The sequence below is a fragment of the Achromobacter maghribensis genome, from assembly GCF_057334215.1.
Genome location: NZ_JBHFII010000023.1, coordinates 55,947 through 98,394, shown reverse-complemented (window position 1 = coordinate 98,394; position 42,448 = coordinate 55,947). Strand labels below are relative to the sequence as shown.

General features: G+C 66.2%; 33 protein-coding genes and 1 pseudogene. 21 read left to right on the top strand and 13 right to left on the bottom strand.

Translation table 11 applies throughout. The features are described from left to right. Nucleotides 1-74: 74 nt before the first annotated feature. A complete protein-coding gene (locus ACE039_RS09925) occupies nt 75-962 on the bottom strand; it encodes a LysR family transcriptional regulator (RefSeq protein ID WP_485822264.1) in 888 nt (295 codons plus the stop codon). Between the two features lie 138 nt (nt 963-1,100). Between ACE039_RS09925 and ACE039_RS09920 the strand changes: the two genes are divergently transcribed. The 3 genes from ACE039_RS09920 (at nt 1,101) to ACE039_RS09910 (ending at nt 6,315) form a co-directional block, all read left to right on the top strand. Beyond that, nucleotides 1,101-2,291: an MFS transporter gene (locus ACE039_RS09920; RefSeq protein ID WP_485822263.1), complete on the top strand. Its 1,191-nt coding sequence runs from the start codon at nt 1,101-1,103 to the stop codon at nt 2,289-2,291. Nucleotides 2,292-2,389: 98 nt separating this feature from the next. Continuing rightward, a complete protein-coding gene (locus ACE039_RS09915; RefSeq protein WP_485822262.1) occupies nt 2,390-4,048 on the top strand; it encodes a VRR-NUC domain-containing protein in 1,659 nt (552 codons plus the stop codon). Further along, entirely contained in the window at nt 4,045-6,315 is a 2,271-nt protein-coding gene (locus ACE039_RS09910) for an ATP-dependent DNA helicase (protein WP_485822261.1), read from the top strand. Before ACE039_RS09915 ends, ACE039_RS09910 begins: the two co-directional genes overlap by 4 nt. A 5-nt stretch (nt 6,316-6,320) precedes the next feature. Here the strand turns inward: ACE039_RS09910 and ACE039_RS09905 are convergent, their stop codons facing one another. Beyond that, entirely contained in the window at nt 6,321-7,853 is a 1,533-nt protein-coding gene (locus ACE039_RS09905; protein WP_485822260.1) for an MFS transporter, read from the bottom strand. Between the two features lie 148 nt (nt 7,854-8,001). Between ACE039_RS09905 and ACE039_RS09900 the strand changes: the two genes are divergently transcribed. The 11 genes from ACE039_RS09900 (at nt 8,002) to ACE039_RS09850 (ending at nt 20,454) form a co-directional block, all read left to right on the top strand. Beyond that, complete coding sequence (locus tag ACE039_RS09900; protein ID WP_485822259.1) at nt 8,002-8,910, top strand: LysR family transcriptional regulator; 909 nt, start codon at nt 8,002-8,004, stop codon at nt 8,908-8,910. A 53-nt stretch (nt 8,911-8,963) separates the two neighbouring features. Beyond that, the gene (locus ACE039_RS09895) at nt 8,964-9,557 is read left to right on the top strand and encodes a TetR/AcrR family transcriptional regulator (RefSeq protein ID WP_313464513.1); all 594 of its coding nucleotides are present in this window, start codon (nt 8,964-8,966) and stop codon (nt 9,555-9,557) included. After that, a complete protein-coding gene (locus tag ACE039_RS09890) occupies nt 9,548-10,057 on the top strand; it encodes a PaaI family thioesterase (RefSeq protein WP_448711336.1) in 510 nt (169 codons plus the stop codon). The genes ACE039_RS09895 and ACE039_RS09890 overlap by 10 nt, the downstream gene beginning before the upstream one ends. Before the next feature lie 194 nt (nt 10,058-10,251). After that, nucleotides 10,252-11,736 carry an amidase gene (locus ACE039_RS09885; protein ID WP_485822258.1) on the top strand — a complete coding sequence of 495 codons (1,485 nt, stop codon included), beginning with the start codon at nt 10,252-10,254 and terminating at the stop codon, nt 11,734-11,736. A 255-nt stretch (nt 11,737-11,991) separates the two neighbouring features. Continuing rightward, nucleotides 11,992-13,611 (top strand): methyl-accepting chemotaxis protein, encoded by a 1,620-nt coding sequence (locus ACE039_RS09880; RefSeq protein WP_448711332.1) that lies wholly within the window; start codon nt 11,992-11,994, stop codon nt 13,609-13,611. An 8-nt stretch (nt 13,612-13,619) separates the two neighbouring features. Beyond that, nucleotides 13,620-14,162, top strand: a complete 543-nt coding sequence (locus ACE039_RS09875; RefSeq protein ID WP_485822257.1) for a chemotaxis protein CheW — start codon at nt 13,620-13,622, stop codon at nt 14,160-14,162. Next, nucleotides 14,159-15,436 (top strand): CheR family methyltransferase, encoded by a 1,278-nt coding sequence (locus ACE039_RS09870; RefSeq protein WP_485822256.1) that lies wholly within the window; start codon nt 14,159-14,161, stop codon nt 15,434-15,436. The genes ACE039_RS09875 and ACE039_RS09870 overlap by 4 nt, the downstream gene beginning before the upstream one ends. Next, nucleotides 15,429-16,088: a chemotaxis protein CheW gene (locus tag ACE039_RS09865; RefSeq protein WP_448711326.1), complete on the top strand. Its 660-nt coding sequence runs from the start codon at nt 15,429-15,431 to the stop codon at nt 16,086-16,088. Before ACE039_RS09870 ends, ACE039_RS09865 begins: the two co-directional genes overlap by 8 nt. Continuing rightward, nucleotides 16,085-18,385 carry a response regulator gene (locus ACE039_RS09860; protein ID WP_485822255.1) on the top strand — a complete coding sequence of 767 codons (2,301 nt, stop codon included), beginning with the start codon at nt 16,085-16,087 and terminating at the stop codon, nt 18,383-18,385. The genes ACE039_RS09865 and ACE039_RS09860 overlap by 4 nt, the downstream gene beginning before the upstream one ends. Continuing rightward, entirely contained in the window at nt 18,382-19,392 is a 1,011-nt protein-coding gene (cheB, locus tag ACE039_RS09855) for a chemotaxis response regulator protein-glutamate methylesterase (RefSeq protein WP_448709427.1), read from the top strand. The genes ACE039_RS09860 and cheB overlap by 4 nt, the downstream gene beginning before the upstream one ends. A 33-nt stretch (nt 19,393-19,425) precedes the next feature. Further along, nucleotides 19,426-20,454 carry a diguanylate cyclase gene (locus tag ACE039_RS09850; RefSeq protein WP_485822254.1) on the top strand — a complete coding sequence of 343 codons (1,029 nt, stop codon included), beginning with the start codon at nt 19,426-19,428 and terminating at the stop codon, nt 20,452-20,454. Nucleotides 20,455-20,540: 86 nt separating this feature from the next. Here the strand turns inward: ACE039_RS09850 and ACE039_RS09845 are convergent. After that, nucleotides 20,541-21,019 (bottom strand): annotated as a pseudogene (locus ACE039_RS09845) (Lrp/AsnC family transcriptional regulator). 179 nt (nt 21,020-21,198) lie between these two features. On the opposite strand from ACE039_RS09845, the gene ACE039_RS09840 reads away from it, so the two are divergent. Next, nucleotides 21,199-22,482: a cystathionine gamma-synthase family protein gene (locus ACE039_RS09840; protein WP_105556719.1), complete on the top strand. Its 1,284-nt coding sequence runs from the start codon at nt 21,199-21,201 to the stop codon at nt 22,480-22,482. Between the two features lie 12 nt (nt 22,483-22,494). Here the strand turns inward: ACE039_RS09840 and ACE039_RS09835 are convergent, their stop codons facing one another. Next, nucleotides 22,495-24,015: an MFS transporter gene (locus tag ACE039_RS09835; RefSeq protein WP_485822253.1), complete on the bottom strand. Its 1,521-nt coding sequence runs from the start codon at nt 24,013-24,015 to the stop codon at nt 22,495-22,497. 139 nt (nt 24,016-24,154) lie between these two features. Here ACE039_RS09835 and ACE039_RS09830 point away from each other — a divergent pair, with 139 nt between their 5' ends. Next, the gene (locus ACE039_RS09830) at nt 24,155-25,039 is read left to right on the top strand and encodes a LysR family transcriptional regulator (RefSeq protein ID WP_485822252.1); all 885 of its coding nucleotides are present in this window, start codon (nt 24,155-24,157) and stop codon (nt 25,037-25,039) included. On the opposite strand, the gene ACE039_RS09825 is transcribed toward ACE039_RS09830, so the two are convergent. The 7 genes from ACE039_RS09825 to ACE039_RS09795 all read right to left on the bottom strand — a co-directional run bounded on the left by ACE039_RS09825 (nt 25,032) and on the right by ACE039_RS09795 (nt 34,603). Then, a complete protein-coding gene (locus tag ACE039_RS09825) occupies nt 25,032-25,718 on the bottom strand; it encodes a GntR family transcriptional regulator (protein WP_105556722.1) in 687 nt (228 codons plus the stop codon). The two genes, ACE039_RS09830 and ACE039_RS09825, sit on opposite strands and share 8 nt — an antisense overlap. Before the next feature lie 183 nt (nt 25,719-25,901). Then, on the bottom strand, nt 25,902-26,891 hold the full coding sequence (locus ACE039_RS09820) for a tripartite tricarboxylate transporter substrate binding protein (protein ID WP_485822251.1): 990 nt from the start codon (nt 26,889-26,891) through the stop codon (nt 25,902-25,904). Between the two features lie 55 nt (nt 26,892-26,946). Next, on the bottom strand, nt 26,947-28,878 hold the full coding sequence (locus ACE039_RS09815; protein WP_485822250.1) for an acyl-CoA synthetase: 1,932 nt from the start codon (nt 28,876-28,878) through the stop codon (nt 26,947-26,949). A gap of 17 nt (nt 28,879-28,895) precedes the next feature. After that, a complete protein-coding gene (locus ACE039_RS09810; RefSeq protein WP_485822249.1) occupies nt 28,896-30,029 on the bottom strand; it encodes an acyl-CoA dehydrogenase family protein in 1,134 nt (377 codons plus the stop codon). 9 nt (nt 30,030-30,038) lie between these two features. Then, nucleotides 30,039-31,235, bottom strand: a complete 1,197-nt coding sequence (locus tag ACE039_RS09805) for an acyl-CoA dehydrogenase family protein (protein ID WP_485822248.1) — start codon at nt 31,233-31,235, stop codon at nt 30,039-30,041. A gap of 8 nt (nt 31,236-31,243) precedes the next feature. After that, nucleotides 31,244-32,425 (bottom strand): acetyl-CoA C-acyltransferase, encoded by a 1,182-nt coding sequence (locus ACE039_RS09800; RefSeq protein WP_105556727.1) that lies wholly within the window; start codon nt 32,423-32,425, stop codon nt 31,244-31,246. A 54-nt stretch (nt 32,426-32,479) separates the two neighbouring features. Beyond that, nucleotides 32,480-34,603 carry a 3-hydroxyacyl-CoA dehydrogenase NAD-binding domain-containing protein gene (locus tag ACE039_RS09795; protein WP_485822247.1) on the bottom strand — a complete coding sequence of 708 codons (2,124 nt, stop codon included), beginning with the start codon at nt 34,601-34,603 and terminating at the stop codon, nt 32,480-32,482. 164 nt (nt 34,604-34,767) lie between these two features. Here ACE039_RS09795 and ACE039_RS09790 point away from each other — a divergent pair, with 164 nt between their 5' ends. From ACE039_RS09790 to sodC, 5 genes are all read left to right on the top strand, one after another. After that, nucleotides 34,768-35,697 carry a LysR family transcriptional regulator gene (locus ACE039_RS09790; protein WP_448710236.1) on the top strand — a complete coding sequence of 310 codons (930 nt, stop codon included), beginning with the start codon at nt 34,768-34,770 and terminating at the stop codon, nt 35,695-35,697. Nucleotides 35,698-35,751: 54 nt separating this feature from the next. Beyond that, entirely contained in the window at nt 35,752-36,960 is a 1,209-nt protein-coding gene (locus ACE039_RS09785; protein ID WP_448710237.1) for an AI-2E family transporter, read from the top strand. A gap of 3 nt (nt 36,961-36,963) precedes the next feature. Next, nucleotides 36,964-38,310 (top strand): cation:proton antiporter domain-containing protein, encoded by a 1,347-nt coding sequence (locus ACE039_RS09780; RefSeq protein ID WP_485822246.1) that lies wholly within the window; start codon nt 36,964-36,966, stop codon nt 38,308-38,310. A gap of 42 nt (nt 38,311-38,352) precedes the next feature. Continuing rightward, nucleotides 38,353-39,681: a DUF445 domain-containing protein gene (locus ACE039_RS09775; RefSeq protein ID WP_448710239.1), complete on the top strand. Its 1,329-nt coding sequence runs from the start codon at nt 38,353-38,355 to the stop codon at nt 39,679-39,681. A 148-nt stretch (nt 39,682-39,829) separates the two neighbouring features. Next, a complete protein-coding gene (gene sodC, locus ACE039_RS09770) occupies nt 39,830-40,354 on the top strand; it encodes a superoxide dismutase [Cu-Zn] SodC (RefSeq protein WP_485822245.1) in 525 nt (174 codons plus the stop codon). 45 nt (nt 40,355-40,399) lie between these two features. On the opposite strand, the gene ACE039_RS09765 is transcribed toward sodC, so the two are convergent. After that, nucleotides 40,400-41,023 carry a glutathione S-transferase family protein gene (locus ACE039_RS09765; protein WP_313465004.1) on the bottom strand — a complete coding sequence of 208 codons (624 nt, stop codon included), beginning with the start codon at nt 41,021-41,023 and terminating at the stop codon, nt 40,400-40,402. A gap of 113 nt (nt 41,024-41,136) precedes the next feature. Continuing rightward, nucleotides 41,137-42,357, bottom strand: coding sequence for an MFS transporter (locus tag ACE039_RS09760; RefSeq protein ID WP_485822244.1), 1,221 nt, complete (start codon nt 42,355-42,357; stop codon nt 41,137-41,139). Between the last annotated feature and the right edge of the window lie 91 nt (nt 42,358-42,448).

Sequence of the window (42,448 nt, the reverse complement as noted above, 5' to 3'; positions counted from 1 at the left end):
GCCCCCGCTTTTTTATTTGACCGTCGGCCCGTGTCGGACGGGAAGCGCGCCTTCATATCGGGCAATTCCCGCAGTCAAAGCGGAAACAAATTCTGCACGATGAAGTCCACGAACACCCTGATTTTGGGCGACAGATGTCGGCTGGAGGGCCACAGGATTCGGAACGTGGTGCGGTCTTGGTTGTAGTCGTCCAGCACAGTGATCAGTTTGCCTTCGTCCATTTGACGACGCACGGCGATGTCAGGGACACAGGCAATACCGAGACCTTGTTCGGCAAAGCAGATTTGCGGGTCCAGAGAATTCGTCACCATGCTCGCTGACAGATCCATGGCAAGGGGTTGTCCGTCCCTGCTCAAAGGCCATACATCCGTTTTGCCAGTGGTGGGATACCGGTACAGCAGGCAGGCGTGGCCGGCCAAGTCTTCAGGGTGCTGGGGGAGTCCGGCCCGCTGGAAATAGTCGGGAGCACCGACGATGACCCTTCGGTAGGTGCCGAGTACCCGCGCCATCAATCGGGAATCGCTGGGTTCCCCGGTACGGATCACGGCGTCGAAGCCCTCTTCGATCACTTCCACCAACCGATCCGAGCAGTCGATGTCCAGCGCGACGTCGGGATAGCGCCGTTGGAAGGCCGCCAGTCTGGGCATGAACAACGTGCCGACCGAGGGCAGGCTGATGCGCAGCTTGCCCTGAGGGGCGCTTTGCGTTTGCAGGAGTTCGGCTTCGGCCGACTCGACCTCGCAAAGGATACGGCGGCAGCGCTCCAGAAACAGGGCACCTTCCGGCGTCAGGCTGATGGTACGCGTAGAACGGTGGAACAGACGAACCCCCAAGCGTTCTTCCAGCCGCGCAATGGCTTTGCTGACCGCCGACGCGGAGATTCCCAATTGTTGCCCAGCCGCCGTAAAGCTGCGGCACTCGCCTGCGCGTACGAAGACATCGAGAGAAGCAAGGCTTTCCATTTGAGCTCATCTATTGATGACATTTATGTCATATATATTTTTCACTGTAGCTTATTTTTCTTTTATCCAACTCCCGGCACCATGGATCTCAATGCTCGGCAAAGAGCCCGAACGACTTCCATTTGAGGAATTGTGTTTATGAATCAGACCACCGCATCTGCTCTGCACAAGAGCACCGAGCGATTGCCCTTAGGTGCACTGCTTGCCTTGGCAATGGCAGCCTTCATCACGCTGCTGACCGAGATCATGCCGGCTGGATTGCTTTCTTCTATTGCGCAAGGCTTGAACGTCTCTGAAAGCCTCGCGGGTCAGTTCATTACTGCCTACGCGGCGGGCGCGCTGGTCGCAGCCATCCCGGTGACCAGCCTCACACAAGGCATGCGGCGGCGCCCATTGCTATTGACCGCCATCTTTGGTTTTGCTGCGGTCAACCTCGTCACCGCGCTTTCCGACAGCTATGGTGTCTCATTGGTGGCACGCTTTTTCGCCGGCGTGTTCGGCGGCATCGTCTGGTCGCTGCTGGCCGGCTATGCGATGCGCATGTCGCCGTCGCATCTCAGTGGTCGGGCAATTGCGATATCTGGCGCCGGCGCGACCATCGCTTTGGTGCTGGGTGTACCGTTCGGAGCGTTGCTGGGCCGCGCCATCGGCTGGCAAGGCGCGTTTGGTCTGATGAGTGCCCTGGCACTCCTGCTCATCGTGTGGATCGTTGCCATCGTCCCCGACTTCCCTGGTCAGACCAAGGCGCAACGCCAAACGCTCTCCAGTGTGTTTTTGAAAACCGGCATTCGCGCCGTGCTGTTCGTTGTTTTTACGTTCGTTGTCGCCCACAACATTCTCTACATCTATATCGAGCCGCTTCTCGAACCTTCTGGCTTGTCCGGGAAGGTGGATATCGTCCTGTTCGTCTTCGGGCTGGGTTCGATCATCGGCTTGTGGTTCGTCGGTGCAATGGTCGATCGGCGGCTGCAATTCCTTGCCGTGGCAAGCATCATGATTTTCGCCGTTGCGTCCCTGTTGCTAGGCCTTTGGGGCGATCTTTCGCAGATGGTCTATCCGTCTGTGGCGGTCTGGGGGCTCGCTGTCGGCGGCTTTGCCACGATCACTCAAACAGCCTTGTCTCGGTTCGCCGGCGAGTCGGTTGACGTGGCGCAATCCATGTACACCACGGGCTGGAACACCGCGGTGGCCAGCGGCGGCGTTGTTGGCGGAGTTCTGCTTGATAGGTCAGGCGTGGCGTCCTTTGCATGGATCGTTATCGGAATTCTCGCGGTTTCGTTGTTGGGCATCGTCTTCGCCATGAACAGGGCCTTGACGACCAAGAACTGAGATTGCTTGCCGGCCCATCCGGGGAGCGCGCAGGCAGGCGCTGGCCGCGGCCGCCTGCTATGATTACTGGATAAAACACCAGTTATCCGGCTTGGCCGATGTTCCCCCCGCACCGTTACTACTACCTTCACAATTTCCAGCGCGCGCTGGCGTGGGTCTCTGACCGTTACGCCGACCTGCTGGATGCTGGCGAACGCCGTTTCCTGGATGACTTCCAGGCCTTGCCGCAGACGTCGCAGGCGTTGATGGTGCGCATGCTGATGCGGCGCGGGCCGTGGTTCCGCGCCAGCCGGCTCGTCTACGAAGAAATCCCCAGCACGTCGGATGCCGCCGCGCCGTTGCGGGCGCTGGGCTGGCTGGACGCCGATGCGCCGATGACGCTTGACGAACTATTCAGCCTGCATACCAAGCCCGAGCTTTGCCGCATGTTCGCCAGTGCGCCAGTCAAGCCTGCGGCGCGCAAGGCAGACCTGCTGGAAGCCGTGCGTGCCCGGCTGGGTGAGCCGCACCCGGATGCGGGCCGCAATTATGCCGCCTGGAATCCCGACGCCGGGGAAGCGGTCTGGCGCGTGATGGTGGGCGGGCTTTGCGAACGCTTCCGCCTGATGTTCTTCGGCAATCTGCACCAGGATTGGTCTGAATTCGTGCTGGCCGACCTGGGCGTGTTCCAGTACGAGAGCGTGCCATTCGAGGCGTCGTCGCGGGCGTTCCAGACGCGTGCGGACGTGGATGGCTATCTGGCCTTGCATGCCTGCCGCGCGGCGCTGGACGAAGGCGCCGAGCTTGATGCCCTGTTGCAAGCAGTGGACGGGTGCGCCAGCCAGAACCCCTGGCTGGAAAAGCGCCGCGCCAAGGTGCTGCTGCGGATCGGGCAGGCGTGCGAGCGGGCGCAGGACTGGCCGGCGGCGCAACGCGTCTATGAACGCTGCGCGTATCCGGGCGCCAGGCATCGCCGTATCCGCGTCCATGAGCGCATGGCGCGATTTGACGAGGCTTTGGCGCTGGCCTTGCAGGCGCAAGCCGCACCGGAAAGCGAGGAAGAAAGCCAGCGCCTGGCGCGCATGTTGCCGCGCCTGTACCGAGGCGCCGGGCAGGGCGCGCCCGCGCGGGCGGCAGCGCCGGCGTTGCTACGCACGGATCTCGCCCTGCCACGACCGCCAGTGCCCACTGCGGTGGAATACGTCACTCGCGATCATCTGCATCAGGACGATGCGCCGGTGCACTATGTTGAGAACGCGTTGATTAATTCGCTATTCGGTCTGCTGTGTTGGCCTGCGGTTTTCGCGCCGTTGCCGGGGGCGTTCTTTCATCCCTTCCAGCGTGGGCCCGCCGACCTGGACGCGCCAGATTTCCACGAGCGCCGCAAGGCCCTGTTTACGGACTGCCTGGCGCAGCTGGATACCTCGGCCTATCGCGATGTGATCCTGCGGCGCTATGCGGAAAAATCGGGCGTGCAGTCGCCGTTCGTGTTCTGGGGAGCGTTGTCGGACAAGCTATTGGCGCAAGCGCTGGATTGCCTGCCCGCCGCGCATCTGAAGTTGTACTTTGCCCGGCTCTTGCGGGACGTCAAGACCAACCGGTCCGGGTTGCCGGACTTGATCCGTTTCTGGCCGGCGGAGCGCCGCTATGAACTGGTCGAGGTCAAAGGACCCGGCGACAAATTGCAAGACAACCAGATCCGCTGGTTGCAGTATTGCGTGTCGCATGGGATGCCGGTACGTGTCTGCCATGTCAGTTGGCGCGAGGAGGGGGCATGAGCTACGCCGTGGCGGTGCGCGCGCTGTGCGAATTCACGGCGCGGGCGGGCGATCTTGACCTGCGCTTCACGCCGGCACCGACCGGGCTGGAAGGGATGGCGGGCCATGCGGTGGTGACGGGCCGGCGCGGCCCCGCCTACGAGACCGAAGTGGCGCTGTCCGGCCAGCATGCCGACCTGCTGGTGCGGGGGCGGGCCGACGGCTACGACCCGGTGGCCAATCAGCTGGAAGAAGTCAAGACGTACCGGGGGCAACTGGAGAGCGTGCGCGACAACCACCGCGTGGTGCACTGGGCGCAGGCGCGCGTCTACGGCCATCTGCTGTGCCAGTCGCGCGGGCTGGCGCAGGTGCGCGTCGCTTTGGTGTATTTCAATGTGGTCACCGAAGAAGAGACGGTGCTGGTGGAAACGCACGACGCGCCGGCGCTGGCTGCCTTTTTCCGGGAACAATGCGAACGTTTCCTGAGCTGGGCCAAGACCGAGCTTGCGCATCGCCAGTCACGCGATGCGGCGCTGGAAAAGCTGGCATTCCCGCATGGCGAGTTCCGCGCCGGGCAGCGCGACCTGGCCGTGGCCGTATACCGCACGGCGCGCGACGGCCGCTGCCTGATGGCCCAAGCGCCGACCGGTATCGGCAAGACGCTGGGCACGATCTTTCCACTGCTCAAGGCCAGTCCGGGAACCGGCCTGGACAAGATATTCTTCCTGGCGGCCAAAGGGTCGGGACGCGGCTTGGCGATCGACGCGCTGGATACCGTCAATGCGCAGCCTGCGGCGCCCGGGCTGCGGGTGCTGGACCTGCAGGCGCGCGACAAGACCTGCGAGCATCCAGACCTGGCGTGCCACGGAGATTCCTGCCCCTTGGCGCAAGGCTTTTACGACCGCCTGCCGCAAGCGCGCGAGGCGGCGCTGCAACATGTCCGGCTGGACGCGCCCACCGTGCGCGCCACGGCTCGCGCGCATCAGGTGTGCCCGTATTACCTGTCGCAGGAGCTGATCCGCTGGAGCGACGTGGTGGTGGGCGACTACAACTACTACTACGACGCCACGGCGATGTTGTACGCCATGACGCAGGCCTATCAGTGGAAGGTGGCGGTGCTGGTGGACGAGGCCCACAACCTGGTGGATCGAGCGCGCCGCATGTACACGGGAGAGCTAGACCAGGCGTCGTTGTCCGCGGCGCGTTACGCCGCGCCCAAGGCGCTGAAGAAGTCGCTGGAGGGTTTGCAGCGTTCATGGAACGCGCTGAACAAGAAGCAGGCCGACCGGTATCAGGCCTATGACATGGTGGCGCCAGGCGTGCTGGCCGCCGTGCAGAAGGCGGTAGGCGCGATCATGGAGTACATGGCCGAGTCGCCGTTGCCGCAGGACGATCCGGTATTGGCGTTCTACTTCGAAGCGCTGCAGTTCATGCGCCTGGCCGAACAGTTCGGTTCGCATGCGCTGTTTGACGTCACGCTGTCCGACGTGGGCGTCGCCAGCGCCAAGACACGGCCGTCCACCTTATGCGTGCGCAACGTGATTCCGGCGCCGTACCTGGCTGCGCGCTATGCGGCGGCGCACGCGACCGTGCTGTTTTCGGGCACGTTAAGTCCGCAGCAGTTCTACCGCGACACGCTGGGGCTGCCGAAAGACACGCCATGGATCGACGTGGCGGCGCCGTTTCAGGCCGAGCAATTGGCGGTGCGGGTCGTGGGCAACGTCTCCACGCGTTATCGGGACCGCGAACGGTCGCTGGCGCCCATCGTCGACCTGATCGCCACGCAATACGCCGACCGGCCCGGCAACTATCTGGGGTTTTTAAGCAGTTTCGACTATTTGCGCCAGGTGTCCGACCTGATGCGCGAACGCCATCCGTCGGTGCCGATCTGGTTGCAGACGCCGGGCATGGACGAACCCAGCCGAGCGGCGTTCCTGGCCCGGTTCACCGAAACCGGGCAGGGCGTGGGTTTCGCGGTGCTGGGCGGCGCGTTTTCAGAAGGGGTGGACTTGCCGGGCAAGCGGTTGATCGGCGCTTTCATTGCCACGCTGGGGTTGCCGCAAGTGAACGCCGTGAACGAAAACATGAAGCGGGCCATGGACTTGCGTTATGGCGAAGAGAACGGCTACGACTACACCTACCTGTATCCGGGCATGCAGAAGGTAGTGCAGGCCGCCGGCCGGGTGATCCGCACCGAGCATGATGTGGGAACGGTTCACCTGATCGACGACCGCTATCGCCGGGCCAAAGTGCGGGGCCTGCTGCCCCGTTGGTGGCGAGTGGACTGATCCGGCTATTGCGCCACTGGCACGCTGTCGTGACTGGCTGCCGGACGCCGCCGGCCCAGCAGCGCATAGACGGCCAGCGCGGTCAGCACCGCGATGCCAGCCAAGGCGTGCAGCACATGGCGGAATGCGTCGTTGTAGCTTTGCTGCAGCAGCGCGGCGGCGCCCGGCAACAAGGTTGCAGCCTCGTGCAGTTGGCCCAGCGCCGCGCGGTTCGCGGCCATCAGGATGGCCTTGCCGTCCATCGCGGCAGGCAGCGCGGCCGTCAAGGGCATCTGGATCAGCAAGGCCAGCAGCGCGCTCACGACGGCGATGGCGATGCCGTCCGCCGACACGCGCACCGTGTTGAAGATGCCGGTAGCCATGCCGACGTTGCGCGGCGCCACCACGCTGACAGCCATTGCGTCCATCAAGCCCCACGGCACACCGATGCCGACGCCGATCAGACCCATCGGCAGCCATAGGCCGGTGGCGCCCGTGGCCATGACGTCGGCCAGCCAGACCAGACCGGCCGCTACCGCCAGCAAGCCGGCCGCGGACAGGACGCCGGGGTTGAACCAGCGCGTCAGCAATGCGGCCAGGAACGGCACGATGAGAAGGGGCGCGGCCAGGCCGATCATCAGTTGGCCGGCGGCAAGCGCGCTATAGCCGTCGATGCCGATGAAACGCCCTGGCAGCATGGCGATCAGTACGATGAACAGGAATGCCGGCGACGCCGCCAGCACCTGCACGCCCACGAAACGCGCGTCGCGGAACAGGCTCAGGTCCAGCATTGGCCGGGCGGCGCGGCGCTCCACGCGCACGAAGACCATGGACAGCACGGCGGACGCCAGCAGGGCGCCAATGACATGCGCGTCGGCCCACCCGGCTTCGGGCGCCAGCAGGATGCCGTAGGTGAACAGGCCCAGCGCGCCGGTGAAGCTGATGGCGCCGGGCCAGTCCAGCCTGCCTTGGGCGACGCCTGCCGTCGGCCGCACGCTGACGGCCACCATGACGGCGCCCAGCACGCCCACGCCGCCGGTCGCCAGGAATACCCATTCCCAGCTGGCGACCTGCACCATCCATCCGGCTATCAGCGGCCCGAACGACAGTCCGATGCCGAACGTGGTGCCCAGCAAACTGAAGGCGCGAGTGCGCGCCACGCCATGGAACAGCGGGGCCAGCGACGACATCGCGGCGGCGAACGCGGCCGCGCCGCCCATGCCCTGCATCAGGCGCAGGAAGTCGATCGCGCCCGTGGTGGGCATATAGGGAATGGCGAAGGTGGCGGCGCAGAACCAGGCCAGGCCCGACAACCAGATCCGGCGGGGGCCGTAGAGGTCGGTCAGGCTGCCGGACACCATGATGACGCTGCCGTAGGCAAGGATATAGCCGTTGAGGATCCAGTTCAGTTCCACCGGCGTACCCCCCAGCGCCTGGCTGATCGAGGGCAGGACGACGGCGGGGCCGGTGAAGCACAACGGAATGAGCAGGGCCGTGAGGCAGGCGGACAGCAGTTGCAGCCAGCGATGGCTGTGGGCAGGAGGTTGGGATAGAGGCATGGGCGTGGGGTTGAAACAAGGGCGCCGCGTGGCGGAATTGCGGGAGCGGCGACAGGATGACCGCAAGCTTATGGGGCCCTTGATAAAAGAAAAATAGGCTAGGATTCTGAATATTCAGGACATAACTGTCCGCAATTGGGGAAACGGAATGGACAGCCTTGGAGGCATCGGGGTTTTTGTGCTGGTGGCGGACACGGGCAGCTTTTCCGAGGCGGGCCGCGTGCTGGGCGTGTCGCCCTCAGCGGTGGGCAAAAGCGTGGCGCGCATGGAAGAGCGTCTGAAGGTGCGGCTGTTTCATCGCAGCACGCGCCATATCGCGCTGACGCCCGAGGGCGAGAAATTCCTGGAGCGTTGCCGTCGCATCCTGTGCGAGGTTGAAGCGGCCGAGCTGGAATTGTCCGAAGCGGCCGACGCACCCCGCGGCAAGCTGCGGGTCAGCCTGCCGCGCTATAGCGGGCTGTTTGAATCCACCATCGCCAGCTTCATGCGCCAGTATCCCGACGTGGAGCTGGACCTGGAGTTCACCGACCGGATGGTGGACGTGATCGGTGAAGGCTACGACGCCGTGGTGCGCTCCGGCGACATGGACGATTCCAGCCTGAAGCGCCGCCGGCTGGGGCCATTCCGGCGAGTGCTGGCCGCGTCGCCCGACTATCTGCGCCAGCATGGCACGCCCAAACGCGCGGGCGACCTGCAACGCCACGCTTGTTTGCACTACCGATATCCGGCTACGGGCCGGCTGGAAAAATGGCCGCTGAAGCTGGGCGCTGAGGCGCAGTCGCCCGACTTGCCGCTGACTCTCGTCTGCAACAGCGTCGAAATGCGGATATCGCTGGCGGTAGGCGGGCAGGGCATCGTCTGCCTGCCGGACTTCACGATCCGCCGTGAACTGGCTTCTGGCCAGTTGCAGATCGTGATGGAGGACCGCACGCGCGGCAAGGGCACGATGTGGGCGTTGTGGCCCGCCAGCCGCCATGCGTCGCCGAAGCTGCGGGTGTTCATCGACCACCTGGCGCACGATCTTTTTTCCCTGAATCCGTGTCGGCCGGGCTTGTAGCATGATGCCCATCATATTAATATGATGGGCATCATTTAATCCCGGGGCTGGCCATGCGCTACGACAACGGACACAAGCGGGAAACGCGGATTCGCATTCTGAAAACGGCTGCTGACGCGGTGCGTGCCGAGGGTCCCGAACGCATCGGCGTGGCGGCGGTGATGCGCCAGGCCGGCATGACGCACGGCGGCTTCTACGCGCATTTTGATTCCAAGGATGCGCTGGTCGAAGCCTCGATCGCGCACATGTTCGACGAGGCCCTGGCGCGTGCCGAAAAACACCTGGACGGGCGCACGCCGGCCGAAGGGCTTGCCGCTTACGTGGACACCTACCTGTCGCCCGCCCATTGCGAGGCGCGGGCGTTCGGCTGTCCGCTGGTTGCGTTGGCGTCCGATCTGCCCCGCCAGTCGGAAGCCTGCCGCCACGCTTACGCCACCGGGATGCGCCGCCTGGTGCAAGCCCTGGCGGGCCGGTTGGCCGCGGGCGGCTACCCCGATCCGGAACCGCTGGCCCGTTCGGTATTGTCCGAACTGGTGGGCACGGTTTCCCTGGCCCGTTGCGAGACCGATGCGCAACAGGCGAATGCCATGCTGGCGGATGCCCGCCGGCTCTTGAAGGCCCGGCTGGGCCTGGAGCAATGCCAATGACTTCCTCTTCGACCCCCCGCCGCGAACCCAGTCTGGTCGACGAGACCGGCGCGGGCCTGGATGGCCTGGCGCAACTGCGCGCCTTGCTGGCTTCCGGCCGCAAGCCCGGCATCATGGTGACGCTGGACTTCGACTTCGTGGAAGTGGAAACGGGCCGCGCCGTGTTTGCGGGCACGCCCGGGCCCCAGGCGTACAACCCGATCGGCACGGTGCACGGCGGGTACGCGGCCACGCTGCTGGATTCGGCTTGCGGTTGCGCCGCGCACTCGCAGCTGACGGCCGACCAGGCCTACACCACGCTGGAGTTGAAAGTGGCCTATCACAAGGCCATCACGCGCCATAGCGGGCTGCTGCGCGCGGAAGGCCGGGTGTTGTCGATGGGCCAGCGCGTGGCCTACGCCGAAGCCAAGTTGACGGACGCGCAGGGCCGCTTGCTGGCCTCCGCCACGTCTACGTTGCTGGTGTTCGCGCGGCCGGCTGCTGCCGTTGCCGCAGGGTGAATAAGGCGCCGCCAGATCACGGCGGTGGCGATAGAACGGGTTTGATCGGGCAGCGGGCAGCGGGCGGTAGACAGCAGGCAACAGGCGGCGGGCCGAGGGCCTGGGCAGGCGGGCGCATTCCGCCCGGTTTGCGTAGTATGTCGGTTGCGCCGGGCGGTTTGCCCTGGGCGCACAAACGACATACAGGAGACCGCATGCCCCTCGCCACGCCGGCCGCGCCCGCCAGCCTGAACCCCATCGTCGCCATGCCGGCGCACGCCTTGTCGGATGCGATCCGCCGGCGCGAGGTGTCCTGCGTCGAAGTCATGCGCGCCTATCTGGCGCATATCGACCACGTCAATCCCAAGATCAACGCCATCGTCGCCCGCCGGGATCCGGATGCCCTGCTGCGCGAGGCCGCTGAACGCGACGTCCAACTGGATGCGGGTCAATGGATGGGCTGGATGCACGGCATGCCGCAGGCCCCCAAAGACCTGACGGCCGTACGCGGCATGGTCACATCGATGGGGTCGTTGGTCTATAAGGACTCGGTCACGCCGCACGACTCCATCATTGTCGAGCGGATGCGGGCGTCGGGCGCGCTTTTCATCGGGCGCAGCAACGTGCCGGAGTTCGGCCTGGGTTCGCATACCTACAACCAGGTCTACGGCACCACCGGTAATCCTTACGATCCTTCGAAGACGGCCGGCGGCAGCAGCGGCGGCGCGGCTGCCGCCCTGGCTGCCCGCATGCTGCCCGTGGCCGACGGCAGCGACTTCGGTGGATCGCTGCGCAACCCCGCTGCCTTCTGCAACGTTTACGGCATGCGCCCGTCGGCGGGGCGCGTGCCCTTTGGCCCGTCGCCCGAAGTGTTCTTGAAGCAGTTGTCCTACGAGGGGCCGATGGGCAGGACGCCGCGCGACGTGGCGTTGCTGTTGTCGGTAATGGCGGGGTACGACAAGCGTTCTCCGCTGTCGTTGCGCGACGATCCGGCCGAGTTTGCCGCCCCGCTGGACGCCGACATGCGGGGCAAGCGCATCGGTTGGCTAGGCGACTGGAACGGTTATCTGGCGATGGAGCCGGGCATTCTTGACCTGTGCGTCCAGGGCCTCGGCACGCTGGGTTCCGCGGGTTGCGACGTGGTCGACTACCAGGTGCCTTTTGCCGGCGACCGGTTGTGGCGCATGTGGCTGGCGCATCGGCACTTGATGGTGGGCGGCCAGTTCCATGCGCTGGTCGAGAACCCCGAGACCCGCAAGCTGCTTAAGCCGGCGCTGATCTGGGAAGTAGAGGGGCTTGAAGGAATGACGGCGCGGCAGGTCTACCAGGCGACGGAAGAACGCAGCGTCTGGTATCAGACCGTCCTGCGCATGTTCGACGAGGTGGACTTCCTGGCCGTGCCGTCGGCACAGGTCTTTCCGTTCGACGCGTCGCTGGATTGGCCCAAGCAGATCGCCGGACGCCCCATGGACACCTATCACCGCTGGATGGAGACGGTGACGCCCTGGACGCTGGCGGGTTGCCCGGTGATCAGCGTGCCGGTGGGCTTCAATGCGCAAGGCTTGCCGATGGGCATGCAATTGGTGGGCCCGCCGCAGGCGGATTTGGACGTGCTGCGCCTGGCGCATGCCTATGAGCAGGCCAGTGACTGGGTAGGCGCGCGGCAGCCCGAAACACTGTGGCGCGGCGCCGCTTCATAAGCGGGCGCGGTACGCACTGTCACCGTAAAACACAAGGCCTTGTAAGCGGACTTTGCATTTTCCCGACGAACAGGCCTTTCCATCGAGTTTCCCTTGCATTTTCATAGCTGATAGGCCAAGCCTTTGCAATAATTGGTGAACTTACCCACATTCGGTCATAGTCGGCGTGGACGCGCATCGCAGCGCATCCGATTGATCGTTCAGGGGCGTCCTTTGGGGCGTTGACGCGTTGAACCAGCACAAAGGGCTCCCGGCATGAAGAATCTGACACTCCGCCAGCGCATCCTGGCCAGCTTCCTGGTCATTCTGGCCATCATGGCGTTGATGGTGGTGGTGGATTACCGGCGCTTGCTGCATGTCGAGGCGGAAGTCGCCATGATCAATACCGACGCGGTGCCGGGCATCTACTACAGCACCTCGATCCGGTCGTCGTGGTTCGCGGGGTTCGTGGTGGTTCAGGACGCCTACAACTCGGACACCGATCAAGAGCGGCGTACCGCGTTGGAAGCGTTGCCCAAGAACGACCAGCAACTGGAAGAGAACATCGCGTCGTACCGCCGCACGATCTCGCGCGAGGACGATCGCAAGATGTTCGAAGAGTTCGAAAAGGAATTGCTGGAATACAAGCATATTCGTACCGAAATCCTGGCGGCGGCCGCGGCCGGCGATGTGGCCCGCACGCAGGCGCGCATCAAGTCCGAGCTTCGGCCGGCTTTCTACAAGGGCCGCGACATCCTGGCCAAGATGGTGGCCGAAAACAAGAAGCAGGCGGACGAGGCCGCGGTCAGCATCCAGAGTGCCGTGCAAACGGCCGAGGCCGGCATGCTGATCTCGCTGGCGCTGGCGATCGCCGCCGCCGTCGTGTGCGGTTTTCTGCTGATGCGGGCTATCGCCAATCCGATGCGCGATATCGTCTCGACGCTGGAGTCCACCGGCGGGGGCGACCTGACCCGCCGCTTGTCGCTCGCGCGCAAGGACGAATTCAACGCCATTGAAACGGGTTTCAACGGCATGGTCGACGAATTGAAGGGACTGGTGGGCAAGACGCAGCGATCGGCCGTGCAAGTGGCGACCTCGGTCACTGAAATCGCGGCGACGTCCAAGCAGCAGCAGGCCACGGCCTCCGAGGTGGCGGCCACCACGACCGAGATCGGCGCGACGTCCCGCGAGATCTCGGCGACCTCGCGCGAACTGGTTCGCACCATGACCGAAGTGTCCGGCGCCGCCGAACAGACGGCTTCGCTGGCGGGCAGTGGCCAGGTCGGCCTGGCACGCATGGAAGACACCATGCGCAATGTGGTGGGCGCGGCGGGTTCGGTCAATGCCAAGCTGGCCATCCTGAACGAGAAGGCCAGCAATATCACGCAAGTGGTCACAACTATCACGAAGGTGGCGGATCAAACCAACCTGCTGTCGTTGAACGCGGCGATTGAAGCCGAGAAGGCGGGCGAGTACGGCCGCGGCTTCGTCGTGGTGGCGACCGAGATCCGCCGCCTGGCCGACCAGACCGCTGTCGCAACCTACGATATCGAGCAGATGGTGCGCGAGATCCAGTCGTCGGTGTCGGCGGGCGTGATGGGCATGGACAAGTTCTCTGAAGAAGTGCGCCGCGGCATGGCGGATATGCAGCAGGTGGGCGACCAGTTGTCGCAGATCATCCAGCAGGTGCAGACGCTGGCGCCGCGGGTGCAGATGGTCAACGAGGGCATGCAGGCGCAAGCGACCGGCGCCGAGCAGATCAACCAGGCTTTGCAGCAGTTGAGCGATGCCGCCCAGCAGACGGTGGAATCCCTGCGTCAGTCCAGCCTGGCCATCGAAGAATTGACGCTGGTCGCCAACGACCTGCGCAGTGGCGTGTCGCGCTTCAAGGTGTGAGCCCCGCCATGGCAGCGCTTGCCCCTTCTTTATCCAAGCCAGCCGCCGCGCTTGCTGCGACCCGCCGCCTGTACCTGCTGTTTCGCATCGGCGAAGACCGCTATGCCCTGGATGCGGCGGATGTGGTCGAAGTGTTGGGCCTGCGCGCGTTCAAGCAGGTGCCGGGCACGCCGCCCTGGGTAGCCGGCATGCTCGACCGGCGAGGCGTGCCTGTGCCGGTGATCGACATGAGCGCGCTGGCCGGCCGCGCAAACGCGGTCATGGTGACTAGCACGCGTCTGGCGCTGGTGCGTTTTCGTCCTGATGCCGGCGGAGAAGGCCGTTTGCTGGGCTTGATCCTGGAACATGCGACCGAGACGGTCCATTACGACCCGGCGGCGTTCCAGCCATATGGCCTGGACAACGCCGGCGCGCGCTACCTGGGGCCCGTGTTGAGCGACGCCGACGGCATGGTGCAGGCCGTCAATGTGGGGGACCTGCTGCCGGCCCCGGTCCGGGCGCTGCTGTTCCCGCCCGTCGGCGGCGGCCAGGGCGGCGAGGCGTCGCCATGACCCTGGTCGATGATTTCAGCGCCTTGCTCAAGCGCCAGATGGGGCTGGACAGCGGCTCCATCGGCAAGGCCGCGGTCGAACGCGCCGTGCGGCATCGCATGGGCGCCGTGACTGCGGCGGACGAACGCGATTATCTGATGCGGGTGCAGGCTTCGCCTGCGGAAATGCAGCAGTTGATCGAAGCCGTGATCGTGCCCGAAACCTGGTTTTTCCGGTATCCGGAATCGCTGGCCGCGATGGCGGCGTTGGCGTGCGGACGTTTGTTTGCGGCGGACGTGGCCAACGACCGGGTGCTGCGGGTGCTGAGCGTGCCGTGTTCCAGTGGCGAAGAACCGCATTCCATCGCCATGGCCTTGCTGGACGCCGGCGTCCCCGCCAACCGGTTCCAGGTGGATGCCGTGGATATCAGCGAACGCATGGTCGAGTTCGCCCGGCGTGGCGTGTACGGCCGAAATTCGTTTCGGGGCGATGATCTGACCTACCGCGATCGCCACTTCATCGAGACCCCCGACGGTTATCAGCTATCGACGCTGGCAAGGGAACGGGTGCGCATCCAGCAGGGCAATCTGTTCGACCCCAATTTGCTGTTGGGCGCCGCGCCCTATGACTTCGTGTTTTGCCGCAACTTGCTGATCTACTTTGATGCGAATACGCAGGAGCGCGCGGTGCAGGTGCTGCGGCGCTTTACACGTGGCGATGGCGTGCTTTTCGTGGGGCCCGCCGAGACCAGCTTGATGACGGCGCGCCGCCTGCCCGCCGTGCCGATCGCGCGGTCGTTCGCCTTTTCGGCGCAAGCGATGCCACCGCCCGCCGCGACTTATTCGCCGCCTAAGCCTATCGTGCACGCCTGGACGCCGCCACGGCGGCCGGTTGCGCAGCCGCCGGCGGTGCGCCTGCCGTTGCCGCACGCGGCCATCGCCCCGGCCATGGCTGCGCCCGAGCCCACGGCCCCCGCGGGCAACGCCGCTGCGGCCTTGCGCCAGATCGAGGCGATGGCGAACCAGGGGCGCGTGCGGGATGCGCTGGCTCAGTGTCGGGCACACCTTGAAATTCATGGCGCCAGCGCCGATGGGCTGCATTTGATGGGTCTGCTGCAGGACGCAGCGGGCGACGCGCGAGAGGCGCAGGCGGCCTACCGCAAGGCGTTGTACCTGGATCCGACACACCGTGAAGCGTTGCTGCATCTGGCCGCGCTGATCGCGTCGGCGGGCGACGTGGAAGGCGCCCGCCGCCTGCAAGCGCGCGCGGCGCGACAGGAGGCCCGACGTGAATGAGTCCATTGCGCTGCTGTCCGATGTGGACGACTGCTGGAACCGCATCGGGATCCGGGGCGACAAAAGCTGCGGGCAGCTGCCCGGGCATGTGCATTGCCGAAATTGTCCGGTCTACGCGGCAGCGGCCAAACGCATCCTGGACCGGCTGCCGCCCCAGATGGACGTGCAGGATCATGAACCGGAACCCGTCCAGGGCACGCAATTGTCGTCGCTGCTGGTGTTCCGCCTGGGCCGTGAATGGCTGGGGCTGCCCACCCGGGCGCTGGACGAAGTGGCCGGCAGGCGCCCCGTGCTGACGCTGCCGCATCGCCGCGATCCCGCCGTGCTGGGGGTCACCAACGTGCGCGGCACGCTGACCGTCTGTGTTTCGCTGGCGCGCCTGTTGGGCCTTGACGCCGCGGTGGCGGACACGCGCGAACGGGCCGCCGCCCGCATGCTGATTTTCGGCGGCGCCGGCCGCGCGCTGGTGCTGCCGGTGGATGAAGTGGAAGGCATCCATGCCGTTGACCTCGAGGCGCTGGAGCCACTGCCGGCAACCGTGGAGGGCGCAACCTTGAAGTATTCGCGCGGCGTGGCCCGCTGCGGTAGCCGCAGCGTCGGCGTATTGGACGAAAGTCTCCTGATGCAAGCTCTGGAACGGAGTCTGGCGTGAATCCGGATGAGATGCGCGACGCGTCGCTGCTAGAGCTATTCCAGCTCGAGACCCGCACGCAGGTGCAGGTGCTGAACAACGGTTTGCTTGCGCTGGAACACGACCCGACATCGGCGGCTCATCTGGAAGCCTGCATGCGCGCGGCGCATTCGCTGAAGGGGGCGGCCCGCATCGTGGACCTGCACCCGGCGGTGCGCATCGCGCATGCCATGGAAGACTGCCTGGTGGCCGCCCAGGAAGGGCGCTTGCGCTTGCAGGCGACCGACATCGATGCCCTGTTGTCGGGTACGGACCTGCTACAGCGCGTAGCCACGCCGGGCGTCGAACTGGGGGGCGAGATCGACGAACTGGTCGTCCGCCTGAGCAGCGCGCCCAACGCGCCGCCCGTCGTGGCGCCGCGTCCAGCGCGACCTTCTGATTTCCTGCCACCGATTCATCGACCCGACGATCCGCCGGCTGTGCCGTCCACGCCGCAGCCTGCCGCGGTCACGTCCGCCATGCCGTTGCAGACGATGGTGCGCCGGAGTTCGGACCAGGGCATATCCGAGGGCGAGCGCGTCTTGCGGGTGACTGCGGACACGTTGAATAAGCTGTTGGGCCTGTCCAGCGAAACCCTGGTGGAGTCGCACTGGATTGGCCCGTTCGGCGCGTCGATGCTGCGTCTGCGGCGCATGCAGTCGGGCGCGGCGCAAGCGCTTGACGGGGTGCGCGCGGCGCTGGCCGGCCAACAGGTGGACGCGCGCGTCCAGGCGGCGCTGGACGACGCCCAACGCATTGTCGCCGAGTGCCAGCAAGAGCTTGTGCAGCGCACGAACGAGGTCGATGAATTTGGATGGCGCATGAGCCATCTGGCGAAGCGTCTGTACGACACGGCGCTGGCTTGCCGCATGCGGCCTTTCGGCGACGGGCTGGCCGGCATGGCTCGCATGGTACGGGACCTGGGCCGTTCGCTGGGCAAGCAGGTGCGGCTGGAAATCGAAGGCGACGCGACGCAGGTGGACCGGGACATCCTGGAAAAACTGGATGCGCCCCTGATGCATCTGCTGCGCAACGCCGTGGACCACGGCATTGAAATGCCAATGGACCGCATGGATGCCGGCAAGTCGCCGGAGGGCTTGATCAAGCTGTCGGCGCGCCACGCGGCCGGCATGCTGCTGATAGAACTGAGTGATGACGGGGCGGGCATTTCGCTGGATCGCCTGCGCATCGAAGTCGTGCAGCGCAAGCTGACGAACGCCGAAACCGCGGCCCGGCTGAGCGAGGCCGAACTGCTGGAGTTCCTGTTCCTGTCAGGCTTCAGCACGCGCGGCGAAGTCACCGAAATCTCGGGCCGCGGCGTGGGCCTGGACGTGGTGCAAACCATGGTGAGGCAGTTGCGCGGCGCCGTGCGCATTCATCAGACGTCCGGGCAGGGCACGCGTTTCGTGCTGGAAATGCCTTTGTCGCTGTCGGTGGTGCGCAGTTTGCTGGTGGAGGTGCAGGGCGATATCTACGCGTTTCCGCTTGCCTATGTCAGCCATGCCTTGCAGGTTCGCTCGGAAGACATCGAGCAACTGGAAGGCCACCAGCATTTCCGTTTCATGGACCGGCAGATCGGCCTGGTGTCGGCGCGCCAGATTCTGCGCGCCGGCGAGCCGGCGCCGTCGGCGGAATCGGTGGCCGTCGTGGTCGTGGGTGACCACGACAAGCTTTACGGTATCACCGTGGACCGCTACGTCGGCGAGCGCACCCTGGTGGTGCAACCGCTGGACTCGCGTCTGGGCAAGGTGCAGGATGTGATGGCGGGCGCCCTGATGGACGACGGCACGCCGCTATTGATCCTGGACGTTGAAGACATGCTGATGTCGGTCCAGAAGCTGATCGAAGGCGGACGCCTGACGCGGGTGGACGGTGGGGGGGCGGTCATTGAGGCGCGCCGCCGCAAGCGTGTGTTGGTGGTGGACGATTCCCTGACGGTGCGCGAGCTGGAACGAAAACTGCTGCTGAACCGCGGGTTCGAGGTGGCGGTGGCGGTGGACGGCATGGATGGCTGGAACATGCTGCGCGGCGAAGATTTCGACCTGGTCGTGACTGACGTCGACATGCCTCGCATGGACGGCATCGAACTGGTTTCCCGGATCAAGGCGGACCCCAGATTGCAAAGCCTGCCGGTGATGGTGGTGTCGTACAAGGACCGTGAAGAAGACCGGCGGCGCGGCCTGGATGCCGGCGCCGACTATTACCTGGCCAAGGGCAGCTTCCATGACGATGCGCTGCTTGATGCCGTCGAAGACTTGATCGGAAAGGCACTCACGTGAGAATCGGGATCGTCAACGACCTTCAAATGGCGGTCGAGATCATGCGGCGCGCGATTGCGCTGGAGCCGGGGCTGGAAATCGCCTGGGTGGCATCCGACGGCGAACAGGCCGTGGCCCTGTGCGCCCGCGATCGGCCCGACGTGGTGCTGATGGATTTGATCATGCCCGTCATGGACGGGGTCGAGGCCACGCGCCGCATCATGGCGGAGTCCCCGTGCGCCATCGTCGTCGTGACGGCCGATGTGGCCCGGCATACGGCGCGCGTATTCGACGCGATGGGTCATGGCGCGCTGGACGCGGTGGATACGCCGGTGGTGGGCGATGCGGACATGCGCACCGCTGCGGCGCCGCTGTTGCGCAAGATCCGCAATATCGGCTGGTTGATCGGCCGCTACGGCAATCGTCCGGCGCTGACCCCCGTGGATACGCTGACGCCCCGGCCCACCTCGCAGCGTTTGCTGGTGATTGGCGCCTCGGCGGGCGGCCCGGCGACGCTTGCGCAATTGCTGCGCGACCTACCGCTGGATTTCCCTGCCGGGATCGTGCTGGTGCAGCATGTGGACGCCTCGTTCGCGGCGGGGATGGCGGATTGGCTGAATGATCAGGTACTGTTGCCGGTGCGGCTGGTGCGCGAAGGCGAACGGCCGCTGCCCGGGCAGATACTGCTGGCGGGCACGGATGACCATCTGCATTTGCTGGCTGATGGCACGCTGCGCTACACCGAAGATCCGAAGGAAAGCCTGTACCGGCCGTCCATCGACGTGTTTTTTCACAGCGTGGCGCAACATTGGCGCGGTACTGCGGTGGGCGTGTTGCTGACCGGCATGGGGCAGGATGGGGCGCGCGGCTTGAAGGCCATGCGCGAACGCGGATGCCTCACCATTGCGCAAGACCAGGCCACCAGCGCCGTGTACGGCATGCCCAAAGCGGCCGCCGCCATGCAGGCGGCCGTGGAAATCAGACCATTGAATCAGATCGCTCCCCGCTTGGTCCAGGCGTTTGCCTGAGCGGGCCGACATTGGCAGACATCAAGGATCACTATGCACCCTCCCATTGACAGCTCGGCTTCCGCGGACCTGAATGCGCATGCGGCCATGGTGCTGCTCGTTGACGATCAGGTGATGGTCGGCGAAGCGATCAGGCGAGCGCTGGCGACGGAGGGCAATATTGACTTTCACTATTGCTCGGACCCCTACAAGGCGCTTACGGTGGCGATCCAGACGCGGCCCACCGTCATCCTGCAAGATCTGGTGTTGCCGGGCGTGGACGGCTTGAGCCTGGTGCAGGAGTACCGCGCCCACCCCGTCACGCGCGACATCCCGATCATCGTGCTGTCCACCAAGGAAGATCCGGCGATCAAGAGCGCGGCCTTCGCGGCGGGCGCCAATGACTATCTGGTGAAGCTGCCCGATTCCATCGAACTGGTGGCGCGCATTCGCTACCACTCGCGGTCGTATCTGGCGCTGGTGCAGCGTGACGAGGCTTATCAGGCCTTGCGCCAGAGCCAGCAGCAGTTGCTGGAAAGCAATATGGAATTGCGCCGCCTGACAAACTCCGACGGTTTGACCGGCCTGGGCAATCGCCGCTATTTCGACGAATACCTCAACGCGGAATGGCAGCGCGCGCGCCGCGACGGCCGTGAGATCAGCATGTTGATGATCGACGTGGACCACTTCAAGTCCTACAACGATACCTACGGCCACATCGCGGGCGACGAAGCACTCAAGCGTGTGGCCAACACCATTTTCGCCAGCTGCGACCGGTCTACCGACCTGGCGGCGCGATTCGGCGGGGAGGAGTTCGCACTGGTGCTGCCGGGCACGCCGGCCGGCAGCGCAAGGCTGGCCGCCGAGAAGCTGCGCCGCGCCGTCGAAGCCATGCAGATTCCGCAGAAGGACGCGGGCTCGGGGTCTTGGCTGACGGTCAGCATTGGCACGGCCACGGCCGTGCCGGCGGGGGAGCAGCCCTGCACCGACCTGATCCTGGTGGCCGACCGGGGGCTGTACCAGGCCAAGCGCCAGGGGCGCAATCGTGTCGTGCCGGGCCAGATGCCGTCCGCGACGGAGTAGGTCGGCGGCCGGCAGTGGGCCGGCAGGGGCGGCCTCCCGGTGCGCCGCCTGACCTGTTGCCACGCTTGGCGCCAAACCCGCGAGATCTACAGATGCAGTTTGGTCGACGACTTGACTTCATGCATCGACAGCGTGCTTAGCAGTTCCTTCACGCCGGGCAGCGTCCGCAGGCGGTTGCGCACGAACTCGGAATAGGCATCGAAGTCGCGCGCCACGATGTGCAGCAGGTAGTCGTGCTGGCCGGTCGTGTTATGGCAGGCCAGCACTTCAGGCATGGCGGCAACAGAGGCCTCGAATGCGTGGCACAGTTTTTCCGTGTGGTTTTCCAGCGAAATGCTGACGAACGCCACCACCCCATCCCCAGCGCGCGACGGTCAAGAATGGCCTGATATCCGCGAATGACGCCCGACGTTTCCAGCCGCTTCAGCCGTTTCCAACAAGGCGATGCCGACAGCGAGACGCGCTCGGCCAGTTCCGCATTGCTGACGCGACCATCTTCTTGAAGGATTTTCATGATTTTCCAATCGATCGCGTCAAGTTGATGTAACAAAGCAGTGTCTTTCATGGATAGGTTATAGCGGGAAATAATATTTCCCATTATCGCAGTCCTGTGATTGAAATGAAAAGAATATTGGCCCGGCCTGCGCCCATACTCCAAGACATCCCGCGGTGGCCGGCGCTATCGTCTTCGAATGCGAAACGCGCCTGCCCGGTCGGCCGGTACTCCAGAGCAAGAGGCACCCCATGACCTATTCGACCTATCACAAGAAAGAATTTTTCGGCCGTCCCCTCCATGCCGAGACGCAGATGATGTCGTATGGCTACGACCCCTTCCTGTCGGAAGGGGCGGTCAAGCCGCCCGTGTTCCTGACGTCCACCTTCGCGTTCCGCTCGGCCGAGGACGGCGCGGCGTTTTTCGATCTGGTATCCGGGCGCAAACCGTTGCCGCAGGGCGAATCGGCCGGGCTGGTGTACAGCAGGTTCAACCATCCCAACCTGGAAATCGTGGAAGACCGGCTGGCCTTGCTGGACGGATCCGAGGACGCCGCGGTGACCTCAAGCGGCATGGCCGCGATCAGCGCGGTGCTGATGGCTTTTCTGCGCCCCGGCGATCAACTGGTGCAGTCGCTACCGTTGTATGGCGGCACCGAAACCTTGATCGCGAAGATCTTTCCGGAATGGGGCATTGGGTCGCATCCGATCCACGACGGCTTGTCGCCCAAGCACATGCGCGCCGCGCTGGAAGCCGCCGCGGCCAAGGGGCCGGTACGTGTGTTCTATGTCGAGACGCCCGCCAACCCCACCAACACCCTGATCGACTTCGAGGCCATGAAGAACGAGCTGGACGCGTTTGAAACGCGGCATGGCTACCGGCCGATCTCGGTGTGCGACAACACGCTGCTGGGCCCCATCTTTCAGAAGCCCGCCGAGCACGGCGTGGACCTTTGCGTCTATTCGCTGACGAAGTACGTGGGCGGTCATAGCGACCTGGTCGCGGGCGCCGTGACGGGCACCAAGGTACTGATCAAGAAGGTGCGCGCGATCCGCAGCGCGTTCGGCTCGCAACTGGATCCGCATTCGTGCTGGATGATCACGCGGTCGATGGAGACCTTGGTGCTGCGCATGAAGCAGGCAGCGCGCACGGCCACCAAGGTGGCGCAGTGGCTGGCGGGCAACCCGTATGAAAAAGTGCGCATCTTTCACCCGGAGGTGATGGCGGACCGTGCGTATCAAGAGGTCTACAAGCGTCAATGCACGGGGCCGGGCTCGACGTTCGCGTTCGTGCTGGATGGCGGGCGCGAGCGCGCTTTCCGCTTTATCAATGCGCTGCACCTGTTCAAGTCGGCGGTCAGCCTGGGCGGCACCGAATCGCTGGTCTGCCATCCGGCGTCGACCACCCATTCGGGCGTGCCGGCGGCCGAGCGCGACGCGGCAGGCGTGTCGGAAGGGCTGATTCGCGTCTCGATCGGGCTGGAGCACGAAGAAGACCTGATCGCCGACATGGACAACGCCTTCCGCAAGCGCTGACCCGCCTGTCCGCTACGCGGCTTGCGCGGGCCGGCGCGTGCGGTTCAGCAGCACGAAGGCGGCGGTCGCCAGCAGCATCACCGTGGCGGTCGCGATCACCGCCGCGTAGCCGGTATCGAAGGCCGACTTGGCGACTTGCGTCAGCGTGACCGCCAGATCCGCCGGCAGGCCCTCTGCCACCATCAGGGCATCGTCCAGGCTGTCGCGCACCGTCGCGGCCTGGGTGACGCCTGCCGGCACGTCCAGCGCCTGCGCATAGACGCCGGTCAGGATCGACCCCATCAACGTCACGCCTAGCGCGCCGCCCAGTTCGTATGAGACCTCTTCGATCGAGGCCGCCATGCCCGCGCGTTCCGGTGTGGCGCTTTGCATGATGGAACTGGACGCGGCCGTCATGGTGGCGCCAATGCCCAGACCCAGCACGGTCAGGCTGGCCATTTGCGCTGTGAACGAGCCGTCATAGCTCAACAGATAGCCGCCCATGCCGGCGCCCGAGACGGTCAGCGCCAGGGACATCAGGCGGGGGCCACGCACGTAGGCGAGCAGCCAGCCGGCCAGCGGACCCGCGACGAACGCGGCCAAGGGCAGGGGCAGGATGTAGAGCGCGGCCTGGATCGGCGACATGCCCAGCACCAGTTGCAGGCGTTGGCTGAACACCAGTTCCATGCCGAACAGGGCGGCGCCCGCGAACAGCGCGGCGGCGACGCCCGAGCTGAATGTGGCGTTGCGGAAAATGGCGAAGTCGATCAGTGGGTACGGGCGGCGGCGCTGGCGGCGCACGAACACGGTCAGCATGACGATGCCTGCGGCGCACGCCACGCCGGCGTGCAGCCAGGACGTTTCGGCCTTGCCCAGTTCTTTCAGCGCATAGGCGCACAGGATCAGTCCGGCCATGATTTGCAGTGAACCCGCCACGTCCCAGGGGCGCGCGGCGTCGGGCCGGCTGGCGGGGATGCAACGCCAGGCCAGCGGCAGCGCCAGCAGCACAATGGGCACGTTGATCAGAAACACCGACCCCCACCAGAAATGCTCCAGCAGCACGCCGCCCACGACGGGGCCCAGCGCCGCGCCGCCCGAGGCGACCGAGGCCCAGATGCCAATGGCGACGGCGCGTTCGCGTTCGTTGGCGAAGGTCAGGCGGATGATGGACAGCGTGGCCGGCATCATCATGGCGGCGCCCACCGCCAGCAGCACGCGCGCCGCGATCAACGCGGCGGCGGCGGGCGAGTAGGCGGCGGCCAGCGAGGCCACGCCGAACACGGCCAGGCCCATCATGAACAGGCGCTTGTGTCCCAGGCGGTCGCCCAGCGTGCCCATGCCCAGCAGCAACCCGGACACGACCAGCGCGTAGACATTCACGATCCACAATTTGGCCGACGCGCCGACACCCAGGTCATGCGTGAGCCGCGGCAAGGCGGTGTACAGCACCGTCATGTCCACCACGATCAACAGCAAGGCGAAGGACACGATGGCCAGCACCAGCCAACGGCGGGGATCGGCCGTGGCGACAGCGTTCGAATGCATCCGCTGCATGGTTCTACTCCTGTGAGGCAACTGAAAACGGGGGCCGCCAGGTGGCTGCGCCGATTTTCGAGGTAGGCATTATCCATCTGTATATTTGCCAGAAAAAGTTTGATTCCATCTATAAAATTGATGGAAACAAGGAGACGCCATGCATTGGACCCTGGATCAACTCCGCCACTTTGTAGCTGCAGCCGACGCCGGCTCGTTTTCGGCCGCGGCGCGCGCGCTGGGCCGCGCGCAGTCCGCCGTCAGTACGTCGCTCGGTTTGCTGGAAGCGGACCTGGGCGTGGAACTGTTCGACCGGTCGCGCCGCAACGCCGCGCTGACCCCCGTGGGCGAAGTGATGCTGCAAGAGGCCCGCGAACTGTTGCGCCAGGCGGGCGGCCTGGATCAGCGCGCGCTGTCGTTCGCCGCGGGCCAGGACGCGCGCCTGTCCATCGCGCTGGACGAGGCCTTGCCGTCCCAGGTGCTGGGCGCGCTGGTGCTTGAGCTGGCGGCGCGCTTTCCGGCACTGGAGCTGACGCAGTTGAATGGCACGGCGACCGAAGTGGCCGACTACGTGCTGCAGGGCCGCGCCAGCATCGCTTTCCACTTTGACCGCGGCGACCCCGGCAGCGCCTTTGCGCACCGCTATCTGGGCAATGTGGAGCAGGCCGTTTTCGTGGCGTCGGGGCATCCGCTGGCGGCGCTGGCCGAGGTGACGCGCAGCGATCTGGCGCGCTACCGGCAATTGGTCATGCAGATGGAAGGGGTGGACGACGTGGTATTGAGCCCGGCGGTGTGGCGCACCGACAGCTTCTACAGCATCGCGGGCATGGTGGCGGACGGCCTGGGTTGGGCGATCTTGCCCTTGAACATCGCGGAATACGAGAGCTTTCGCACGACGTTGGCGCGCGTGCCTTGCACGGGCCTGTCGCTGCCGATGCTGTCGGTGCGGACGCTATGGCTGCAAGGCGCGTCGCTAAGCACGACGCAAACGTGGCTGCAGCAGCGCATGGGCCAACTGCTGGGGGAGCCTGGCGCGGTTAGCTGAGCAGGGCGGTGACGAGGTCGCTGCCCGCCTGGCCTTCGTCCGTGAAGTTCAGCGCCGTCTGGACGTGTTCCAGGTGCTCGTCCATCAGCGCGCAGGCGCGTTCGGTGTCGCCCGCGCGGGCGGCCTCGATGAAGGCATGGTGTTCTTGCGACGAGCAACTGGCGTCGTGCGAGCTTTGATACAGCACCGTGATCACGGCGCTGCGCGCGGACAGTTCGCGCAGCATGCCCGTCAACACGGAATTGCCGACGGTTTCCGCCAGCAGGATATGGAAATGGCCCAGCAGGTGATTGCGCTTTTGCACATCTCCGCTTTCCAGGGCGCGGCGTTCTTCGGCCAGGTGGGCGTCGATGCGGCGGTAGTCGGCGGCGGTGGCGGTGGCCACGAATTGCCTGGCCAGGGCGGCTTCAAGGATGCGGCGCACGGCGTAGACCTCGCGGGCTTCGTTGGCGTCCGGCTTGCTGACGAAGGCGCCCTTGTCGGGCACGATATTGATCAGCTTGTCTTTGGACAGCATCAGCAGCGCCGCGCGGATCTTGGTGCGGCTGACCTTGTAGACCCGTGCCAGCGCTTCTTCGCGCAGCCGGGTGCCGGGCGGAAGCTTGTGCGCCACGATGGCGGCGGCAACTTCGCGGGCGATATCGTCGGCGCTGGGATCTAGCTGAACTTCCTGGGTCATAGGGCGCGGCAGCGGCTGCCGGGAGGGGAAAACGATCGGGCCCCCAGTCTATCAAAAAGCCGAACAGGAACGGCAGACATTTTTTGAATACAAAAATGCCATACCGTCCTGCGCGCCGCCTGCCACGACGCCAGGCCGCGCGGACGGCGGCCGGGGCAGGCCGGCCCGGCCACGCCCCGTGCCTCAGTTCTTCGCCATCAGCCCCAGGTATTCGATCAGGTCCTTTTCCTTGATGTAGGTGGCCTGGGCCCAGTCTTTGTAGTCCTGGCTATTGCGATAGGCGGGCTGCTGGTTCAGCTGTTTCATGACCTCGACGCTGGCGGGGTCGAACAGGGCCTTCTTGAACGCGTCGTGCAGCGTTTTCACCACCGCCGGGTCCATGCCCTTGGGACCTGCCAGGCCGTAGGGCGAGGTGGACACGACTTTGTAGCCCAGCTCTTTCGCGGTGGGCACATCGGGCCAGCGGGTGGTGCGCTTCTCGCCGAAGGTCACCAGCAGCCGCATTTTGCCGGCATCCACGAACTGGTCCCAGCCCGTGGCGTCGCTTTGCGCCATGACGTGGCCGCCCAGCAACGCCTGCTGCATGTCGGCGTTACCCTTGAAGGGCACATGGTTCAGCTTGACCTTGGCATTGATGGCGATTTCTTCGATAAGCAGATGCGGCGACGAGCCGATGCCGGTGGAACCGTAATCGATCTTGCCGGGGTTCTGGCGCGCGGCCTCGATATATTCGTTGAATGTCTTGTAGGGCGAGTCCGAACGCACCGTGAAGCCGAAGGTGTAGCCCGACAGGCCGATGATGAAGCTGAAGTCGTTGATGGGGTCCCAGCTGCTCTTCTGCATATAAGGCATGCGCAGCATCGCCAGCGTGTACAGGCTGATCGTGTAGCCGTCCGGTTTGGCGGTGCGGGCCATCGTGGCGGTGCCCAACGTGCCGCCGGCGCCGGGGCGGTTTTCCACGATGACAGGCTGCCCCAGGTATTTCGAGGCGTCCTGGGCCACGATGCGCAGGTGGCGGTCGGTGGAGCCGCCGGCCGGGAACGGCACGATCAGCGTGATGGGCTTGCTGGGAAACGCGGATTCCGCGCCGGCGGCAAGCGGCAGCGCGGCGCCGGCGGCGGCGGCGAACAGCAGGGCGCCCAGGCAGGCGCGTCGCAGAGGCTTCTTGAGCATGGTGTTGTCTCCAGTGATGTTGTTATGGCTTGTGGGGGCGTGGAACGGCGTCGGCTCAGTCGCGCAAGGCGATTTTTACCGGTAGCCGCGCCAGGGCGTCGCGCAGCTGCTCCTTCAGCGGCGCGGGCGTGCCGGGCGCCGCTTCGACGGCGACGTCCGGTTGCGCATCGGCCAGCACGCGGAACATCTTGCTGTCTTCCGTCAGGCCAGCGGCTTGCAAGGTGCGCGCCACCACGGCCTCTACCGATACGGCGGTGGCCAGGCGGCGCAAATCGGGTTTGTAGATCTTGCCCACGTTGGTCATGGGCATGGCGTCCAGCACGATGACGCGCTTGGGCCGTGCCGGCCCCTCGTCCACATGCGCGGCGGCGTAGGCGACCAGCTCGGCTTCGGTCGCCTGGGTGCCCTCGGCGAGGGTCACGAAGGCCACGGGCAATTCGCCCGCATAGGCGTCCGGCGCCCCGACGGCGGCGCACAGTTGCACGGCCGGGTGCGTGGCCAGCGCATCTTCGATGGTCTTGGGGTCGATGTTGTGGCCGCCACGGATGATCAGGTCCTTGGCGCGGCCCTGCAGATGCAGCCGGCCCTGGTCGTCCATGAAACCCACGTCGCCGCTGATCAGCCAGCCGTCTTCGGTGAAGGCGCGTGCCGTGTCTTCGGCGTCGAGGAAGCCGGGGATCACGTTAGGCGCCTTGAACAGCACCATGCCCGCCACGCCCGTGGGCAGGTCGCGCGCCGCCTGGCCCGACGGAACGTCCAGGCCCACGATCCGCACCTGCACATAGGGCAGCGGGAACCCCACGCAGTTCACGGGAAATTCCGAACCCGGCGGCGTGATGGACGAAATGCCGGCCATTTCGGTCATGCCCAGGCTTTCGTTCACATGCAGCCCGAACAGGCGCTTGAAACGCGCGGCAAGCTCGGCGGGCAGTGGCGCCGCACCGGTGCGGCAATAGCGCAGCGACGAGATGTCGGCGCCGTCCAGCGGCACTTCCGCCAACGCGGCCAGAATGGTCGGCACGCCTTGCAGCGACGTGGCACGGTGCTTTTCCACCAGCCGCCAGTAATTGCGCAGCACGTCGCGGTTGCGCAGCAGCATCGTGGTCGGAATGACGGTTTCCACGCCTGCCGACAGAGCGGCCAGCGAGGCGGGCAGCACCCCCGCCACGTGAAACAGCGGGTAGCCGTTGATGACCACATCGCCTGGTCCGGCGTTCTGCAGCTGCACGGCGGCCCAGGCCGTGAAGACCTGGTTGGCGTGGGTGTGGATGGCCAGCTTGGGGGCGCCGGTGGTGCCGCCCGTGTGGAAGTACGCCGCGACGTCGCTGGCGCGGATCACGCGTTCGCTCACCAGGCGGTCGGCGGGCTGGGCCGAGCGGTTGGCGTTGAAGTCCAGGGCATGGTCGGGCAGGGCGGGGCGGGCTGAAACCGGCTCGTCCAGCGGCGCCACGCGCAGCAGCGTTTGCAGCGTGGGGACGCGTTCGTACAGCCGCAGGGCCTTGGACCACGTACCGCACTCGGCGTCGGAGCCGTAGGCGATCAGCACTTTGGCGCGCGCCGTCGTCATCAGGGACGCCAGTTTGTCTTCCGTCAGCAGCGGGTTCAGCGGCTGAACGATGCCGGCGGCCTCGCCACCCCACAACGCCAGATGGTATTCCAGGCAGCCGGGCAACATCACGCCGACCGTATCGCCCGCGCGCACACCCAGATCATGCAGCAGGTTGGCGGTCTGGTGGATACCGGCCAGCAGTTCCCGATAGCTCCAGCGCACGGCTTCGTCGTCGGGATCGGCCGTGCGCAGGAAGGTCAGCGCGGTCTTGTCGCCGAAGGCCGCGGCCGAATTGCGGAAGATCTCGTAGGTGCTTTGCACCGTCAGGGTTTCAGCCAGCGGCCGCGCTTGCAGCCGTTGGACGTCGGCGGCGCTGCGCACGAGGAAGGGCGCCGCGAAGGGGCGCGACAAGGGCGGGGCGGTTGGGGCCTGCGTCATGTCCTGGCGTCCTCGGTTCAAGCCTGTCCCAGCGCGATATAACGGCGCAGGTGGTGGTCCTCGTCGCCCAATTGATGGTCGATCATCACCAGGCGCTTGGCGTAGTGCGCCAGCGGCAGTTCCCAGGTCATGCCGATGCCGCCATGCAATTGGATGCTCTCTTCGGCCACCAACGTGCCGATGCGACCGATGGTGTACTTGGCGGCCGACAACGCGCGTTCGCGGGTGACGCGGTCGGCGTGGTCGAGCGCGGCGGCCGCATTGATCACGGCGGAGCGCGCCTGTTCGATTTCCAGCAGCACGTCCGCCATGCGGTGCTGTAGCGCCTGGAAGCTGCCGATGGGCGTGCCGAACTGGCGGCGCGTGCGCAGGTATTCCAGGGTGGCGTCGCGGGCGCATTCCATGGCGCCCACGGCTTCCGCGCATAGGGCCAGGATGCCTCGTCCCGTGGCGCGTTCCAGTAACGCATGGCCCGCGCCGGCTTCGCCCAGCAGCGCCTCGGGGGCGAGCCGAACGTTGTCCAGGCCGACTTCAGCGGCGCGTCCCCCGTCGATCAGGCCGTAGCCGCGCACGGTAAGGCCGGGCGTGCCGGCGCTGACCAGGAACAGGCTGATGCCGGCGGCGTCGTCTTCCGCGCCTGCCGTGCGGGCGGATACCAGGAACAGGTCCGCGTGCTCACCCGCGGTCACGACCGCTTTGGCGCCATTGAGGACCCAGCCGTCGCCTGCGCGTTCGGCGCGGGTGCGCACGTGGGCTAGCTCATAGCCGGATTCCGGTTCGGCGTGGGCCAGCGCGGCGGTGATGGCGCCCGCGATCAGACCGTCCAGCGCCTCGCGTTGCGCCGGCGTGCCGACGGCGGCGATGGCGCTGCCGACCATCAGCGCGTCCAGGAAGGGCTCCACGACCAATCCGCGGCCCAGCGCTTCAAAGACCACCGAGATATCGAATCCCGCCCCGCCCAGGCCGCCGTCGGCTTCGGCGAACAACGCGCCGATGGCGCCCAGTTCGGCGTAACGGCGCCAGAAATCCGTGCTGTAGCCCTGCGGCGATTGCGCGTGCCGTTCGCGGGTGGCGAAGTCGTATTGCTCGGTGACAAAGCGGCGCAGCATGTCGGAAAGCATGCGCCGGTCTTCGGTGTGTTCAAAGTTCATGGCCGGCCCTTACAGTCCCAGGATCATCTTCGAGATGATGTTCTTCTGAATTTCATTGGAGCCGCCGAAGATCGACAGCTTGCGGTTGTTGAAGTACTGCGCCGCAGCGCTCTCGGCGCCTTCCGGGCCGATGGGCGGCGCGTCGTAGCCCTCATGCAGCGCTTCGGGCACGAAGGGGCGCGCGTAAGGGCCCATGGCGCGTCGGTTCAATGCCGTGATCTCTTGCCGGATCTGCGTGCCGCGGATTTTCAGCATCGAACTCTCGGCGCCCGGCGCGCCGCCGCCGGCCACCGCCGCCACGACACGCAGGTTGGTGGTGCGCATATTGGCCAGTTCGATCTCGACGCGCGCCAGGCGGGCAGCAAAATCCGGGTCTTCGGCCAGCGGGCGGCCGTGTTTCTTTTGCCGGGCGGCCACGGCTTTCAGGCGCTCCAGCGCGGCGGTCGACTGGCCCACGCCGGCGATGTTGGTGCGTTCGTACGTCAGCAGGTACTTGGCGCAAGTCCAGCCACGGTTTTCTTCGCCCACCAGGTTTTCGACGGGCACGCGCACGTCCGAGAAGAACACTTCATTGACTTCGTGTTCGCCGTCCAGCGTGATGATGGGGCGCACTTCGACGCCGGGGCTGTTCATGTCGATCAGCAGGAAGCTGATGCCTTCCTGGCGCCGCCCTTCTTGCGAGGTGCGCACCAGGCAGAAGATCATGTTGGCGTACTGACCCAACGTGGTCCAGGTTTTCTGGCCGTTGACGATGTAGCTGTCGCCGTCGCGGACGGCGGTCGTCTTGACGGACGCCAGGTCCGAGCCCGCGCCGGGTTCGGAGTAGCCCTGGCACCACCAGTCGCTGCCGTCCAGGATGCGTGGCAGCCAGTAGCGGCGCTGCGCGTCGCTGCCGTATTTGATCAGCACCGGGCCCAGCATGCTCAGGCCGAAGGGCACGATGCGGGGTGCTGCCGCCAACGCGCATTCATTGTCGAAGATGAACTTCTGGGTGGCGCTCCAGCCGGTGCCGCCGTATTCGACGGGCCAGTGGCTGGCCAGCCAGCCTTGCCGGTTCAGGATGGCGTGCCATTCGACCATGTCGGCGCGCGTCAGCAGTTTTCCCTGGCCGACCTTGTCGGACAGACGCCGGGGCAGCTTGGCCGCCAGGAACGCGCGCACGTCGTCGCGGAAAGCGTTTTCTTCGGGGGTGAATTCCAGGTCCATGTCGGTCCTTAATAGATTTCAAACAGGCCAGCCGCGCCCATGCCGCCGCCGATGCACATCGTGACGACGGCATAGCGGGCGCCGCGGCGGCGGCCTTCGATCAGCACATGGCCGGCCAGTCGCGCGCCGGTGACGCCGAAGGGGTGGCCAAGCGCGATGGAGCCGCCGTCCACGTTCAGGCGGTCCATCGGGATGCCCAGTTTTTCCTGGCAGTACAGCGCTTGCGAGGCGAAGGCTTCGTTCAGTTCCCACAGGTCGATGTCCTGCACCTTCAGCCCGTGGCGGGCCAGCAGCTTGGGCACGGCATAGACGGGGCCGATGCCCATTTCGTCGGGCTCGCAACCGGCGATGGCCAGACCGCGGAAAGCGCCCAGGGGGCGGATGCCGGCGCGTTGCGCGTCGGCCGCTTCCATCAGCACGCAGGCCGCGGCGCCGTCGGACAGCTGTGATGCGTTGCCGGCCGTGACGAACTGGCCGTCGCCGCGCACGGGCGCCAGGCCGGCCAGGGCTTCATAGGTGGTGCCGGGACGATTGCAGGTATCTTTGTCCACCGTCACTTCGCGTTCGCTGACGGCGCCGGTGGCGCGGTCGGTGACGGACATGGTGGTGGTGACGGCGATGATCTCTTCGCGATAGCGGCCGGCGGCTTGGGCGGCTTCGGTGCGCGCCTGGCTTTGCGCGGCGAAGCGGTCCTGGGCTTCGCGGCTGATGCCGTAGCGGGCCGCCACGATGTCGGCCGTTTCAATCATGGGCAGGTAGAGTTCGGGCTTGTTGGCGACGATCCAGGGGTCCATGCCGCTGACGCCGTCGTCGCGCGTGCGGATCTGCGACACCAGTTCCACGCCGCCTGCGATCGCGGCGGGCGCGCCGTCCAGCACGATGCGCCCGGCGGCCGAAGCGATGGCTTGCAGACCGGATGCGCAATAGCGGTTGACGGTGGCGCCGCCGACGCTGACGGGCAAGCCTGCGCGGATCACGGCCTGGCGGCCGATGTTGCGGCCGGTGGCGCCTTCGGGATAGCCGCAGCCGATGAAGGCGTCTTCGATCAGGGCGGGGTCGATGCCGGCGCGATCGACCGCGGCGCGCACGGCGTGGGCGGCCAGCGTGGGGCCGGCGATCAGGTTGAATTCACCGCGCCCCGCCTTGGTGATGGGGGTGCGGGCGGTAGAGACGATAACGGCTTCGCGCATGGGATGTCCTGTGGAATTGGGTCGGATCGAAAGCAGGGAAAGCGGGGCCGCGGATCAGTCCGCCTGGTTGAGGCTGGCGAAGTTGCGGCCGGACTCGGCCAACTGCACGAGCAGCGGCGACGGCTTCCAGAATGCGGGGTCTTCGTGGGCGTAGCCGCGGATGTCCGCCAGGACCTGGTCCAGGCCCACGCTGTCGGCGTAATGCATGGGGCCGCCGCGGTAACGCGGGAAGCCGTAGCCGGACAGGAACACCACGTCCACGTCGGAGGGGCGCAGCGCAATGCCCTGGTGCAGCACGTTGGCCGCTTCGTTGATCATGGCGGCCAGGTAGCGGCGCTGGATGTCCTCGTGCGTGAACGGGCGTGGCGTGACGCCGGCGCGGCGGCGCTCTTCGTCGATGATGGCCAGCACTTCCGGGGCGGGCGCGCCCACGCGCGCGCCGTCGGGATACAGGTAGAAGCCGCGCCCCGTCTTCTGGCCGAACCAGCCGCGTTCGCACAGGCGGTCGGGAATCTGTACATAGCGCAACGCGGGATCGCGCGTGGCGGCGCGGCGCTTGCGGGTCGCCCAGCCGATGTCGCCGCCGGCCAGGTCCGCCATCTGGTAGGGTCCCATCGGGTAGCCGAACTCGCGCACGGCGGCGTCGATGTCGTAAGGCGATGCGCCGTCTTCCATCATCATGTCCGCGGCCTGGCGGTGCACGGCCAGGATCCGGTTGCCGATGAAGCCGTCGCATACGCCGGCGCGCACCGGCGTCTTGCGCAGCCGCCGCGCCAGGTCGAAGCCGGTGGCCACCGTGTCCGCGGCGGTGTGTTCGCCGACCACGATTTCGAGCAGCTTCATGATGTTGGCGGGCGAGAAGAAGTGCAGCCCCAGCACGTTGCCCGGCACGCGCGTGGCGCAGGCAATGCGGTTCACGTCCAGGTAAGAGGTGTTCGTGGCCAGCACCGCGCCGGGCTTGGCCACGCGGTCCAGCTGCGCGAAGACGGCAAGCTTGACGTCCATGTCCTCGAACACGGCTTCGATGATCAGGTCGGCGTCGTTCAGCGCGTCATACGTGGTCGCGCCCGTGAAACGCGCCATCCGGCCGTCGCGCTCGTCGGTGGTGATGCGGCCTTTCTTGACCAGCAGGTCGTAGACCTGGGCCACGCGCGCGCGGCCACGTTCCAGCGCCGCTTCGTCCTGTTCGACCATCACGACGGGCAGCCCGGCGTCCAGCACCGACACGGCAATGCCCGCGCCCATCGTGCCGCCGCCCACCACGCCGATCTTCTCCAGCCGGCGGGCGCGCGCTTCTTTCAGTTCAGGGATCTTGGTGGTTTCGCGTTCGGCAAAAAAAGCATGCACGAGGCCGGCCCGCTGCGGGCTTTCCAGGCATTGCAGGAAAAGGGTGCGTTCGGTGCGCAGGCCTTCATCGAACGGTTGTTCGATGGCGGCGCGCACGGCCTCGACGATCTTCGCGGGCGAGTACAGGCCGCGCAAGGTCGTGGCGACTTGCTCGCCGGCAGCAGACGCTTCCGCCAACGCCGTGGCCTTGTCGGCCAGCGCGGCGGCGGCATCGCGGCTGCGGCGTGGGCCGGCGCCCTCGGCCAGCAACCGCCGGGTGTAGGCAAGCCCCGCAGCCAAGGCATCGTCACCTTCTCCGATGGCATCGACAAGGCCGGCCTTCAGCGCGGCCTCGGCGGACAAGTGCTTGCCCGAGAGCATCAGATCCAGCGCCGCGCGGGCGCCGATCAGGCGGGGCGTGCGCTGCGTGCCGCCCGCGCCCGGCAGCAGGCCCAGATTCACTTCCGGCAGGCCCAGCTTGGCGGTGGACAGCGCCAGCCGGTAATGCGCGGCCAACGCCACTTCCAGTCCGCCGCCCAAGGCCGCGCCGTGCAGTACGGCCACCACGGGTTTGGCGCTGGCTTCAATCTGGTTGCATACGTCCGGCAGGGCGGGCGGCTTGGGAGGTTTGCCAAATTCGCGGATGTCGGCGCCGGCAATGAAATTCTTGCCTGCGCCCACCAGCAGGATGGCGCGCACCTGCGCATCGGACTGCGCGGCCTGGATGCCGGCCGCGAGATCGCGGCGCACATCGGCGCTAAGCGCATTGACCGGGGGATGATCCAGCGTGATGACCAGGATGTCTTCGTCGCGGCGCGCGTGGGCAGCGCCGGCAGGGCTCTTGTCCGTCATGGGACCTTGTCTCCAGTGGGGCGTCCGCCGTGGCGGCGCCTGGCGGGCCGGGAACGGCTCGTCTCTTATCTTCTTATTCTTTCCCAGTAAAGATGTCTTGACAATGGCATCTGGAATTGACATGGCGGATAATAAAATTTGACAATGACAGTGGAGGACCTGCTATGGACACCAAATCCCTGACATTGCTGGTGGAAATCCTGGATGCCGGCAATCTCAGCGAGGCCGCGCGGCGCCTGAAAATGACGCGCGCCAACGTCAGCTATCACTTGAACCAGTTGGAGCGCTCGGTGGGCATGCAACTGGTGCGGCGCACCACGCGCCACGTTGAAGCCACCGAGATCGGACTGAAGCTGTATCAGCATGGCCGCAGCATCCAGGACGAACTGGTGGCGGCCCGTGAGTCCGTTGAAACCTTGGGAAAGACGCCGCAAGGCAAGGTGCGCCTGAGCGTGCCCAGCGGCTATGGGCAGTTTGTGATGACGCCGTGGCTGCTGGAATTCAAGCAGGCGTATCCGGACATCGTGCTGGACGTGCTGTTCGAGAACAGCGTGGACGATCTGCTGCGCGACGAAGTCGATATTGCGGTGCGCATCATGTCCGAACCGCCGCAAAACCTGGTGGCGCGCGAATTGGGCAAGGTCCGCTACGTGGCATGCGCGTCCAAGGCCTACGCTGACTGCCGCGGCCTGCCGCAGCGCCCCGAAGACCTGGCGGGTACGCCCGTGATCAGCGCGGCGGTCATCGGACGGCCGCTGCGGCTGTCCGCCTACTACGGTGGCGAGCCGCGTCAGCAGGTGGTGCTGGAACCCACCGTGATATCGCGCAATTACGCGTTCCTGCGCGATGCGATCCGCGCCGGGCTGGGCGTGGGCGTCGTGCCGGACTATGTGGTGCACGACGATATCGCCCGCGGCGACCTCCTGGCGGCGCTGACCGAATGGCGGTTGAGCATCTTCGGCCGCGCCATGTACATGCTTTATATGCCGAACCGGCACCATCCCCGGGCGATTTCCATGATGATCGAGTTCATCCTGGAACGGGCCCAGCGGGGGCACGAGGGCCAGGCGGGCTTGCTGGCACCGGCAGGCTGACCCGCCAGGCACGCAACTTGCTGTCCCCCATCCCATATCGAATGCGGGGGCAAGATGGAGATCACGACACCGGTGCAGCCGGCGGCGGACGCGGCGGAGCGGGCGAGGCCGGCGGAAGCCGCCGACGGGGATACGGGCGTCCCCGATAAGGTGACGGCCCAGGACGCCGGGTTGATCCCGGATTCGCCGCCCGATACGCCCCATGTGTGGGCACGCGGCGCCTGCCTGACCACGCTGACGGTCCTGGCGGTGTTGTTCACGCTCAAGCTGGCGCAGGAATTCATCGTGCCCGTGGTCATGGCGATCGTCATCGCCTATGCGCTGGACCCCATCGTGAGCCTGATGGGACGCGCCCGCGTGCCGCGCGTGATCGGCATACTGATCCTGATGTTCGCGATCGCCACCGGCCTGGCCGGGCTGGCCTACGTGACGCAGAACCAGGTCAGCTCCATCGTGCAGGCGTTGCCGGAGATTTCCGGCAAGCTCTCGCGTATCCTGGCCGGTGTGTCCAGCGGCGACGGTTCCATTTTTGAAAAGATGAAAGGCGCGGTCAGCCTGCTACAGGACAACGGCGGAATCGTGCCCGGCCGGCAGGTGGTCGTGGCCAAGTCCGATTCCGGCCTGAGCGATTTCCTGCTGTGGGGATCGAAGGGCGTGGCGGCCTTTATCGGGCAGGCGACGATGAGCGCATTCCTGGTGTTCTTCCTGCTGCTGTCTGGCAATGCCTTCAAGCGCAAGTTCGTGAAGGTGGCGGGAACGACCTTGTCGCAGAAGAAGATCAGTGTGCACATGCTGGACCAGATAAACAGCGCCATTCACCGGTACATGGCGATGATGCTGGTGACGAACCTGGCGTTGGGCCTGATGTCGTGGATCGCATTCCGCCTGTTGGGCCTGGAGAACGCGACGACCTGGGCGGTGGTGGCCGGCGCATTGCACATCATTCCTTACTTTGGTCCGTTGCTGACGGCGGTGGGGACGGGGATCGCGGCGCTTATCCAGTTCGGCGAGCTCGGCCCGGCGCTGGCGGTGGCCGGCAGTTCGGTGGCCATCGCCTTGTTGATGGGCGTGGTGGTCACGACCTGGATGTCGGGGCGCATCGCCAGGATGAACGCCGTGGCGGTGTTCATGCTGCTGTTGCTGTTCACGTGGTTATGGGGCGTGTGGGGAACGCTGTTGTCGGTGCCCCTTGCCTTCATCGCCAAGGTGGTCGCCGACCACGTCGAAGGGCTGGAAGCCGTGTCGGAGTTCCTGGGCGAATAGGCAATGAATATCGAAGCGGTCTGGTTTCTGCTGATCGGCGCGTTGTTCGTCTTGATGGTGGTGTCGAAGCGGCTGATCGATGCGCTGCCCATGACGGGGGCCATGGTGTATCTGGGGGTCGGCTTCCTGATCGGCCCGGCGGGCTTGGGGCTGCTGAAACTGGACCTGTACGGCGATAGTCACTTGCTGCGTCTGGCGACCGAAGCGGCGTTGCCCGTTTCACTGTTCGCCGTGGGCATGCACTTGCGCGTGGCGTGCGGGCACGCGTTGTGGCGCTTGCCCTTGCGTCTGGCCGCCCCAGCCATGTTGCTGACCATTGGCTTGATGACGGCGTTCGGGCTGGGCTTCCTGGGCCTGGACCTGGGCGCGGCGCTGCTCATGGCGGCCGCGTTGGCGCCCACGGATCCGGTGCTGGCCAACGAACTGCGGCCGCGCGAAGCTGGCGATGACGAGCCGCTGCGCTTTGCCTTGTCGGGCGAGGGCGGCGCCAATGACGGGGCGGCGTTTCCCTTCGTGGTTCTGGGCATTGCGTTATGCAACGCGGGCCCGGCGGGGCTGGCGCACCCTTGGCCGCTGGCGGCCGCGCTGATCTGGGGCGTGGCCGGGGCGGTGGCGATCGGCTGGCTGATGGGCACGCTGGGCGAACGTCTGATCGCCATGCTGCGTATCCGTTACGGCAACGCCTTGGGGCTGGACGAATTCCTGGCGCTGGGCCTGATGGCGCTGTGCTATGGGGCGACGTTGCTTGCCCACGGCTACGGCTTTCTTGCGGTCTTCTGCGCGGGGGTGGCGTTGCGCCAGCAGGAATTGCGCGCCACTGGCAGTGCGCGCAAACCACGGGATGCCTTGCAGGAAGTGACGCTTGCCGAACAGGAACAAAGCGAACAGGACCCGCGTCTGGCGCATGCGCAACTGGCCGAATCGATGATGGCGACCTCGGTGGGGATGGAACGGTTCGCCGAGTTGGCGCTGATGCTGATCATCGGCTGCGTGGTGTCCGCGCATTGGCGCGAACTGCTTGGGTGGACGCCGCTGCTGGTGGCCGCCGTGCTTTTCGTGGTGGTGCGGCCGGCCAGCGTCATGCTGGCGCTGGCCGGCTCCACGCTTGATTGGCGGCAGCGTGGGCTGGCAAGCTGGCTGGGTATTCGCGGCGTCGGCACGTTCTACTATTTGCTGCTCGGGGTGGAGCAGGCGCCCGATGCGGTGGCTAGAGCACTGGCGCCGCTCTTGCTGGCCACCATCGTCGCGTCGGTGCTGGTGCATGGCATATCGGCCTCGCCCTTGATGGGGTGGTACGCGACGCGCCTGTCGGCGCGAACGCGCCGCGGCAAGACATCGCGGCCTACGTAGGCCGGGGTTGGTATGCTGACGGCTTGCTCCGACGGAAACCCTATGCCCGATACGTCCCGATCCCCGACGCCGTCAGCCCCCCATTCCGCCTTGGCGTCCGACGTGCGCCGCACCCAATTGCGGCGCATGAAGCTTGCCGCGCTGGCCTTGCTGGTTGCCATGATCAGCGGCTTCATCACCAGCCACGTGATGGGCGGGCAGGGCGTGTGGGCATGGGTGCGGGCATTTTGCGAAGCCGCGACGGTGGGCGCGCTGGCGGACTGGTTCGCGGTGGTGGCGCTGTTTCGCCGGCCGATGGGCCTGCCCATCCCGCACACCGCCATCATTCCCAGCAACAAGGATCGCATCGGCGACAACCTGGCCGTGTTCGTCCGCGACCATTTCCTGGACCCGGACACCTTGATGGAAAAGCTGCGGGTGTTTGATCCCGCCGCCCGCCTGTCCCGCTGGCTGGTGCGCCCGCGCCAGGCGCATGCGCTGAGCGACGGCGCCCGCCGGGTGGCCTTGCAGACGCTGGACCTGTTGGACGACCACGCCGTGCGCGGTGTCATCCAGGAGTTCGTGGTGAAGAACCTGCGCCGCTGGGACGCGGCCGGGACGGTGGGCGAGGTGCTGGGCCTCTTGACCCGCGACGGGCGCCATCAGGAACTGCTGGATGCGGCCATGGAACGGCTGGGCGGGTACCTGGGCGAAGACGACGTGAAGGAACGCGCCTCGACGCTGCTGGTGAAGTTTGCCCGCAAGGAATGGCCGCGCATCATCGCGGCCGTCGACGTCGTCAAGTCGGTGGACGGCATTGCCGACAACCTTGCCGACCGGCTGGCCCTGGCGCTGGTGCAGGAGGTGCGCGACGTGCTATCCGAACCCGACCATCCCGTCAGGCGCGACTACGAGGCCTGGGTGCTGAACTACATCGAACGCTTGAAGTCCGATCCGGCCCTGTCGGCGCAGGTCGAAGAGCTGAAGCAGCGCGCCATCGACCATCCGAAAGTGCAGGAGTACGTGCAGGGCCTGTGGGATGACATTCACGCGGCGTTGCGGCGCGATCTGTCGAACGAGGAGTCGGCGCTGGCCCGCCATCTGGAAAGCGCCTTGCTGGCGCTGGGCCGCAAACTGGGTGAAGACCCGGGGCTGCGCGACGCCATCAACAACCACGTTCTTGGCAGCGCCCGGCGCCTGACCGGCCGCCTGCGAATCGGCGTGACGGAGCATATTTCGCGCACCGTGAAGCACTGGGACGAGCGCCATCTGGTTGACGAACTGGAACTGAGCGTGGGGCGCGATCTGCAATACATCCGCTTCAACGGCACCCTGGTGGGCGGGCTGATCGGCGTGGCGCTGCACGCGCTGGTGCTGCTGGTCAATCGTTAACAAGGCTGATCGCTTGTATCAGGAATGAAGAATGCTGGCCGACGGGGCGGCGCCGGTGCTATTGTCATTGGCGCCCCGGGCGTGGCCGGCGCAGTCCGCGCCGCGCCGGGCACCCGCACTTCGCGTGCATGATTCCAGGAGGCACTTCATGAAGAAAATCTCGATGCTTGTCGCGGCGCTGGCACTGGCGGGCGCTTCGGGCGCGGCGCTGGCCGAAGACGTCTCGATGTCGTTCCTGACGGCCGACGGCATAGGCAAGAGCGCTGGCACGATTTCGCTGAAGGACACCAAAGGCGGCTTGGAGATCACCCCCAACCTGACGGGCCTGCCTCCAGGCGAACATGGCTTTCACGTTCATGAAAAAGGTTCGTGCATGCCGGGTCCGGTGAACGGTCAGACGGCGCCCGGCGGCGCGGCCGGCGGCCATCTGGACCCGAAGGGCACCAAGGCCCACAAAGGCCCGACGGCGACGGATGGCCATCAGGGCGACCTGCCATTCATCGTGGTGGCCGCCGATGGCACCGCGAAGAAAGCGGTCGTGGCGCCCCACTTGAAGCTGGCCGACGTGAAGGCGCGTGCGGTCATGGTGCATGTGGGCGGCGACAACTACAGCGACACGCCCGCGCCGCTGGGCGGTGGAGGCGGCCGCCTGGTTTGCGGTGTAGTGAAGTAGTCGAAGCGCCCGCCCAAACGCGTCGGCAAGGGCTGCGGCTGCCGCTCAGGCCGTGCCGTTGCGGCCATGCAGCCGGTAGCCTTCCCGCCCGGCCAGCCGGTCGTAATAGGCGGAGACCGCGGGCAGGGCGGGCTTGTCGAAAGGCGTGGCGAACCACCGGTTCACCGATAGCCCGACGGGAATGTCCGCCAGTGAAAACGCATCGCCCGCCACATGGGCGCCGGTCTGCGCCAATTGCTGTTCGAGGATGCCCATGAAGTGCGCCCAGCCCTGGCACGACGCCTGGATGCTGGCCGCGTCGCGGTGGTCGGGTGATTGCCGCGCCAGCGCCATGAAGGCGTAGCTCCAGGACCGATTCAAGTCGGTCGCCTGCCAATCCATCCATTGATCCACGCGGGCGCGCAGCCGGGGCTCGGCGGGATACAAGTGCTGCCCGCCGTATTGCGCGGCCAGGTATCGGATGATGCTGTTCGATTCCCACAGCACGAAATCGCCGTCCTGGATCACGGGCACCATGGCATTGGGGTTCAGCGCGAGGAATCGCGGATCGTTGGTCGGCTGAAAGCCCTTGCCCCAGTCTTCACGGGTGAAGGGCAGGTTCAGCTCGGCACAGGCCCAAAGCACCTTGCGCACGTTGATGGATGACGCTTTACCCAGTATTTTCAGCATCTTGCAGCAGAGCCCGTGAAGAGAATCCGGGCAGTCTAGCGGCCGCCGGGACGGTCCGCCAGATACAGATCGGGGCCACCCCGTGCGTAACAGCCGCGGATGGCGGGGCGCAGTCAGGCGCCTGCCGGCTGGGGCTGATGGCGAAGCCGCCGCACGGGCGACGCGAACAACACAAGGAACTGCACCAGGAAGCCCGCCGTGGACACCCACAGGCAGGCTTCCAACCCGACCCGCGCGGCAAGCGTGGCGCCGATCAGTGCGCCGACGGGACGGGCGCCGAACGTGGCGGTCAGGATCACGGCCGACACGCGGCCCAACAGCGCGTTGGGCGTGACGGCCTGGCGCAAGGTGGTGGTGGTGATCGTCCAGAGGATGGGGCCCGCGCCGAACAGGAAAAAGCCCACGGCCGCCCACACGCCGGACGGAAAGACCAGTGTCGACAGCAGGATGCCGCTTGCCGCCAACGCCGACAGCGGGCCCGAGGCGATCACCGCGCCGAACGATAGCCGGCGCGCCAGCCAGGGGGCGGCCAACGCGCCCGCCAGCATGCCGCCACCGTACACGCCCAGCGTGACGCCCACGCCGGCGGCCGACAAGCCCAGGCGTTCGATGGCGTAGACGACGTAGACGGCCTGCAGCACGAACCAGGCGGTATTGAAGAACACGGCGGTCGCCAGTACCGGGCGCAATAGCGGATGCGTGCCGACAAAGGCGGCGCCTTCGCGCAGTTCGGCCAGCACGCGATGGCGGGCGGCCGGCTGAGGGGTGTCGGACGGCAGCCCCGCCAGCAGCACCGCCGCCAGCAGAGACAGCGTAGTGGCGATCACATACGCGATGGGGGCGCCGATCCAGCCGACCAGCGCGCCGCCTGCCGCGGGCCCGGCCGAAAACGCGCTGCTGCGCGCCAGCTCCAGCCAGCGGTTGGCGCTGGCCAGCTCGCTGGCAGGCACCAGCCGGGGCACCAGCGCCGGCGCCGCCACGTTATAGGCGACCGTGCCAACCGCGCCCAGGAAACCCAGCGCCGCCAGCCAGTTCAGGCTCAGACCGCCCATTCCCAGCAGCGCCAGCAAGCCCAGCAGGCTGGCTGCGCGCACGCATTCGGCGGCCGTCATCAGGGCGCGGCGCGACATCCGGTCCGCCAGCACGCCGGCGGGCAGGGATAGCAGCAGGAACGGCAGGGTCTGCGCGGTCTGTAGATAGCCGGTCTGCGACGCCGTGGCGCCCAGCGCCAGCACGGCGACCAACGGCGCCGCCGCCAAGGCCATCTGTTCGGAAAACTGGGCGGCCAGATTCGAGGCGGCCAGACGGCGGAAAGCGGAGGGCAGGGCAGGCATGGGCGACGCCCGTTCGGGGCGCGGTAAACGGCAAGGGCACGATCATGATCGTGCCCTTGGTGGCCTGCACTCCGTTCCTTGCGCCGGCCGC

Bases quoted from the DNA above. Each gene is read 5' to 3' on its own strand.
- ACE039_RS09840 (WP_105556719.1), top strand. From the start codon at position 21,199: ATGACCTATTCGACCTATCACAAGAAAGAATTTTTCGGCCGTCCCCTC.
- ACE039_RS09820 (WP_485822251.1), bottom strand. From the start codon at position 26,891: ATGCTCAAGAAGCCTCTGCGACGCGCCTGCCTGGGCGCCCTGCTGTTC.
- ACE039_RS09850 (WP_485822254.1), top strand. From the start codon at position 19,426: ATGCACCCTCCCATTGACAGCTCGGCTTCCGCGGACCTGAATGCGCAT.
- ACE039_RS09825 (WP_105556722.1), bottom strand. From the start codon at position 25,718: ATGACCCAGGAAGTTCAGCTAGATCCCAGCGCCGACGATATCGCCCGC.
- ACE039_RS09890 (WP_448711336.1), top strand. From the start codon at position 9,548: ATGCCAATGACTTCCTCTTCGACCCCCCGCCGCGAACCCAGTCTGGTC.
- ACE039_RS09765 (WP_313465004.1), bottom strand. From the start codon at position 41,023: ATGCTGAAAATACTGGGTAAAGCGTCATCCATCAACGTGCGCAAGGTG.
- ACE039_RS09815 (WP_485822250.1), bottom strand. From the start codon at position 28,878: ATGACGCAGGCCCCAACCGCCCCGCCCTTGTCGCGCCCCTTCGCGGCG.
- ACE039_RS09885 (WP_485822258.1), top strand. From the start codon at position 10,252: ATGCCCCTCGCCACGCCGGCCGCGCCCGCCAGCCTGAACCCCATCGTC.
- ACE039_RS09830 (WP_485822252.1), top strand. From the start codon at position 24,155: ATGCATTGGACCCTGGATCAACTCCGCCACTTTGTAGCTGCAGCCGAC.
- ACE039_RS09905 (WP_485822260.1), bottom strand. From the start codon at position 7,853: ATGCCTCTATCCCAACCTCCTGCCCACAGCCATCGCTGGCTGCAACTG.
- ACE039_RS09895 (WP_313464513.1), top strand. From the start codon at position 8,964: ATGCGCTACGACAACGGACACAAGCGGGAAACGCGGATTCGCATTCTG.
- ACE039_RS09775 (WP_448710239.1), top strand. From the start codon at position 38,353: ATGCCCGATACGTCCCGATCCCCGACGCCGTCAGCCCCCCATTCCGCC.
- ACE039_RS09875 (WP_485822257.1), top strand. From the start codon at position 13,620: ATGGCAGCGCTTGCCCCTTCTTTATCCAAGCCAGCCGCCGCGCTTGCT.
- ACE039_RS09835 (WP_485822253.1), bottom strand. From the start codon at position 24,015: ATGCAGCGGATGCATTCGAACGCTGTCGCCACGGCCGATCCCCGCCGT.
- ACE039_RS09760 (WP_485822244.1), bottom strand. From the start codon at position 42,357: ATGCCTGCCCTGCCCTCCGCTTTCCGCCGTCTGGCCGCCTCGAATCTG.
- ACE039_RS09925 (WP_485822264.1), bottom strand. From the start codon at position 962: ATGGAAAGCCTTGCTTCTCTCGATGTCTTCGTACGCGCAGGCGAGTGC.
- ACE039_RS09795 (WP_485822247.1), bottom strand. From the start codon at position 34,603: ATGACGGACAAGAGCCCTGCCGGCGCTGCCCACGCGCGCCGCGACGAA.
- ACE039_RS09880 (WP_448711332.1), top strand. From the start codon at position 11,992: ATGAAGAATCTGACACTCCGCCAGCGCATCCTGGCCAGCTTCCTGGTC.
- ACE039_RS09805 (WP_485822248.1), bottom strand. From the start codon at position 31,235: ATGGACCTGGAATTCACCCCCGAAGAAAACGCTTTCCGCGACGACGTG.
- ACE039_RS09785 (WP_448710237.1), top strand. From the start codon at position 35,752: ATGGAGATCACGACACCGGTGCAGCCGGCGGCGGACGCGGCGGAGCGG.
- ACE039_RS09920 (WP_485822263.1), top strand. From the start codon at position 1,101: ATGAATCAGACCACCGCATCTGCTCTGCACAAGAGCACCGAGCGATTG.
- ACE039_RS09800 (WP_105556727.1), bottom strand. From the start codon at position 32,425: ATGCGCGAAGCCGTTATCGTCTCTACCGCCCGCACCCCCATCACCAAG.
- ACE039_RS09900 (WP_485822259.1), top strand. From the start codon at position 8,002: ATGGACAGCCTTGGAGGCATCGGGGTTTTTGTGCTGGTGGCGGACACG.
- ACE039_RS09790 (WP_448710236.1), top strand. From the start codon at position 34,768: ATGGACACCAAATCCCTGACATTGCTGGTGGAAATCCTGGATGCCGGC.
- ACE039_RS09810 (WP_485822249.1), bottom strand. From the start codon at position 30,029: ATGAACTTTGAACACACCGAAGACCGGCGCATGCTTTCCGACATGCTG.
- ACE039_RS09780 (WP_485822246.1), top strand. From the start codon at position 36,964: ATGAATATCGAAGCGGTCTGGTTTCTGCTGATCGGCGCGTTGTTCGTC.
- sodC (WP_485822245.1), top strand. From the start codon at position 39,830: ATGAAGAAAATCTCGATGCTTGTCGCGGCGCTGGCACTGGCGGGCGCT.
- ACE039_RS09870 (WP_485822256.1), top strand. From the start codon at position 14,159: ATGACCCTGGTCGATGATTTCAGCGCCTTGCTCAAGCGCCAGATGGGG.
- ACE039_RS09915 (WP_485822262.1), top strand. From the start codon at position 2,390: ATGTTCCCCCCGCACCGTTACTACTACCTTCACAATTTCCAGCGCGCG.
- ACE039_RS09910 (WP_485822261.1), top strand. From the start codon at position 4,045: ATGAGCTACGCCGTGGCGGTGCGCGCGCTGTGCGAATTCACGGCGCGG.